52 protein-coding genes (2 of these 52 cut by a window edge) are annotated in these 57,671 nt (G+C 58.9%); 39 read left to right on the forward strand and 13 right to left on the reverse strand.

Annotated elements, in window-relative coordinates; all coding sequences use genetic code 11:
• The 16 genes from rho to nucS form a co-directional block, all read left to right on the forward strand.
• Window positions 1-658, forward strand: the 3' portion of a protein-coding gene (rho, locus tag ADB08_RS06990) for a transcription termination factor Rho (RefSeq protein ID WP_049172046.1). 1,295 nt of this gene lie to the left of the window's left edge; 658 of the gene's 1,953 nt are visible here — the last part of the coding sequence; the start codon falls outside the window, past its left edge; the stop codon is at window positions 656-658.
• A 66-nt stretch (window positions 659-724) separates the two neighbouring features.
• Window positions 725-1,798 (forward strand): peptide chain release factor 1, encoded by a 1,074-nt coding sequence (prfA, locus tag ADB08_RS06995; protein ID WP_005509382.1) that lies wholly within the window; start codon window positions 725-727, stop codon window positions 1,796-1,798.
• Window positions 1,785-2,729 carry a peptide chain release factor N(5)-glutamine methyltransferase gene (gene prmC, locus ADB08_RS07000; RefSeq protein ID WP_049172049.1) on the forward strand — a complete coding sequence of 315 codons (945 nt, stop codon included), beginning with the start codon at window positions 1,785-1,787 and terminating at the stop codon, window positions 2,727-2,729. The genes prfA and prmC overlap by 14 nt, the downstream gene beginning before the upstream one ends.
• A gap of 37 nt (window positions 2,730-2,766) precedes the next feature.
• A complete protein-coding gene (locus ADB08_RS07005; RefSeq protein ID WP_005509411.1) occupies window positions 2,767-3,423 on the forward strand; it encodes an L-threonylcarbamoyladenylate synthase in 657 nt (218 codons plus the stop codon).
• Window positions 3,424-3,505: 82 nt separating this feature from the next.
• On the forward strand, window positions 3,506-4,738 hold the full coding sequence (locus ADB08_RS07010) for a glycosyltransferase family 4 protein (RefSeq protein WP_224783720.1): 1,233 nt from the start codon (window positions 3,506-3,508) through the stop codon (window positions 4,736-4,738).
• Window positions 4,735-5,184, forward strand: coding sequence for a hypothetical protein (locus tag ADB08_RS07015; protein ID WP_005509564.1), 450 nt, complete (start codon window positions 4,735-4,737; stop codon window positions 5,182-5,184). Before ADB08_RS07010 ends, ADB08_RS07015 begins: the two co-directional genes overlap by 4 nt.
• 390 nt (window positions 5,185-5,574) lie before the next feature.
• Window positions 5,575-6,369 (forward strand): F0F1 ATP synthase subunit A, encoded by a 795-nt coding sequence (atpB, locus tag ADB08_RS07020; RefSeq protein WP_016422455.1) that lies wholly within the window; start codon window positions 5,575-5,577, stop codon window positions 6,367-6,369.
• Between the two features lie 141 nt (window positions 6,370-6,510).
• The gene (locus ADB08_RS07025; RefSeq protein WP_016422456.1) at window positions 6,511-6,762 is read left to right on the forward strand and encodes an ATP synthase F0 subunit C; all 252 of its coding nucleotides are present in this window, start codon (window positions 6,511-6,513) and stop codon (window positions 6,760-6,762) included.
• Between the two features lie 32 nt (window positions 6,763-6,794).
• Window positions 6,795-7,358: a F0F1 ATP synthase subunit B gene (locus tag ADB08_RS07030; protein ID WP_005509352.1), complete on the forward strand. Its 564-nt coding sequence runs from the start codon at window positions 6,795-6,797 to the stop codon at window positions 7,356-7,358.
• A gap of 5 nt (window positions 7,359-7,363) precedes the next feature.
• Window positions 7,364-8,182, forward strand: coding sequence for a F0F1 ATP synthase subunit delta (locus tag ADB08_RS07035; protein ID WP_048735245.1), 819 nt, complete (start codon window positions 7,364-7,366; stop codon window positions 8,180-8,182).
• 54 nt (window positions 8,183-8,236) lie between these two features.
• The gene (gene atpA / locus ADB08_RS07040; protein ID WP_005509387.1) at window positions 8,237-9,880 is read left to right on the forward strand and encodes a F0F1 ATP synthase subunit alpha; all 1,644 of its coding nucleotides are present in this window, start codon (window positions 8,237-8,239) and stop codon (window positions 9,878-9,880) included.
• A 53-nt stretch (window positions 9,881-9,933) separates the two neighbouring features.
• Entirely contained in the window at window positions 9,934-10,914 is a 981-nt protein-coding gene (locus tag ADB08_RS07045; RefSeq protein WP_005509705.1) for a F0F1 ATP synthase subunit gamma, read from the forward strand.
• Window positions 10,915-10,916: 2 nt separating this feature from the next.
• Entirely contained in the window at window positions 10,917-12,356 is a 1,440-nt protein-coding gene (gene atpD, locus ADB08_RS07050) for a F0F1 ATP synthase subunit beta (protein WP_005509621.1), read from the forward strand.
• Between the two features lie 11 nt (window positions 12,357-12,367).
• Window positions 12,368-12,739, forward strand: coding sequence for a F0F1 ATP synthase subunit epsilon (locus tag ADB08_RS07055; protein ID WP_049172054.1), 372 nt, complete (start codon window positions 12,368-12,370; stop codon window positions 12,737-12,739).
• A gap of 217 nt (window positions 12,740-12,956) precedes the next feature.
• Window positions 12,957-13,460, forward strand: a complete 504-nt coding sequence (locus ADB08_RS07060) for a DUF2550 domain-containing protein (RefSeq protein WP_016422460.1) — start codon at window positions 12,957-12,959, stop codon at window positions 13,458-13,460.
• Between the two features lie 77 nt (window positions 13,461-13,537).
• On the forward strand, window positions 13,538-14,230 hold the full coding sequence (gene nucS / locus ADB08_RS07065) for an endonuclease NucS (protein ID WP_005509457.1): 693 nt from the start codon (window positions 13,538-13,540) through the stop codon (window positions 14,228-14,230).
• A 364-nt stretch (window positions 14,231-14,594) separates the two neighbouring features.
• On the opposite strand, the gene mce is transcribed toward nucS, so the two are convergent.
• Window positions 14,595-15,047 (reverse strand): methylmalonyl-CoA epimerase, encoded by a 453-nt coding sequence (gene mce, locus ADB08_RS07070; protein WP_005509354.1) that lies wholly within the window; start codon window positions 15,045-15,047, stop codon window positions 14,595-14,597.
• A 31-nt stretch (window positions 15,048-15,078) separates the two neighbouring features.
• Between mce and ADB08_RS07075 the strand changes: the two genes are divergently transcribed.
• Window positions 15,079-15,384 carry a thiamine-binding protein gene (locus tag ADB08_RS07075; RefSeq protein WP_049172056.1) on the forward strand — a complete coding sequence of 102 codons (306 nt, stop codon included), beginning with the start codon at window positions 15,079-15,081 and terminating at the stop codon, window positions 15,382-15,384.
• 84 nt (window positions 15,385-15,468) lie between these two features.
• Window positions 15,469-16,518, forward strand: coding sequence for a co-chaperone YbbN (locus ADB08_RS07080; RefSeq protein ID WP_049172058.1), 1,050 nt, complete (start codon window positions 15,469-15,471; stop codon window positions 16,516-16,518).
• A gap of 51 nt (window positions 16,519-16,569) precedes the next feature.
• Here ADB08_RS07080 and ADB08_RS07085 read toward each other — a convergent pair whose 3' ends face one another.
• Complete coding sequence (locus ADB08_RS07085) at window positions 16,570-16,965, reverse strand: TIGR02611 family protein (protein ID WP_016422463.1); 396 nt, start codon at window positions 16,963-16,965, stop codon at window positions 16,570-16,572.
• A gap of 333 nt (window positions 16,966-17,298) precedes the next feature.
• Here ADB08_RS07085 and ADB08_RS07090 point away from each other — a divergent pair, with 333 nt between their 5' ends.
• Window positions 17,299-18,471, forward strand: coding sequence for a serine hydrolase (locus ADB08_RS07090; protein WP_049172060.1), 1,173 nt, complete (start codon window positions 17,299-17,301; stop codon window positions 18,469-18,471).
• Between the two features lie 128 nt (window positions 18,472-18,599).
• On the opposite strand, the gene glgB is transcribed toward ADB08_RS07090, so the two are convergent.
• Together glgB and ADB08_RS07100 are read right to left on the reverse strand one after the other, a co-directional pair.
• Window positions 18,600-20,795 (reverse strand): 1,4-alpha-glucan branching protein GlgB, encoded by a 2,196-nt coding sequence (gene glgB, locus ADB08_RS07095; RefSeq protein WP_049172061.1) that lies wholly within the window; start codon window positions 20,793-20,795, stop codon window positions 18,600-18,602.
• A gap of 180 nt (window positions 20,796-20,975) precedes the next feature.
• Window positions 20,976-23,006, reverse strand: a complete 2,031-nt coding sequence (locus ADB08_RS07100; RefSeq protein ID WP_049172064.1) for an alpha-1,4-glucan--maltose-1-phosphate maltosyltransferase — start codon at window positions 23,004-23,006, stop codon at window positions 20,976-20,978.
• A 140-nt stretch (window positions 23,007-23,146) separates the two neighbouring features.
• On the opposite strand from ADB08_RS07100, the gene ADB08_RS07105 reads away from it, so the two are divergent.
• The 8 genes from ADB08_RS07105 to ADB08_RS07140 all read left to right on the forward strand — a co-directional run bounded on the left by ADB08_RS07105 (window position 23,147) and on the right by ADB08_RS07140 (window position 31,847).
• The gene (locus ADB08_RS07105) at window positions 23,147-23,983 is read left to right on the forward strand and encodes an ABC transporter ATP-binding protein (protein WP_048735276.1); all 837 of its coding nucleotides are present in this window, start codon (window positions 23,147-23,149) and stop codon (window positions 23,981-23,983) included.
• 6 nt (window positions 23,984-23,989) lie between these two features.
• Window positions 23,990-24,829: an NUDIX hydrolase gene (locus tag ADB08_RS07110; RefSeq protein ID WP_049172068.1), complete on the forward strand. Its 840-nt coding sequence runs from the start codon at window positions 23,990-23,992 to the stop codon at window positions 24,827-24,829.
• Between the two features lie 54 nt (window positions 24,830-24,883).
• Window positions 24,884-26,068: a THUMP-like domain-containing protein gene (locus ADB08_RS07115; RefSeq protein ID WP_049172070.1), complete on the forward strand. Its 1,185-nt coding sequence runs from the start codon at window positions 24,884-24,886 to the stop codon at window positions 26,066-26,068.
• Window positions 26,069-26,405: 337 nt separating this feature from the next.
• The gene (locus ADB08_RS07120; protein WP_049172072.1) at window positions 26,406-27,191 is read left to right on the forward strand and encodes an electron transfer flavoprotein subunit beta/FixA family protein; all 786 of its coding nucleotides are present in this window, start codon (window positions 26,406-26,408) and stop codon (window positions 27,189-27,191) included.
• 54 nt (window positions 27,192-27,245) lie between these two features.
• On the forward strand, window positions 27,246-28,190 hold the full coding sequence (locus tag ADB08_RS07125; RefSeq protein ID WP_049172074.1) for an electron transfer flavoprotein subunit alpha/FixB family protein: 945 nt from the start codon (window positions 27,246-27,248) through the stop codon (window positions 28,188-28,190).
• A 253-nt stretch (window positions 28,191-28,443) separates the two neighbouring features.
• Window positions 28,444-29,595 carry a cysteine desulfurase family protein gene (locus ADB08_RS07130; protein ID WP_049172130.1) on the forward strand — a complete coding sequence of 384 codons (1,152 nt, stop codon included), beginning with the start codon at window positions 28,444-28,446 and terminating at the stop codon, window positions 29,593-29,595.
• A 63-nt stretch (window positions 29,596-29,658) separates the two neighbouring features.
• Window positions 29,659-30,798 (forward strand): tRNA 2-thiouridine(34) synthase MnmA, encoded by a 1,140-nt coding sequence (mnmA, locus tag ADB08_RS07135; protein WP_048735286.1) that lies wholly within the window; start codon window positions 29,659-29,661, stop codon window positions 30,796-30,798.
• Window positions 30,795-31,847, forward strand: coding sequence for a methionine synthase (locus ADB08_RS07140; protein WP_049172078.1), 1,053 nt, complete (start codon window positions 30,795-30,797; stop codon window positions 31,845-31,847). The genes mnmA and ADB08_RS07140 overlap by 4 nt, the downstream gene beginning before the upstream one ends.
• 5 nt (window positions 31,848-31,852) lie before the next feature.
• Here the strand turns inward: ADB08_RS07140 and ADB08_RS07145 are convergent, their stop codons facing one another.
• Entirely contained in the window at window positions 31,853-33,013 is a 1,161-nt protein-coding gene (locus ADB08_RS07145; RefSeq protein ID WP_049172080.1) for an ATP-binding protein, read from the reverse strand.
• Between the two features lie 138 nt (window positions 33,014-33,151).
• Window positions 33,152-33,820 carry a 3'-5' exonuclease gene (locus tag ADB08_RS07150; RefSeq protein WP_048735295.1) on the reverse strand — a complete coding sequence of 223 codons (669 nt, stop codon included), beginning with the start codon at window positions 33,818-33,820 and terminating at the stop codon, window positions 33,152-33,154.
• A gap of 96 nt (window positions 33,821-33,916) precedes the next feature.
• Between ADB08_RS07150 and ligA the strand changes: the two genes are divergently transcribed.
• The gene (gene ligA, locus ADB08_RS07155) at window positions 33,917-36,037 is read left to right on the forward strand and encodes an NAD-dependent DNA ligase LigA (protein WP_152682215.1); all 2,121 of its coding nucleotides are present in this window, start codon (window positions 33,917-33,919) and stop codon (window positions 36,035-36,037) included.
• Window positions 36,038-36,075: 38 nt separating this feature from the next.
• On the opposite strand, the gene ADB08_RS07160 is transcribed toward ligA, so the two are convergent.
• Window positions 36,076-38,442, reverse strand: coding sequence for a glycogen/starch/alpha-glucan phosphorylase (locus tag ADB08_RS07160; RefSeq protein WP_049172083.1), 2,367 nt, complete (start codon window positions 38,440-38,442; stop codon window positions 36,076-36,078).
• Between the two features lie 161 nt (window positions 38,443-38,603).
• A complete protein-coding gene (locus ADB08_RS07165; protein ID WP_048735304.1) occupies window positions 38,604-39,269 on the reverse strand; it encodes an amino acid-binding ACT domain protein in 666 nt (221 codons plus the stop codon).
• 227 nt (window positions 39,270-39,496) lie between these two features.
• On the opposite strand from ADB08_RS07165, the gene gatC reads away from it, so the two are divergent.
• The 7 genes from gatC to ADB08_RS07200 all read left to right on the forward strand — a co-directional run bounded on the left by gatC (window position 39,497) and on the right by ADB08_RS07200 (window position 47,145).
• Window positions 39,497-39,790 (forward strand): Asp-tRNA(Asn)/Glu-tRNA(Gln) amidotransferase subunit GatC, encoded by a 294-nt coding sequence (gene gatC / locus ADB08_RS07170; RefSeq protein ID WP_005509328.1) that lies wholly within the window; start codon window positions 39,497-39,499, stop codon window positions 39,788-39,790.
• Window positions 39,791-39,805: 15 nt separating this feature from the next.
• Complete coding sequence (gatA, locus tag ADB08_RS07175) at window positions 39,806-41,320, forward strand: Asp-tRNA(Asn)/Glu-tRNA(Gln) amidotransferase subunit GatA (RefSeq protein WP_049172086.1); 1,515 nt, start codon at window positions 39,806-39,808, stop codon at window positions 41,318-41,320.
• A gap of 115 nt (window positions 41,321-41,435) precedes the next feature.
• Complete coding sequence (locus ADB08_RS07180) at window positions 41,436-42,503, forward strand: FecCD family ABC transporter permease (RefSeq protein WP_370449368.1); 1,068 nt, start codon at window positions 41,436-41,438, stop codon at window positions 42,501-42,503.
• A complete protein-coding gene (locus ADB08_RS07185; RefSeq protein ID WP_049172090.1) occupies window positions 42,504-43,304 on the forward strand; it encodes an ABC transporter ATP-binding protein in 801 nt (266 codons plus the stop codon).
• Between the two features lie 10 nt (window positions 43,305-43,314).
• Window positions 43,315-44,439 carry an ABC transporter substrate-binding protein gene (locus tag ADB08_RS07190; protein WP_049172092.1) on the forward strand — a complete coding sequence of 375 codons (1,125 nt, stop codon included), beginning with the start codon at window positions 43,315-43,317 and terminating at the stop codon, window positions 44,437-44,439.
• A 53-nt stretch (window positions 44,440-44,492) separates the two neighbouring features.
• On the forward strand, window positions 44,493-45,524 hold the full coding sequence (locus ADB08_RS07195) for an ATP-dependent 6-phosphofructokinase (RefSeq protein ID WP_038628534.1): 1,032 nt from the start codon (window positions 44,493-44,495) through the stop codon (window positions 45,522-45,524).
• Between the two features lie 157 nt (window positions 45,525-45,681).
• A complete protein-coding gene (locus tag ADB08_RS07200) occupies window positions 45,682-47,145 on the forward strand; it encodes a membrane protein (protein ID WP_049172094.1) in 1,464 nt (487 codons plus the stop codon).
• Between the two features lie 26 nt (window positions 47,146-47,171).
• Here ADB08_RS07200 and ADB08_RS07205 read toward each other — a convergent pair whose 3' ends face one another.
• A complete protein-coding gene (locus tag ADB08_RS07205) occupies window positions 47,172-48,005 on the reverse strand; it encodes a class I SAM-dependent methyltransferase (RefSeq protein WP_049172096.1) in 834 nt (277 codons plus the stop codon).
• Between the two features lie 53 nt (window positions 48,006-48,058).
• Here ADB08_RS07205 and gatB point away from each other — a divergent pair, with 53 nt between their 5' ends.
• A complete protein-coding gene (gene gatB, locus ADB08_RS07210; RefSeq protein ID WP_016422487.1) occupies window positions 48,059-49,567 on the forward strand; it encodes an Asp-tRNA(Asn)/Glu-tRNA(Gln) amidotransferase subunit GatB in 1,509 nt (502 codons plus the stop codon).
• Between the two features lie 12 nt (window positions 49,568-49,579).
• On the opposite strand, the gene ADB08_RS07215 is transcribed toward gatB, so the two are convergent.
• Entirely contained in the window at window positions 49,580-50,656 is a 1,077-nt protein-coding gene (locus ADB08_RS07215) for a glucose dehydrogenase (RefSeq protein ID WP_239660034.1), read from the reverse strand.
• 76 nt (window positions 50,657-50,732) lie between these two features.
• On the opposite strand from ADB08_RS07215, the gene ADB08_RS07220 reads away from it, so the two are divergent.
• Window positions 50,733-52,106 (forward strand): DoxX family membrane protein, encoded by a 1,374-nt coding sequence (locus tag ADB08_RS07220; RefSeq protein WP_239660035.1) that lies wholly within the window; start codon window positions 50,733-50,735, stop codon window positions 52,104-52,106.
• Between the two features lie 75 nt (window positions 52,107-52,181).
• On the forward strand, window positions 52,182-53,066 hold the full coding sequence (locus tag ADB08_RS07225; protein ID WP_224783714.1) for a hypothetical protein: 885 nt from the start codon (window positions 52,182-52,184) through the stop codon (window positions 53,064-53,066).
• Window positions 53,067-53,081: 15 nt separating this feature from the next.
• Here ADB08_RS07225 and ilvD read toward each other — a convergent pair whose 3' ends face one another.
• The 3 genes from ilvD to ADB08_RS07240 form a co-directional block, all read right to left on the reverse strand.
• Window positions 53,082-54,926 carry a dihydroxy-acid dehydratase gene (gene ilvD, locus ADB08_RS07230; RefSeq protein WP_016422491.1) on the reverse strand — a complete coding sequence of 615 codons (1,845 nt, stop codon included), beginning with the start codon at window positions 54,924-54,926 and terminating at the stop codon, window positions 53,082-53,084.
• 134 nt (window positions 54,927-55,060) lie between these two features.
• The gene (locus ADB08_RS07235) at window positions 55,061-55,579 is read right to left on the reverse strand and encodes a PH domain-containing protein (protein ID WP_049172102.1); all 519 of its coding nucleotides are present in this window, start codon (window positions 55,577-55,579) and stop codon (window positions 55,061-55,063) included.
• A gap of 57 nt (window positions 55,580-55,636) precedes the next feature.
• A complete protein-coding gene (locus tag ADB08_RS07240; RefSeq protein ID WP_049172134.1) occupies window positions 55,637-57,292 on the reverse strand; it encodes a mechanosensitive ion channel family protein in 1,656 nt (551 codons plus the stop codon).
• A gap of 374 nt (window positions 57,293-57,666) precedes the next feature.
• On the opposite strand from ADB08_RS07240, the gene ADB08_RS07245 reads away from it, so the two are divergent.
• On the forward strand, window positions 57,667-57,671 hold the 5' end (the start) of the coding sequence (locus ADB08_RS07245; RefSeq protein ID WP_049172103.1) for an acetolactate synthase large subunit. Its footprint extends 1,906 nt past the window's final position; the window shows 5 of its 1,911 coding nt (coding positions 1-5); it begins with the start codon at window positions 57,667-57,669; the stop codon falls past the right edge of the window.

Raw genomic sequence — 57,671 nt, forward strand, 5'->3', positions numbered from 1 at the left:
GGAAGTCACCGACATGCAGCGCAGTGTCCGTGGCGAGGTTATTGCTTCTACCTTCGACCGCCCGCCGTCAGATCACACGGCAGTGGCCGAGTTGGCTATTGAGCGTGCAAAGCGTCTGGTGGAACAGGGGCAGGACGTCGTCGTACTGCTGGACTCCATTACCCGCCTTGGCCGTGCGTACAACAACTCTTCGCCGGCATCGGGACGAATCCTCTCCGGTGGTGTGGACTCCAACGCTCTGTACCCGCCGAAGCGCTTCTTGGGTGCTGCCCGAAACATCGAAGAAGGCGGCAGCCTCACCATCATCGCCACCGCGATGGTGGAGACCGGTTCCGCAGGCGACACTGTTATCTTCGAGGAGTTCAAGGGCACCGGTAACGCCGAGCTGAAGCTCGACCGTAAAATCTCCGAGCGCCGCGTGTTCCCGGCAGTGGATGTCAACCCGTCGGGTACTCGTAAGGATGAGCTACTGCTCAGCACGGAGGAGGCTCGCATTATGCACAAGCTGCGCCGCATCCTCTCCGCGCTGGAGTCGCAGGCTGCTATTGACCTGTTGATTAAGCAGCTGAAGAAGACCCGGAATAACAAGGAATTCCTGATGCAGGTGGCTTCTTCTGCACCAATGGCCGCCGACGTTGATGTGGACGACATGCTTTAGCTGGGGTTAGCCGCAAACCACAGCACCAACCAGCATTTCACCCATCACAATCTGAAGGAATATTCAATGGCTAATCAGGTTTCCGCAGTTGACGACATCCTCTCCGAATACCACGGGCTCGAGGCGCAGCTGGCTGACCCCGAGCTGCACAACGACCCGAAGGCTGCCCGTAAGGTCGGCAAGCGCTTCAATGAGCTGCAGCCGGTCATTCAGACTCACAAGAAGCTGACTGAGGTCCAGGATGACCTGGAGGCAGCTCGCGAGATGGCATACGAGGACTCCGAGTTCGCAGCTGAGGCTGAGCGTCTCGCTGCCGAGGCAGAGGAACTCGAGGAGAAGCTCGCCGACCTGCTGGCTCCGCGCGATCCGCACGACAGCGATGACATCGTTATGGAGCTCAAGTCCGGTGCCGGCGGTGAGGAGGCTGCGCTCTTCGCAGGTGAGCTCGCTCGCATGTACCAGCGCTATGCAGAAAAGCACGGCTTTACCACCGAGATTCTCGGTCTGTCCGAGTCTGATCTCGGCGGCGTGAAGGACATGACTATGTCCATCCGAGCCAAGACTCCGTCCCGCGACGGTGCGTGGAGCGTGTTCAAGTTTGAAGGTGGCGTCCACCGCGTGCAGCGCGTGCCGGTTACCGAATCTCAGGGCCGTATTCAAACGTCCGCCGCTGGTGTGCTGGTCTACCCGGAGCCCGACGAGGTCGAAGACATCCAGATTGATGAAAAGGATCTGCGTGTCGACGTCTACCGCTCCTCCGGTAAGGGCGGTCAGGGTGTTAACACGACTGACTCCGCCGTTCGCCTGACGCACCTTCCGACTGGTCTCGTTGTTACCTGTCAGAAGGAACGCTCGCAGATTCAGAACAAGGCCCGCGCTATGCAGGTCCTTGCTGCTCGACTGCAGCAGATGAAGGAAGAGGAGATCGCCGAGGCTGCCTCTGACCAGCGTAAGTCTCAGGTGCGCAACATGGATCGCTCCGAGCGCATCCGCACTTACAACTTCCCGGAGAACCGCGTTTCCGATCACCGCATCGGTTACAAGGCTCACAACCTGGACTCGGTGCTGGGCGGCGACATGGATGACCTGCTCAAGGCCCTCCACGACGCGGAGCGCGCTGAGCGTCTTGAAGCCGAGTAGCCCCACGCCCGCAGAAAATAGCTCGCCGACGTTACCGGATTCCGTCCGTACTCTCGGCGAGCTGTTTCGCTATGCGCGTCGCACGCTTGACGACGCGGCGCTGGCTTCTCCGGATGCCGACGCACGGGCGCTATTTGCAGCCGCAGTCGATGCGGGATCGGCAGACATTATCTTCCGCGGAGACGAACCGTACACCGATGAGGACGGTCGCAAGTATCTGGCCGAGATACTGGCCCGCAGAGTGGCTCGTGAGCCACTGCAGCACATCCTCGGTACGGCGCCGATGATGAGCCTGGAACTACAGGTCGGGCCCGGTGTTTTTGTACCCCGGCCGGAGACGGAACTGCTCGCGCAGTGGGCAATCGATCGAGCCCGTGAACTGGTCGCAAGTGGCGTCGTCAAGCCGAAAATCGTTGACTTGTGTACTGGATCCGGTGCGTTGGCGTTGGCGATCGCCGATGCCGTACCCGAAGCGGACGTGGTGGCTGTGGAGCTCTCTGAGCGGGCACGGGCGTGGGCTGCGAAGAATATCGAGACGTACGGCGATGGGCGTGTGCGTCTGATTGCTGGCGATGTCACGGATGTTCAGCTGATTGATGATGGCGCTGAGCTCGCAGAATGGGTAGGCGAGACCGACATTGTTGTGTCCAACCCTCCATATGTGCCCGAAGACACCGAAGTTGACCCCGAAGTGAGAGCTGATCCGCACTCTGCGGTCTTCGGCGGCGACGATGGGCTAGATGTCATTCGACCTATGATGAACCTAGTGGATGCGCTGGTGCGGCCGGGTGGAGTCATCGGCATCGAGCACGATGACTCTTCAGGAGACGATGTCAGTTCACTGCTAAAGGACACCTGGGATTACGCTGATGTAGAGGTCCACCGTGACTTTGCGGGCCGTGACCGTTTTACGGTGGGACGCAAAAATTGATCTTAAAAGCAAACTTTGAAGCAGGAGCACAAATCTGATGAGCAGGATTATGGACTGCAGCACAGATGAAAACCGCGAACGCGCAATTGCAGCAGCAGTAGATGCAGTGAAGGCAGGACGGCTGGTCGTTATGCCTACCGATACCGTCTACGGCCTTGGCTGCGATGCCTTTGATAACCAGGCCGTTGCCTCCTTGCTGCGTGCCAAGCACCGCGGCCCGGATATGCCGGTACCGGTGCTCGTGGGTTCCTGGAACACGATTGAGGGGCTCGTCCGCGAATACTCGCCAGCTGCTCGCACGCTGGTGGAGGCTTTCTGGCCGGGCGGACTGTCGCTGGTTGTGAACCAGGCGCCGAGCTTGCCGTGGAACCTTGGTGATACCGCGGGTACGGTCATGCTGCGCATGCCGCTGCACCCAATTGCTATCGAGATTCTGCGCCGCACCGGTCCGATGGCCGTGTCCAGTGCGAACATCTCCGGCCAGGCACCGGCCACCAATGCCGTGCGTGCCAAGCAGATGTTGGGTGGGGAAGCGGCTGTCTACGTCGACGGCGGCGAAGCCACGATTGGCACCCCATCGACGATTGTCGATATCTCGACTCCAGTGCCGCGGATTCTGCGCGAAGGCGCTGTGTCAGCAGCGGCGGTTGCCGAGGTTTTGAGTACTACGCCCGAGCGACTGCTGGGGCAGTAGTCTTGTCTACCTAAGGCTTTTCCTGTTTAGTATCTGCAGCGATTGTGTGGGTGAGTAGTACCTAGTGGCGGACATGAGCTTATTGGCAGCCCAGTCGGGTGGGGCAGGTGTGCCCATCCGCGAGCTCGCCATGCTCGTTTTAGTTTCCGCTGCTGTCAGTTATTTGCTCACTGGAGTGGTGCGTTATGTGCTGGTCCGCTCGGGCTGGTTGGATGCGCCCCGCACGCGCGATGTCCACGATATTCCGAAGCCCAGGCTCGGAGGCGTGGCGATGTACTCCGGGGTGGTCGCAGCTATCGCCCTTGCCTCGGTGATGCCGGCTCTCAACCGTGGTTTTCCGCCCATGACTCCAGATATGAGGGCAGTTGTGGCGGCCGCGTCGCTCTTGCTAATCGTCGGTATTTGGGATGACCTCTTTGACTTAGATGCCCTCACGAAGTTGGTGGGGCAGGTCGCGGCGGCACTTTTGATGTCATTTATGGGCGTCAATTGGTATCTGCTCTATATCCCGTTCAGTGGCGGCGCCACGCTCATTCTCGATCCAATCATGTCCACAGTCTTGACTGTCCTATTTACTGTGGCATTGATTAACGCCTTCAACTTTGTTGACGGCATCGATGGTCTCGCAGCTGGACTCGGCATGATCGCCGCAGCTGCAATCCTTGTCTATTCGATGGTCATGCTTCACGACCAAGGCGGAACCGTGTCTGCCTATCCACCCGCGATGATTTCCGCGTGCCTCCTCGGCGCTTGCCTGGGCTTCTTGCCGCACAACTTCGAGCCCGCACGCATTTTCATGGGCGATTCCGGTGCCATGATGATCGGCTTGCTGCTCGCAGCGGCATCGGTGTCGGCGTCGGGACGCATCGCGCCCTCCATGTACGGCACCGCTGACGTCATCGCTCTAATCTCGCCGGTTGTGGTCGTCATCGCAGCAATTAGCGTGCCAATGCTCGACTTGCTGCTTGCTGTCGTTCGCCGCGTCAGCCAGGGCAAGTCACCCTTCTCACCCGACAAAATGCATATTCACCACCGCCTCCTGTCGATGGGACACAGTCATCGCCGCGTGGTGCTAGTGCTTTACCTATGGGTGTCGGTCGTCGCGTACGCCGCCGTTGCCACCACCATTTTCCCCTTTGAATTTGTCGCTCTCACCTTCGGGATCCTGCTTATCATCGCGGTTGTCTTCACCCTCCGCCGTCGCAATGCGCTTGCCGACGACCGTTCAACGGGAGCGCGTCCCAGAAGTGGAAGTGGGGTCCGGCAGGTTATAAGACGTCGACGTGGACGCAGAAGGTACAATCTTCGACCGTGACTGAAAAAACAACTCCGGAGCCCGAGTCTAAATACGACGATTCGCGGCGACCGCTGCTGGCTGCTGCTCGCTCGGGCGCAATCGCGCTCGCTGTGATTACCGTGCTTTCGCTGCTGGTCTGGGGTGGCAAAAACGGTATGCCCGGTGTCTGGGGCGTACTCCTTGGTGCGGGCATTAGCGGAAGCTTCGTATTGCTTACCGTTCTAGGCATCCTCTTTACTGCTCGAACTTCGCCGTCCGTCACGCTTGCCGTTGTACTGGGTGGCTGGTTGTTGAAGATTGTCGTATTGATCGGTGTCCTGGTTGTTATTAGAAATCTTGAGTTTTATGACAACATGACTTTCTTCGTCACTGTTGTACTCACGCTGATGGTGACGCTGGGTGCAGAAGTGTGGGGAATGTCGCAATCTAACCTCACTTATGTGCAACCAATGAAGGACGAATAGCTCGTTAATAACTTGTTGACCTGCTGAGAGGCTGCAATGCGCCTCTAAAACCGCAGGTAATAAGCATATTGTCCAGTTTGTGCAGAAGATGCCACAAATAGAGGCCGAAACCCACAGCGGGGGTCGGCCTCTTTGTTGGTTTCGGGGTCGGAAACGCGGGGGTGTACCGGGTGGGGAAAATGAGTCAGAACTGTTATCCTGAGTTTCGGGTAAGACGGCCTGTAGCGAAATAACTATCATTTCCACAGGTACGGTCCCCGTGAGCGCCGTGCTGATGAGCGAATGGAATCCGCGGCGCGACACGTTAAATGACGTCCTTCGCACCGCTTGACAATAGTTCTAGCGGCCCAATCACGGGAGAGAACGCTGAGCGTTACAACACTTGCCGAGATGCGGGGTGAGTTTCACTCACCCAACTTGCAGGAGGAGTATTTCCCGGGTGAACAATTTGGCGACTTCATTTTAGGTGGCAGTGGCGACTGGTACGCCATGGACCGCCTGATGATTGTTCGTCTTTTGATGGCCGTGATCGTCGCCGTGTTCTTCGTCGTCGCAATGCGTCGTCCGAAGCTCGTGCCGACTGGTCTGCAGAACGTTGCGGAGTTGATGCTGGACTTCGTCCGCATCCACATCGCGGAGGAGATTCTGGGTAAGAAGGAGGGGCGTCGTTTCCTTCCGGTTCTGGCCACCATCTTCTTCCTTGTTATCTCGATGAATATTGCGGCTATTATTCCTGGCCTCAATATTTCGCCGAACGCCCGAATCGGTATGCCACTGGTTCTGGCCCTGTTCGCATACGTTGCCTTCATTTACGCGGGCTCGAAGAAGATGGGCTTCTTCAAGTTTGTGAAGTCGGCAGTCGTTATTCCGAACTTGCCACCGGTACTCCACCTCATCGTGGTGCCGATCGAGATTTTCTCCAACTTCGTTCTCCGCCCAGTTACGCTGACCATCCGTCTGATGGCCAACATGCTGGCGGGCCACATGGTTCTAGTCCTGCTTTTCGGTGCCACGAACTTCTTCTTCTGGCAGCTGAATGGTTGGACCGCCCTGTCCGGGTTGACCCTTGTCGCTGCGGTAGCATTCACGCTGTTCGAGATGCTGGTGATTTTCCTGCAGGCATACATCTTTGCCCTGCTGAGCGCCGTCTACATCGAACTGTCGCTGCACGCAGACGAGCACTAACCCATAACTAATGAGGCCGCAACTTCGGCAACAAGGCCTCGCAAATTTAATAGCAAGACCCACTTGACCCACAAAAGCCCCGGGCCTACTTAGAACAATCTTTAATCCGGGGCCATCCTTTAAGAAAGGGAACGGTTCATAATGAACGACGTCATCCTCTCCGCCCAGGACGCTGTCCAGGCTGTCGACACCAACGCTGGCCTGAAGACCATCGGTTACGGTCTGTCCACCCTGGGCCCGGGCCTCGGTATCGGTATCGTCGCCGGCAAGACCGTTGAGGGTATGGCACGCCAGCCTGAGATGGCCGGCCAGCTGCGTACCACCATGTTCCTGGGTATCGCCTTCACTGAGGCTCTCGCCCTGATCGGCCTGGTCGCAGGCTTCGTTTTCTAAGTCCGGACCTTCAAGCGGAGAACACGTAAACCATGACAGATTTCACCTTTTTGCTAGCGGCGGGTGACCTCCCGATGGGAGAGTCCATTAACCCGCTGCTGCCAAAGACCTATGACATCGTCTGGTCCGTTGTCCCGCTGGTAGTTATCCTGGTTCTCTTCTGGAAGCTCGTTCTTCCGAAGTTCCAGGAGGTCCTGACCGAGCGGGAGGACCGGATTGAGGGCGGCATTGAACGCGCTGAAGCTGCACAGGCTGAAGCCAAGGCCGCTCTGGAAAAGTACAACAGTCAGCTCGCAGAGGCCCGTACTGAAGCAGCAAAGATTCGCGACGAAGCCCGTGCACAGGGTCAGCGCATCATTGCAGACGCTACGACCAAGGCTAATGACGAGAGCGCACGAATCATCGAGTCCGGTGAGAAGCAGCTCGCTGCCCAGCGTGAGCAGGTAGTCGCAGAGCTGCGTAAGGAAATGGGCCAGAACTCCATCAATCTCGCTGAGCGCCTTCTGGGCGAGCAGCTTTCCGACGACGTTCGTAACTCGTCGACGATTGACAACTTCTTGTCCAACCTTGACACCGTGGCCCCGGCCGGAAAGTAGGCGACATGCACGCAGCAAGCCGCGAATCCCTGGCAGCCCTTAGCCAGCGACTGGACGCCGCTATCGGTGGCGACAATGTCGCTGTTGCTCAGGCTGCTCAGACTGGTTCCGAGCTTTTCGACATCGTCGAGGTCCTGGACTCCGACCGCGGCCTGCGTGTCGCTGTCGCCGACACCTCGGCGACTGCGGAACAGCGTTCCGGCCTTGTCCGGAGCCTGTTCGCGGGCAAGGTATCTGAGACGACTCTTAACCTCGTCGTGGATGCTGCCGCGCAGGTATGGTCCACCCCGCGTGAAATGCGTGAGGGTTTGGTAGAGCTGGGCCGTCGAGCCCTCCTTCGCTCTGCCGAAGGCCAGGGACAGCTTGAGACTGTTGAGTCTGAGCTGTTCCAACTGGGACACATCCTGGCTGAGCAGTCGCAGCTTGAACAGCTGCTGGCCGACAAGGCCGCAACCCCCGAAGCCAAGCGTGGGCTCCTCGCCTCTGTGCTGTACGGCAAGGTCACTTCCGTGACCGAAACCCTGGCACTGCAGGCTGTTGGCCGCCCATCCAAGCGCCCCGCGGACGACATTGACTCCCTGTCCCGGCTAGCCGCCGGCCTGCGGAACCACGTCGTCGCTCGCGTGACCAGTGCCACGGCCGTCTCTGACGAGCAAGAGCGAGCACTGGCGGACAAGCTCGGCCGAGTCTACGGCAAGGCGATGTCCATCCACACCGTGATCGACAAGTCGATTCTCGGTGGACTGGTCATCCGGGTTGGCGACGAGGTCATCGACGGTAGCCTTTCAACAAAGCTTGAGAAGCTGCGCGTCGGCCTCGGCTGACGGATGGTTTAGACGATTAATCACTGGAAGAATATTACCGAGAGCAGGAAGAACATGGCGGAGCTGACGATCTCCTCCGACGAGATCCGTAGCGCGATTGCGAACTACACCTCGAGCTACTCCCCGGAGGCCTCCCGTGAGGAGGTTGGCGTTGTTATCAGTGCAGCTGATGGTATCGCCCAGGTTTCGGGAATGCCGTCGGTCATGACGAATGAGCTTCTGGAGTTCCCGGGCGGCGTTATTGGCGTCGCTCAGAACCTTGACACCGACAAGGTCGGCGTTGTGGTGCTGGGTAACTTCGAGTCGCTTAAAGAGGGTGACGAGGTAAAGCGGACGGGTGACGTCCTTTCGATTCCGGTCGGGGACAAGTTCCTCGGTCGCGTAATTAACCCCCTGGGCCAGCCGATTGACGGCCTGGGCGACATTGAGGCTGAAGAGGACCGCGTCCTCGAGCTGCAGGCACCGACCGTGCTGCAGCGTCAGCCGGTTGAAGAGCCGATGGCTACTGGTATTAAGGCCATCGACGCAATGACCCCAATTGGTCGTGGTCAGCGTCAGCTGATCATTGGTGACCGTAAGACCGGTAAGACCGCGGTCTGCCTGGACACCATTTTGAACCAGAAGGCTAACTGGGAGTCCGGTGACCCGAGCAAGCAGGTGCGATGCATCTACGTTGCTATCGGTCAGAAGGGCTCCACCATTGCTGGTGTGCGCCAGACCCTCGAGGAGCAGGGCGCACTCGAGTACACCACCATCGTTGCTGCCCCGGCGTCGGATGCCGCAGGCTTCAAGTGGCTTGCACCATTCGCAGGCGCCGCACTGGGTCAGCACTGGATGTACCAGGGCAAGCACGTCCTGGTCATTTACGATGATCTGACTAAGCAGGCAGAGGCATACCGTGCCATCTCGCTGCTGCTGCGTCGCCCGCCGGGACGCGAAGCTTACCCGGGTGACGTCTTCTACCTCCACTCCCGTCTGCTGGAGCGTGCTGCGAAGCTCTCCGACGACATGGGTGCAGGCTCGCTGACCGCACTGCCGATCATCGAGACCAAGGCAAACGACGTGTCGGCCTTCATTCCGACCAACGTCATTTCCATTACCGATGGCCAGGTCTTCCTCGAGTCCGACCTGTTCAACCAGGGTGTCCGCCCGGCTATTAACGTCGGTGTGTCGGTTTCCCGTGTTGGTGGTGCCGCACAGACCAAGGGCATGAAGAAGGTTTCCGGTAACCTGCGTCTGGACCTCGCGTCCTACCGCGACCTGGAAGCATTCGCAATGTTCGCATCCGACCTGGACGATGCCTCCAAGCGTCAGCTGGAGCGCGGTCAGCGTCTGGTTGAGCTGCTGAAGCAGAAGGAAAACCACCCGCAGCCGGTCGAGTACCAGATGACCTCCATCTACCTCGCTGGTGAGGGCGAATTCGACGATGTCCCGGTTGAGGACGTCCGTCGCTTCGAGGCCGAGCTGCTTGAGCACCTGCAGGACACTCAGCCTGCAGTCTTCGAGCAGATTGACGGCGGCGTCGCCTTCTCTGACGAGTCCAAGGCTGCTCTGAAGTCCGCTACCGCTAACTTCAAGAAGTCCTTCCAGACTTCTGAGGGCGCACCGCTGGCTTCCGAGGCTCCGGTCGAGGCACTCGACGAGGGCGAGCTCAAGAAGCAGCAGATTACGGTCTCCCGCAAGACTGCCCAGAACTAGGCAGGTTGAGCTACTCAATGACCGTTTTCGCAATTGAAGGGAGGGAATAGGACATGGCGAATCTTCGTGAACTTCGAGCCCGAATCAAGTCGGTGAACTCGACCAAGAAGATCACCAAGGCCCAGGAGCTTATCGCAACCTCGCGCATTACCAAGGCGCAGCGTCGCGTAGCAGACTCCCAGCCGTACGCCGACGAAATCGAGAAGGTCATCGGACGTCTCGCATCGGCTTCGTCGTTGGATCACCCGATGCTCGTAAAGCGTGAGGGTAACCAGCGTGTTGCAGTCCTGGTTGTCACCAGTGACCGCGGCATGTGTGGCGGCTACAACCACAACGTCCTGAAGAAGGCTGCAGAGCTGCGTACCGCTCTGGAAGAGCAGGGGCATGAGGTCGTTCTCTACGTGACTGGCCGTAAGGGCACCGACTACTACGACTTCCGTGGTGTCGAGCTCGCCGGTACGTGGGAGGGCTTCTCCCAGGATCCGGACTACGCCGCAACCCACGACGTGCGTCGTCACCTCATTGATGGTTTCAACGCTACGGCCGAGGGCACTGCCAAGTACCGCGAAGGCCTGCGTGGCACCAACGGCGAGGCCGTTCAGGGCTTCGACCAGGTCCACGTTGTCTACACGGAATTCGTGTCCATGCTTTCTCAGATTCCGCGTGCACACCAGATGCTCCCGATTGAGCCTGTGTACGAGGATGTCGAGATTGCTCAGGGCGAGGACATGCTGTCCGATGGATCAGATGACCTCAAGCCGGACTACGAATTCGAGCCTGATGCAGACACCCTGTTGGCAGAGCTTCTGCCGCAGTACGTGTCCCGTACCCTGTTCGCAGTGATGCTCGAGGCCGCTGCCTCTGAGTCCGCTGCCCGTCGTAACGCTATGAAGTCCGCGACGGACAACGCTACCGAGCTGGTCAAGGACCTCTCGCGTGTTGCTAACCAGGCACGTCAGGCACAGATTACCCAGGAAATCACAGAAATCGTCGGTGGCGCCGGTGCGCTCGACGACAGCGGAGAAAGTGACTAGATATGAGCACAGCTCTAAGTGAGCAGAACACCACCACGGCTGTGGGCCGTGTTGTGCGTGTCATCGGTGCCGTCGTCGACGTGGAGTTCCCGCGTAACGAACTGCCGGCACTTTACAACGCGCTGACCGTGGAAGTTACCCTTCCTTCGGTCGCCAAGACCATTGTCCTCGAGACTGCACAGCACCTCGGCGACAACATGGTTCGTACCATTGCTATGGCCCCGACCGACGGCCTGGTCCGCGGTGCAGAGGTCAAGGACACCGGTAAGCCGATTTCGGTTCCGGTTGGTGACGTCGTCAAGGGTCACGTCTTTAACGCAATGGGCGACTGCCTGGACGAGCCGGGCCTGGGTCGCGATGGCGAGCAGTGGGGCATCCACCGTGAGCCGCCGGCCTTCGATCAGCTCGAGGGCAAGACCGAGATTCTGGAAACCGGTATTAAGGTCATCGACCTGCTGACCCCGTACGTTAAGGGCGGCAAGATTGGTCTGTTCGGTGGTGCCGGTGTCGGTAAGACCGTTCTGATCCAGGAGATGATTACTCGTATTGCACGCGAGTTCTCCGGTACTTCGGTCTTCGCCGGTGTTGGTGAGCGTACCCGTGAGGGCACCGACCTCTTCCTGGAAATGGAAGAGATGGGCGTTCTCCAGGACACCGCCCTCGTCTTCGGCCAGATGGACGAGCCGCCGGGAGTCCGTATGCGTGTCGCGCTGTCGGGTCTGACCATGGCGGAGTACTTCCGCGATGTTCAGCACCAGGACGTGCTGCTCTTCATTGACAACATCTTCCGTTTCACCCAGGCCGGTTCTGAGGTTTCGACCCTGCTGGGTCGTATGCCTTCCGCCGTGGGTTACCAGCCGACCCTGGCTGACGAGATGGGTGTTCTGCAGGAGCGCATTACGTCCACCAAGGGCCGTTCGATTACCTCTCTGCAGGCCGTCTACGTGCCTGCCGATGACTACACCGACCCGGCTCCGGCAACGACCTTCGCCCACCTCGATGCAACCACCGAGCTCGACCGCTCGATTGCATCGAAGGGTATTTACCCGGCAGTGAACCCGCTGACTTCGACTTCTCGTATCCTCGAGCCGTCGATCGTCGGTGAGGAGCACTACCGAGTTGCTCAGCAGGTTATTAACATCCTGCAGAAGAACAAGGAACTCCAGGACATCATCGCCATCCTCGGTATGGACGAGCTGTCTGAGGAGGACAAGGTGACCGTGCAGCGTGCACGTCGTATCCAGCGATTCTTGGGTCAGAACTTCTTCGTTGCTGAGAAGTTCACGGGTCTGCCTGGTTCGTACGTCCCGCTGAAGGACACCATCGTTGCCTTCGACCGCATCTGCAAGGGCGACTTCGACAACTACCCGGAGATGGCCTTCGACGGCCTGGGTGGCCTCGACGATGTCGAGAAGAAGTACGCTGAAATGCAGAAGAAGTAAGGGGCATCCTCATGGCTGAAATCACCGCTGAACTGGTTGCCGTTGAGCGACCGCTCTGGAAGGGCAAGGCCACTTTGGTCTCTGCCCAGACCACCGAGGGTGAGATCGGCGTGCTGCCCGGACACCAGCCGTTGCTTGGCCAGCTGGTCAACAACGGCACGGTGACCATCAAGACCGCAGACGGCAAGGTTCTTGTCGCTTCGGTACAGGGTGGGTTCATTTCCGTGTCTACCTCGAAGGTTTCGATCCTCGCGGATAAGGCAGTCTGGGCTGACGAGGTTAACCTCTCCGAGGCCGAGTCCAACCTGACTTCGGATGACCCTGCAGTAAAGGCTCAGGCTGAGTCGGAGGTCCGCGCGGCTCGTCGCGCTTCCACCAACTAGTCTGTTCGCCTGAACATCCGGTCGCACGACCGTATTCTTCCTGCTTCTTTAAACGGGGCGGGGAGCTCGCAAGAGAAATCTTGCCAGCTTCCCGCCCCGTTTTTCTTAGTTATTTTTCATGTCAGTGCAACAATCGGGTAGGGTTTGTAAAAAGCCTCTAATGCGCTTTTGAACCAAGGTTCGTCGTCTATTCACCCGGATGCGAGGCTGGCAGATAGTGTTTTCAAGCGTAACCATGATGTCAATCATGTTCATGATTATCGGTGCGATGTTGATCGTCGGCGGGGTCCTTGCCCTGTGGCGTTTCGCCAGCCTGCATGCAAAAGGTACTCCTGTTATTGCTCGTCGCCTTCCTGCAGGTGATGGCAGTCATTGGCGCCATGGTGTCATTGTTTATTCCGAGTCGACGTTGAAGATGTACAAGCTACGTTCGCTGCGTCCTGGCTGTGATGCCGAATTTGCCCGTCACGATGTCACTATTGTGGATCGCCGAGATCCGACTGACATCGAGGCGGGTTTTTTCGCGCCCGGGCTTCGGGTAGTCAGGATTAAAACGGGGAAAAATACCGAATGGGAGTTTGCTGTGGACTCGTCCTCGGACACTGCGCTGGTGGCGTGGGTGGAGTCGAAGCCGTCGTCACGCCAGACTCGTGAGTTTCCTACAGACATTGAGCGCCGTTTCCGTTCGGCTTATAACCGTGGCCGAGGAAGTCAGTATTAGCCTCGGACGACAGGCTATTGCTAAGGCTCTAGTGGGTATTGTTTTCTCCCGCGCGGCAGTCACGTTAGGGTAGGGGAATGCGCCTTGTGATTGCTGAATGCACCGTTGACTATGTCGGTCGCTTGAATGCCCATCTGCCTCATGCCCCGCGCTTGCTGTTGGTGAAAGCCGATGGGTCTGTTTCTGTGCATGCCGACGACCGTGCATATAAGCCTCTAAACTGGATGACACCGCCGTGCACGCTGACGGAGAAGGATATTCTCGACGAGTCGGGTGAAGACACTGGTGAAAAGCTCTGGGTCGTCGAGAATAAGAAGGGCGAGCAGCTTCGTATAACTATCGGCAAGGTGCTGGCTGATAGCACGTACGAACTGGGAGAGGACCCTGGCCTGGAGAAGGACGGGGTAGAAGCGCATCTACAGGAACTGCTTGCAGATCAGTTCACAACGTTTGGCGAGGGCTACACCCTGATTAGGCGCGAATACCCAACCCCGATCGGACCGGTGGACCTGCTTGGCCGCGATGAAAACGGCGCCACCGTTGCAGTCGAGGTTAAGCGTCGGGGCGGTATCGATGGCGTTGAGCAGCTAACCCGTTACTTGGAGATGCTGAACCGCGATGAGCTGCTGGCACCGGTGGAAGGGATTTTTGCTGCCCAGGAGATTAAGCCACAGGCCAAGACTCTGGCAGAGGATCGTGGGATTCGCTGTGTGACCGTGGATTACGACGCCCTGCGTGGCCTGGAGTCCAATGAATTGCGGTTGTTCTAGCCATGCCTAGGCGAAACCACAAGCGGCGCGGTAATCAACGAGGCAACCAACGCGGCGGGCGTAATAACCACGGCCAGAATCGCGGCAGCCTGCCCACATTTGGCAGTTCTTTCCAAAACACCCGCACTGAATCTGGGCCTGCCGGTTGGCAGGACGTGGACTTTGCGGTGCGTAACATCAGCGCTGGACAGTCGAACAAGGTTTATCGCTGTCCAGGGTGCGACCAGGAAATCATGCCCGGGACCTCGCACATCGTAGCTTGGCCGCAGGATTATGGTGCAGGCGCCGATGACCGGCGCCATTGGCACACTAACTGCTGGCGCAATAGAGCTCACCGCACTATCACGCGCCGCTGGGGATAGATTTACTTAGCCGGCTCAACGAGCTCCAGCAGGACGCCGCCGGCATCCTTCGGGTGGATGAAGTTGATGCGCGAACCTGCGGTACCGATCTTCGGCTCCGGGTACAGCACCCGGGTGCCCTGCTCCTTCAGGTGCGCCATCAGCGCCTCCAGATCAGTGACACGAACTGCGTACTGCTGGATTCCTGGACCCTTCTTGTCCAGGTACTTTGCAATCGTGGACTGGTCATTCAGTGGCGCGAGAATCTGAACCAGAGTGCCACCTTCAACCTTGTCGGCCGGGCCGACCATGGCCTCGTGGACACCCTGCTCTTCATTGACTTCATCGTGGTAGTTGATGAAACCAAGGTTTGCGCGGTACCACTCAATAGCGGCATCAAAATCCGGGACTGCGACGCCGACGTGATCAACAGCGACTACGTACTTATGGGGAACGGGAATCTGTGTCTCACTCATAGTTTCCAGGGTACTCGCTATTATCGGCGCCATGATTGTCGCATTTTCTGTTGCCCCCACTTTCTCCGATCCTGAGCAGGGAATGGCTGAGGCCGTTGCTGAAGCCGTGCGTGTTGTGCGCGAATCTGGCCTGCCCAACGAGACCAATGCCATGTTCACCCTTGTTGAAGGCGAATGGGATGAGGTGATGGATGTCATTAAGCGAGCCACGGAAGCAGTCAGCCGTGTCAGTCCGCGTACTTCTCTGGTCATCAAAGCGGACATTCGCAACGGATACACCGGGCAGCTGCGTGCGAAAGTGGATGCGGTCGAGGATGCGCTGAAAGCCACCGACTAGTCTCTTGTTCGGATTGGACACGTAGGCTCTACATAGGTCTTTACATAGGCTTTACGACGACACTGGAGAGGAACCCCTTTGACGATGCCAGCTGGACATGGTCACGCACATGGCCATTCTCATGGTCACTCGCATGGAGCACACGGTCACCGCGAGTGCTCGACTCCGCCGCCACCACCCGGCACGGTTGATTTGGAGCAGCTCCACCAGCGCGCCGAAGCCGAACGTAAGCGCCGAGAGGAGATCGAGCGGGCAACCAGTGATCAGGGAAATGGGCTTCCTCCTGTAGTTGAGATTGTCCCGCAGACCCTTGAGGCAGAAGTCGTTCTGCGCTCGGAGCAGGTCCCGGTTATTGTCTTGATCGGCATGGCTGGAGCAGCTGATTCGTTGCGTCTTCGGGCTGAGCTAGAAGGCATGGCCCGTGAGGCTAATTTGAACTGGATCCTGGCGTGGGCAGATGCTGAGGAGCATCCGCAGCTGGCCCAGGCATTCGGTGTGCAGGCAGTGCCGACAGTCACGGCTGTGGCTATGGGCAGTCCCATTGGCATGTTTGTCGGCGAGAAAACCAGGGATTGGCTGGAGCAGTGGCTGGCGCAGGTTATGAAGGCCACTCGGGGTCGTCTCAAGGGGTTGCCGGCGGGAACTCGTATGGCTGGGGAGGGCAGCGGGCCGGAGGCTCCGGAGCCGACTGACTTCTTCGGCAATCCCGTACCCACCGATGACCCGCGTTTGGAGCAGGCTGAAGAGTTGCTCGAGGAGGGCGATTTCGACGGAGCGTTGGAGCTGTATGACGCTATGCTGCAGTCCGAGCCCGCAAATCAGGGGCTGAAGCGCGCTCACGCGAATGTGTCCTTCTTCGCCCGCGCTGCCAAAATCGATCGCAGCGCAGATCCAATTGCAAAGGCCGACGCTGCGCCGAAGGACGTCGCGCTCGCCCTCGATGCCGCGGATGTCACGATGCTTGTCGACGATCCAGCGAAGGCGCTCGATCGTTTGTTGAAGTTGCTCCCGCAGGTGTTTGGCGATGACCGTGAGGCCATCAAGTCGCGTCTACTAGAGCTGCTTGTGCTATTCGATACCGCAGATCCAGTGGCATTGGATGCACGCCGGAGGATGGCTAGCGCACTGTACTAGGAGTACTGGACTAGGGGCACTGTACTAGGAGCCTGGAAAGCGCTCAGGCTCCTAGCTTGAAGCGTCGGTGTATGGCCAGTCATCCGGAGCCATGAAGTAGTAGACGCTGCCCATTACAGCGGCCATAAACGCCATTAGCAACAGGAAAAGTGTTGCTTTCATTGCCACATGACGCTCCGCATACCAGGCGTAAAAGGCGTCCAATTTTGCTGCCAACCAGATGTTCAGGCGACGTGTCGGCGGATGCACCAACGAGAGAATTCCCAGTGCAACAAAGATGCAGAGCCATCCGGGAGCAGGAGTTGGCAAAATGATAATGCCAACAATGAGCAATACGAAGCCTGCGACGAGAAGAACCGGGGAGAGTACCGGCCCATACCAGGTGTTGCGCATATGGGCATGGCGAATCTGCATGCGGTCCATCAAGCGATGTACCTTTTCCTTCATTGCGATTCACTTCCTCCGATTTTCGGTGCCGTGCGCTATTTCTAGCAGCGGTCTCGGACGAGGCATCGTTGAAGCATTAAGCATCAAATGTGCAGCTCAACTGCCTGGGTGTACCGTTGGACATTGATTCTTTTAATCATGTCTATATTTAATCCATTGTTGCACAAAAGCTGCGCCCCAGTGCAACGAGATTTTTCGGAAGGTGGTAATCTTCCAACAGTTCTCAGTGGTTTACAGCAGTTACCACTGCATCTCATCCACCTGTTCACCTCAGACAGTTCATACTGCGCTAGGTGCCTTTGGTCTTCAGTTTTCTGCAGCCAGGAGTTTTGCATGCGACTTCGCCCCAAAGCCCTTCGCGCTACTTCCGCCTCGGTCATTGTTGCGCTTTCGGCCTCGACTCTGTTGGCGGGGTGCACCATCGATGTCCCAAGCACCACCGGGTCCAAGGCCACCACTGCTACCACAAAACCTAATGCTCCAGATAACGGTTGGGATGCTTCCGAGGAAGTCACCTGGTCTGATGCACAGGACGTCCTCGATACTGCGGCTAAGAGTTTCTCCGACAACTATGGCATTGATTTAGGTGTCTATTTGCGTGTCATTGACGGTCCATACAAAGGGCTCACGGCGTCGGTAGGCGAGGATACGAAGGAGTACTCCGCATCGACCATCAAGGCTCCGTTAGTGGTTACTGCGCTGAAGAAATTCGGCGATGACCTAGACAAGACGGTGACGGTCGATTGGGACAATGGTGTTGGCGGAAGCGTGATTGGCCCTGGCCAATACACGCTCGACGGGCTGTTGCAGTACGTGATGCGGTATTCGGACAACACCGCGGCGAATGGGTTGATTGACGCTGTCGCTGGTTTCGACGAGGTCAACAAAACCATCAAGGAAGCCGGTGTTGATGACAAGCGCTACCACCTGGGCAACAAGTTCAACATCCCCAATCCCAGCGGTGATCGGTCCTGGTTTACTCCCTCTCAAGCTGCGCTGTTCATGGCACGTCTCCAGGAAGTGGCCGATGGCACCTCAAAGCACAACTTCATTACCAAGGACACGGCACAAACTGCATTGACCTACCTCACTTACGGTGGTTCGCAGAAGTTTGTGATGTACGTCGGCTCCGCAGTCCAGAAGACCGGTGACACTGCCGAGGGCGTTAATGACCACGGTATTTTGTACACCGCAGCCGGCCCCATCGCTTACGCCATTACGACGCGCTTTGATGAGGTGCCGCTCAATGAGCTTACCGACGGCCTGCTCGGCCAGCTGGGTTCCCAAATAGCCCCGCTTCTGCCGGATTACAATCGCCTTGGTAAGGATGGCAAGCCACTGACTGCCAAGCAGGCTGCGACGTGGAGCGCGGATGAGGATGGCGACGGCATTCCGGATCGCATCGGAACCGACAGCATGGATGGATCCGCGTACACCGATGATTCAGATTCTGCGAATTACAACGAATCTTTGGAACCTGACTGGTTCAATCCGTTCCGAGGATAAAACCTGGATACGCTCCCCAAAACAAAATTGCCCGTGTGTCAGGTTTTCAGGAGGAAACTCAGATCACTGAAAACCGTGCAGCACGGGCAATTCCTATGTGATTGTCTTTTGTTTGGCTGGATTCGGGACTAGCCCTGCCACTTCAGCCAAACGGCGGTGTTGGCCGGCAGCACCAAATCAATCGAGTGAGCCTGGCCGTTCCAACCGTGCTCGACCGCGGTCACAGTACCGTTTTCACCGTAGCCGGAGCCCTCGTAACGCGATGCGTTTGTGTTCAGAATCTCCGTCCATTGGCCACCGCGCGGTACGCCAATCTTGTAGATTTCCTGCGTGGTTCCCGACAGGTTATAGACGCAGGCGACGACCGAGTCATCGGTGCCGTAACGGACAAAGGACACAACATTGTTTGTGGAATCATCCGCGTTAATCCACTGGAAGCCCTCTGGGCGGTCATCCTGGGTGTAGAACGCTGGGTTTTCCTTGTAGATGGCGTTGATGTCCTTAACCAGCAGCTGAATGCCGCGGTGGAATTCGCCGCTCCAACCTTCGAGGTTGTCCCAAGCCACGGACTCATCGTGGTTCCACTCGTGGTTCTGGCCAAGATCCTGACCCTGGAATAGAAGCTGCTTGCCCGGGTGCGCCCACATGAAGGTCAGGAAAGTACGTAGGCCTGCGGCCTTATCCCAATCGCCGCCCGGCATGCGCTCCCACAGCGAGCCCTTGCCGTGCACGACCTCGTCGTGGCTAATCGGCAGAATGAACTCTTCCGAGTAGGCGTAGACCATAGCGAAGGTGAGCTCATGGTGGTGGTAGGAGCGGTAAATCGGCTCCTTGCTGAAGTACTCCAGCGTGTCATTCATCCAGCCCATGTTCCACTTCATAGAGAAGCCCAAGCCACCGTGCTCGGTAGGTGCGGTCACACCCGGCCAAGAAGTAGATTCTTCGGCCACGGTGAGGAAGCCCGGGTTGTGCTTGTGTACCGTGGCGTTGAATTCCTGCAGGAACTGAACAGCATCGAGGTTTTCACGGCCACCGTACTGGTTCGGCAGCCACTCGCCTTCATTGCGGGAGTAGTCCAGGTACAGCATGGAAGCCACTGCGTCGACGCGCAGACCGTCGATGTGGAACTCTTCTGCCCAGTACAGTGCGTTGGCGTAGAGGAAGTTGCGTACCTCGTTGCGGCCGAAGTCGAAAACGTAGGTGCCCCAGTCGCGCTGCTCGCCGCGGCGCCAGTCCGGGTGCTCGTAGCAAGCCGTGCCATCGAAGCGGGCAAGTGCGAACTCGTCCTTCGGGAAGTGCCCCGGAACCCAGTCCATGATGACACCGATGCCAGCGGCGTGGAAGGCATCAACTAGACCGCGGAACTGATCTGGGGTGCCGAAGCGGCTGGTCGGAGCGTAGTAGCCGGAAACCTGATAACCCCAGGAACCGGTGAACGGGTGCTCACATACTGGCATGAACTCCACATGGGTGTAGCCCATGTCGACCACGTAACGCACCAGCTTCTCCGCCATAACCTCGTAGCTCAGGCCCTGCTTCCAGGAACCCAAGTGGACCTCGTAGATAGAGATGGGCTCTTCGGTCCAGTCTGTGTTGGCGCGCTTTTCCATCCACGCTTGGTCGCTCCAGGCGTAGTCGGAGGTCGCAACAATCGACCCGGTAGCCGGTGGGAGCTCAGCAGCACGCGCCATCGGGTCGGCCTTATCGCGACGCTGTCCCTCCGGTGTCGTGATGGCGAACTTGTAGACTTCGCCCTCACCCACACCCGGGATGAACAGCTCCCAGATACCTGCGCCACCCATAGAGCGCATTGGGTACTGCGCGCCGTTCCACATACAGAAGTCACCGACCACGGCGACGCCGCGTGCGTTCGGAGCCCAGACCGTAAACGAGGTGCCTTCGACCGTACCCAGCTCTGTGTCGTAACTGCGAAGGTGAGCACCGAGAACCTTCCACAGTTCCTCATGACGTCCCTCGCCGATTAGGTGTAGGTCACCAGCGCCGATAGTGGGGAGGAAACGGTAGCCGTCGGCACGCTCTACGGTCTCGCCGGAGTCCCACGTAATGCGCAGACGGTAGTCGAAGTCATCGCCGCCGGGGACGAGGGCGGTGAAGAAACCGTCGCCCAGGTTCTCCGCTTCAAACTCGCCGCGCGTGCTGACGACAGTAACTGCCTGAGCGCCGAAGACCCTCGTGCGAATAACCGTGTCACCGTCCACGACGTGTGCGCCGTAGATGCTGTGCGGATCGTGATGGGTGCAGTAGCGCAGGCGATCCATATCGCCGGAATCAATTGCGAGGCGGGGATCTGTGTGGGCTCCCATGGAAGGTCCTTCCGAAGCGTTTCTAGGTAGGTGAATGTGAAGTTGTTGAGTTAAGTTTTAAAGAAATAGAGGGAGGTAGGGGACAGTGGGCTGCTAACTCACCCGCCAGCCTAACGACGAATCGTTGCGACAGTGGTCAGGTCAGCGGCCCACTAACCCCGAAAGTTCCCAGCAAGCGTTCTAGCCCTCGTAGTCGGGGACGTCGCGCCAAGCCAACTTGTGGCGGAGCTTGACATCGATTTCCGGCAGCTTGATGATGTGCGCAACGTTTTCCCACGGTGCCAGGCGGACGTAGTTGTCCTTGCCCCAGTTGAACTGGTTGCCGGTAATCAGGTCAGTGACATCCATGCGGTCGTGGTTGCGGAGCCCAATGCGATCCATGTCGAGGTGCACGGTAGCTTCCTGGGCATTCCACGGATCGAGGTTGAGAACAACGAGGATGGCATCGCCGGTGACCGGATCGAGCTTCGAGTAAGCCAGCAGGTTGTCATTGTCGATGTCGTGGAAGTGCAGGTTGCGCAGCTGCTGCAGAGCCGGGTGCTCGCGGCGAATCTTGTTCAGCGTGGCAATGAACGGCTCCAGCGAGTTGCCGGTGGCCAGTGCCTGGTCGTAATCGCGGCTGCGGAGCTGGTACTTCTCGCTGTCGAGGTACTCCTCGGAGCCCTCCTTGACCGGAACGTTTTCAAACAGCTCGAAGCCGGAGTACATGCCCCACAGCGGAGATAGGGTGGAAGCCAGCGCGGCGCGGATGGCGAAGGCTCCACGGCCGCCCTTGACCAGGAAGTCATGCAGAATATCTGGGGTATTGACCCATAGGGATGGGCGAGCGATGTCCGCATGGCGGGTAATCTCCTCGCCGAATTCGGTCAGCTCTTCCTTCGTAGTCTTCCACGGGAAGTAGATGTAGGACTGAGTGAAGCCAGCCTTGGCCAGACCGTAGAGACGGGCTGGGGCGGTGAAGGCCTCGGCGAGGAAGATGACCTCCGGGTTGGTTTCGTGAACGGTTTCAATCAGCCATTCCCAGAAGTTGCCCGGCTTGGTGTGGGGGTTATCCACGCGGAAGACCTTGACTCCACGCTTGACCCAAAACTTCACTACACGCAGAACCTCTGCGTACAGGCCCTTGGCATCGTTGTCGAAATTCAGCGGGTAGATGTCCTGGTACTTCTTCGGCGGATTCTCGGCGTAGGCAATGGTGCCGTCCGGCAGCACGGTGAACCACTCCGGGTGAGCCTTAGCCCAGGGGTGGTCCGGTGCACACTGGAGCGCTAGGTCGATAGCGACCTCGAGGTCGCGCTCCTTAGCAGCCTTGATGAATTCCTTGAAGTCCTTTTCGTCACCGAGGCTCGGGTGGATGGCGTCGTGGCCACCTTCTGCGGAGCCGATAGCCCACGGAGATCCGACATCGCCCGGTTCCGGGGTCAGGGTGTTGTTGCGACCCTTGCGATTGATTTCACCGATTGGGTGAATCGGGGGCAGATAGACCGTGTCGAAGCCCATGCGCTGAGCGCGATCAAGCTGTGCAACCGCAGTCTTGAATGTGCCGTGCAGCAGCTCGCCATTTTCGCCGTAACCACCGTTGGAACGAGGGAAGAACTCATACCAAGAGGAGTACAGGGCTTCGCGGCGGTCAACCTTGATCTTGCGGGTCTTTCCGCGGGTCAAAAGGTCGCGCACCGGGTGCGCCTGCAAAATGGCGCGGGTCTCGTCGGAAAGCGCGGCTGCAATGCGGGCGCGAAGATCGCCGTCGCCGCGCAGACCTGCGGCGATGGAGCGTAGGTGGTTGCGGTGGATAGCAGCGGCACCAGCGGCGGCGCGGTCGAAGAGAGCGGCGCCAATTTCTAGATCATTAGCGAGTTCAGCTTCGCTCTGACCGGCCTCGAACTTCTTGGTGATAGCGTTGCGCCACGTTGCCATCGGGTCGGACCAGGCATCAATGCGAATGGTCCACAGCCCGGGAACATCTGGGACGAAGGTGGCATTGACCTGATTTGGATCATGGTCAGAAAAGTGCATTGGGATGCGCTGTGAGCGGGAAGCAAAAGCTGATTCCTTCGGCCCCTTGACGTTGAGCGTGGCGTTCATCGCGTCGTGGCCTTCTCGCCAAATGACGGCAAAGGTTGGGACGACTTCACCCACTACGGCCTTCGATGGAGTTGCACCACCGTTGATTTGAGGACGGATGTCATCAATACCGATTCGACCAGTCATAAAAGACGTTCTCCTAATTGTCGGCGAGCTAGGTGAAAATCGAAGCAAAACCATCTCGAGTGAACTCGATTTGCTCTCTACCGAGGATAGATGAGAATGTCCAAGCGCACATTTGGGCAAAGTTAGGGCACCATGGATGTGTGGCTGAATTGGAAGAAGACTTTAACGAAGATTTGCTACTCGACTTTCGCGACGTAAACCTCATCCGTGGTGGCCGTACGCTGGTCGGGCCGGTCGATTGGCAAGTAGAACTTGACGAACGCTGGGTCATCATGGGGCCGAACGGTGCAGGCAAAACTTCTTTGATGCGCATTGCTGCAGCGGAGGAGTTCCCGTCTTCAGGGGTGGCCCATGTGATGGGCGAGCAGATTGGGCGCACCGACATGCGTGATCTGCGCACCATGATTGGTTTGACATCATCGTCGATTGCTCACCGCATTCCCAATGACGAAAAGGTCGCGGACCTTGTTATTTCCGCCAGTTACTCCGTCCTGGGGCGCTGGCGTGAGACCTATGAAGAGATGGATTTCGAACAGCTCTCCGAGATTCTCGAGCGCATGGGTGCTGAGCATCTTGCAGACCGCACCTGGGGCACTCTCAGTGAGGGAGAGCGCAAGCGCGTACTCATCGCACGAGCCATGATGGTCAACCCCGAATTGCTGCTTCTCGACGAGCCGGGAGCCGGACTCGACCTCGGCGGTCGCGAGGACCTCGTCGGTTACTTAGGCGAACTCGCACTCGACCCGGATGCGCCGGCGATGGTGATGATTACGCACCACCCGGAAGAAATTCCGTACGGCTTCACCCATGCGATGCTCCTCGACGAAGGCAATGTCATCGCACAGGGGCTTATTGACGACGTCCTGACCAGTGAGAACCTGACCAAGGCTTTCCACCAGGAAATCGTCGTCGATCGCATCGATGATCGCTACTTTGCGCGCCGGGCACGGCCTGCTGGAAAGCACCGGAAGAAGTAGACGCTCATGGCGGTTCCGACACCTGAAACCCCGAATACACCCGCGTCGCCGAAACTGGCTGCGACTGTGTTGCTGCTCCGCGACACCCACTGCGGGCTCGAGGTCTACGTTCAAGAACGCGTATCCTCAATGCGCTTTGCGGCCAACATGACCGTGTTCCCCGGCGGTGGAGTAGACCAGCGTGATTTCCCCGCTGTCGCGAATGAGGTCATGGCCGTGACCGAGCTGTTGGAGGCCGACCCCGAGTCGCGGATCGCGCAGGCTTTTAACGTCGACTGCGCGCGGGCGCACGCGCTCACCTGCGCGGCCGTGCGTGAGACCTTTGAGGAAACAGGCACTCTGTTGGTTCGCGATGCTGGCGGTGAGATTGTCGCAGATGGTCACCGCTTCCACCGTCAGCGACGACAGTTGGAAGCCCACGAGTTGTCATTGACGGATTTCCTTAGCAATGAAAATCTGGCGCTCGATGCCGAACTCGTCAGTCCTTGGGCTAACTGGGTGACACCCGAATCCAACCCCATTCGCTACGACACCTATTTCTTCCTCGCCGCGCTTCCCGACGGTCAAAGGGCCGACGGTGACACCTCTGAGGCATCATCTTCAGGTTGGTTCCGACCGACTACGATTTTGGATGGATGGCGCCGTGGGCTACTTGGCCTCATGCCTCCGACCTGGGCGCAACTAACTCGCTTGGACGGCGTCAGTACTGTGGCCGAGGCTCTCGAGGCGGCCAGAAACACTCCGGTGCGACGCACCAGTAGTGACTTCCTCGGGGAACCTTTTATGGATGAGTACTTTGCCGTTGCCACCCACATGGGGCATTTGCGCAAACGTATGAACCGTTAGCCGACTACTCAACCCCCGTTAACCGGCTGATCCCTAGTTGGAAGGAGATAACGAGTGTCCCTGTCCGCTGCAGAGGTGGCCGCTGTTGCTGCTCACCCGGAGTGGCTAGATGAGGCCGACCAGCTCGCGCTCACTAAAAAGTCTCTGATTGCAGACTCCGCGCATCTACGCCAACACTGTGGCGAGTTTGGTCGCGCGGTCATTGAAGTTGCGGCAGCTCGGCGTTCGGCGGTCAGCAAACTGCCAGGGGACTGGATCTTCTCTTCCGAAGCAGCGCAACAGGCCACGCCCTTTGTCGTCGCGATGGCTCGCGCCCGTAGGCTTGCGGATCTCGGTGTCGAAGCAGTGGCCGATGTGACCTGCTCCATTGGTACTGAAGTGGCAGCAATTGACCACGAGGGCCTGACCGTTGTCGGGTCTGATCTCGACCTTGCGCGGCTGGCCATGGCGCGGCATAACGTCGGCAAGAACATCTTCGCGCAGGCCGATGCTTTGCAACCGGCCTTTGACGCACCCGTCATTGTCGCTGACCCTGCACGCCGCTCCGGTGGTCGCAGGATCACCAACCCGGAGGACCTGCTTCCGCCACTGTCGGCGCTCATAGCCGCCTGGCCCGACAAAGAACTAGCTATCAAATGTGCGCCGGGCCTCGACTTCAGCGAGTGGAGCGGGGAAGTAGCTGTCACTTCGGTCGACGGTGCGGTCAAGGAGGCGTGTCTATATACGCCGGGGCTGGTCAGAGTTACCGAGGGGCAATCCGTAACGCGGTCGGCGATGGTTGTCCAGACCGTCGATAAGCACAGGCCATTAGAGTTGTCGGCGGTGAACGTGCAGACATACGACGACACCATGCCTGACGACATCGACGTACGGGCGGCCGGTCGGTACATCATTGACCCGGACGGAGCAATCGTGCGCGCCGGGCTGGTGCGGCATTTTGCGGCGGCACATGGGCTGTGGCAGCTCGATGAACGGATTGCGCATCTTAGCGGTGATGCGTTGCCACAGGGCATTGCCGGGTTTGAAGTTATTGAGCAAGTGAATTTGAAGCAGGTTCGCAAGGCGCTGGCGGCGTTGGATTGCGGGGCGGCGGAGATTCTCGTGCGCGGTGTGGACGTGAACCCGGACGTGTTGCGCAAGCAGTGGAAGCTGAAAGGTGCCAGGGCATTGGCGGTGGTGATCACGCGTATTGGGCGGAGCGCGACGGCGTTTATCTGTGAGCCTCGAGAGATCGGTTAAGGACCGCGTTACGACGGAAAATTGGTGGGGGTAGCCTGTTGGGGATCGGTGTTTGCTGTTGGCGAATACCACGGAGGCAACTGCGATCGGTTGCGTATTATTAACCTCTGACATGCGGAAATGGCATGTTAGCGGGTGGGGTGGGCTCGTGACGTGAGAAAAAATTTAAAAAAATAACGACATTGTTATCTGGATCACCTTCGCATTGGCGACAGGTTCTGTTATCTTCAACACAGACGACCTAGAGCGTGGCCTGGTTCACTTTATTGTGAGGTGGCTTGCGAAGTAAGGTCAGATAAACGTTCACCAGTAATCAACCAGTAAGGACGACAGAAAAATGCCGAACATTGTGGTTCTGGTCAAGCAGGTTCCGGACACCTGGTCCGAGCGTAAGCTCACCGACGACAAGTTTGTCCTCGATCGTGAGTCTGCAGACGCAGTTCTCGACGAGATTAATGAGAACGCTGTTGAGGCTGCCCTGCAGCTGAAGGAAGAGCACGGCGGAAACGTTACCGTCGCAACTGTAGGCCCGGATCGTGCCATCGAGGCACTGCGCAAGGCTCTGTCCATGGGTGCTGACGATGCCGTCATTCTTTCGGACGACGCACTTGAGGGCTCTGACGCAGTCCAGACTGCATGGGCTCTGTCCAACGTCATTGACACCCTCGAGGATGTTGACCTCATCATCACCGGCAACGCCTCCACTGACGGTGGTACCGGCTCCGTTCCGGCTGTCCTCGGTGTTTACCGCGACCTCCCGGTTCTGACTCACCTGCGTTCCGTCGCTATCGACGGTGACTCCATCACCGGTGAGCGCGAGGTTGAAGACGGCATCTACCAGCTCAAGGCATCCCTGCCGGCAGTCGTCTCCGTCACTGAGAAGGCAAACAGCCCGCGCTTCGCATCCTTCAAGGGCATCATGGCCGCTAAGAAGAAGCCGGTCACCGAGCTGACCCTGGACGATGTTGCTGCTGAGGCAGAGCAGGTTGGTCTCGAAAACGCTGCTACCGGTGTCACTGGCTCCACTCCGAAGCCGGCTAAGACCGCTGGTGAGCGCATTAACGATGAGGGAGACGGCGGCGCCAAGCTGGCCGAGTACCTCAAGGCCCAGAAGTTCATCTAAGGCGCTTGACGCGAATAGAAGACAAATAGAGATACAAGTAGGAGAAAGATCACTATGACCGACGTCCTCGTTCTCGTCGAGCACGCAAATGGCGAGCTGAAGAACACCACCGCTGAACTGCTGACCGCTGCTTCCGCATTCGGCACCCCGGCCGCAGTTGTCGTGGGTACCCTGGGTACCGCTGCTGGCTTCGCAGACACCCTGGCCTCCTACGGCGCTGGCGAGATTCTCGCTGCTGAGTCCGACGATGCCGACAAGTACCTGATCACCCCTGAGGTTGACGTTCTCGTCGGCCTGGCCTCCGAGCGTGAGGTTCCGGTGCTGGTTTCCGCTTCCGCAACCGGCAAGGAAATCGCTGGCCGCGTCGCTGCGCTGACCGGTTCCGGTCTGCTGTCCGACGTTGTTGCTATCAACGATGACGCTTCCGTTAAGTACTCCATCTTCGGTGGCGAGTACATCGTTGACGGTGTCGGCTACGGCGCATCCCCGGTCTACGCTCTGCGTCCGGGCTCCGTTGACCCGGAGGAGAAGTCCGGTTCCGCTGACGTTACCGAGATTGCATTCCCAGAGATCGGCAACAACGCTGTCGAGATCGTTTCCTTTGCGCCGGCTGAGGGCGGCGACCGTCCGGAGCTGACCGAGGCTAAGCTGGTTGTTTCCGGTGGCCGCGGTGTCGCATCCGAGGATGGCTTCAAGAACGTTGTTGAGCCGCTGGCAGACGTTCTCGGCGCAGCTGTTGGTGCTTCCCGTGCTGCTGTTGACGCTGGCTACTACCCGGGTCAGTTCCAGGTTGGCCAGACCGGTAAGACCGTTTCCCCGGACCTCTACGTTGCTCTGGGTATTTCCGGTGCTATCCAGCACAAGGCAGGTATGCAGACCTCCAAGACCATCGTTGTGGTCAACAAGGACGAAGAGGCTCCGCTGTTCGAGATTGCTGACTTCGGTGTCGTCGGTGACCTGTTCGACGTTGTCCCGCAGGCTATCGAGAACCTGAAGTAATACGCACTTGCCTTAAGGCTGCTAGTTGCGTAAGGCTGCTGGCCGAGAGTCAACTCGGCTAGCAACTACCCGCTCGGGGTGGGCACAGATTTCCTGTCTGTTCCCGCTCCGAGCATTTTTTTGGTCCTACTCATCTGTTCGTGCAGACAGTGAGGTTTAACTATGGCGGATAGTGAGCATAAGCCGCACGCAGCGTTATACTGCCTGCATGCTTAATGACCACATCGTTGCCGCTCCGGACGAGAAGAGTGAAATGAAGTCTGCTGCGAATACCCGTCACTTTGTGGATCATGCCGCGACTACGCCATTGCGCCCAGAAGCGCGCACGGCAATGGTCGAGAACCTAGGTCTGGCCAACCCCTCGGGGCAGTACGCCACCGCACGCATTGCGAAAAAGGTTCTGGAAGAGTCCCGAGAGGAAATTGCAGAGCTGCTCGGTGCCGATCCCATCGAGGTAGTTTTTACTTCCGGTGGAACTGAGGCCGACAATCTAGCGATTTCAGGCCTGTACTTCAAGGCCTCTGGCTCGGACATTGTGGTTCCACCAATCGAGCACGATGCAGTGTTGAAGACATGCCACCATCTGGAAAAGGAACACTGGGCCAAGATTGTTGAGGCTCCTGTAGGTGCTGATGGTCGCGTTGACATGGTGCAGTTCCCGGCGATGAGTCGGCAGAACACCGCGCTGGTGACGTGCATGTGGGCGAACAATGAGACCGGCACTATCCAGCCGGTGGAGGAGATTGCCAAGCGGGCGAAGGAGGCTCGCGTGCCTTTCCATATCGATGCTGTGCAGGCAGCCGGACATCTGCCAATTGATTTCCACGCAAGTGGCGCCACTACAATGGCCATCTCCGCGCACAAGTTCGGCGGTCCCCGTGGGATTGGGGCGCTGCTTGTTCGTCGTGAAGCGAAACTTACCCCGCATAACAACGGCGGCGGGCAGGAACGCGGACTGCGTTCGGGCACGCAGGACGTGGCGTCGGCGGCGGGCATGGCGGCAGGACTGCGCGCGGCGGTGGACGCGATGGCGGCGGACAATGAGCGAATCCGCGGTCTGACGCAGCAGCTCATCAGGGCAATCGTGCACATCGACGGTGCGATTATCCACACCAGCGAGCTCGCTTTGCCGGGGCACGTCTACGCTAGCTTCCCGGGCGCGGAGGCCGATAGTTTGATCATGCTGTTCGATGCGGCGGGAATTGACTGCTCTACGGGATCGGCATGTAGCGCGGGCGTTAACCGTCCCTCGCACGTGCTGATGGCGATGGGCGTTTCGGAGCCGGAAGCGCGATCGTCGATTCGTTTTACGCTGGGGTACACCTCGACGCAGGCGGATGTCGACGCCGTCATTTCGGCGCTGCCGGAAACGGTCGAGCGGGCGCGGCGTGCTGGCATGGCTTAGTTTTTGCCCCGTGGTGGTACGGTGACACGTGCACAAAATCTAGAGGGGAAAGGTTGCAACGCAATGCGAGTTCTTGCAGCAATGAGCGGTGGTGTGGATTCTTCCGTGGCTGCGGCGCGTGCATTGGCCGCAGGTCACGAGGTCGTCGGCGTGCACTTGGCGCTGTCGAAAGATCCGCAGTCCGTTCGCGCTGGATCCCGCGGCTGCTGTTCGCTAGAGGACTCCGGCGATGCCCGCCGCGTCTGCGATGAGCTGGGCATTCCTTTCTACGTCTGGGATTTCTCCGAGCGCTTCAAAGAAGAGGTCATGGATGACTTCTACGACTCCTACGAGCGCGGCGAGACGCCGAACCCATGCCTGCGCTGCAATGAACGCATCAAGTTCGCCGCTCTACTAGAGCGTGGCATCGCGCTCGGCTTCGACGCTGTGGTCACGGGGCACTACGCTTTGCTTGGCGACGACGGCCTGTTGCGCCGCGGCCGCGATGCGAAGAAGGACCAGTCCTATGTCCTGGGCGTGCTGGATCGCGAGCAGCTGCAGCGCTCGATGTTCCCGGTAGGAAACACCGAGAAGCCAGAGATTCGTGAAGAAGCCCGCGGGATGGGACTAGGCACTGCCAACAAGCCGGACTCTTACGACATCTGCTTCATCCCGGATGGCAATACCAAGGCGTTCCTGGGCGCGAAGATTGGCCGTCGCCCGGGCACCATTGTGGATAAGGAAACTGGCGACACTGTCGCTGAGCACGACGGTGTCTACGGTTTCACCATTGGTCAGCGCAAGGGGATTGGCCTGGCGGGGCCGATGCCTGATGGCAAGCCGCGCTATGTCACCGGCATTGACGCAGAGACCGGCACGGTGACAATCGGCACGGCTGCGGACTTGAATGTCAACGTGCTCGAGGCTGACCGTGCCATCTGGCTGGCCAACCCGGATGAGGTACTCGCTGCCTCGGAGGCCGGCAAGCTGCAGGTGCAGGTGCGTGCGCACGGTCGCCCCATCGACTGCCGTATTGAAGTGCTGGCAGGACCTGACGATGACGTCACCGGACGCGGTGGCGCCTTCCGGCTGCACCTGAGCGATCCGCTTCGTGGTGTCGCTCCTGGTCAGGCCGCTGTTTTGTACCACACTGACACTGCGGGCGACTACGTGCTGGGCTCCGGCACGATTGTCTCGACCGCCCGTGAAGAGGACTTGTCGTGACCTCCTTTGTCGGCCTTGGCCCGATGCCGGGTCGCAATCCACACGAGGCGGCAGAGATTGTCATTGGGGAATGCCTGGAAGGTCACGTCACGCTACCGACGTTGCCTGCCCGTGGATTCGGCGCCGATGCCGTCGGTCGCACGGCCGCCCTCATGGCTGACCTCGTCGTCGACAGGGGAGCGCGCTCCTGGAAAGTCACCGACCGTCGTGGTCGCGCGAGTGCCTTGGCCACTGATTATCTCCACCGCGACATCGACGCGTGCGAGGAAGCGTGGGGGCGCACCCCGCAGAAGATTCGCCTGACCGCTCTCGGCCCATGGACGATGGCGGCTTCGGTGGAAAATGCCGCAGGCCATCTCATCGCCGTTGACCGCGGCGCCGTGAAATACTTCGCGCAGTCGCTAGCCGCGGGATTGGCTTCCCACATCACCGATGTCCGTCGGCGTTTCGACAGCGACATCGAGGTACTTCTGGCAGAACCCGCACTCGGCGCAGTCGTACAGGGCAAAATCAAGGCCCCGTCCATGCTGATGGGCAACGCGGGTTATCTCCCCGCCCAGGGGCACCGCGAGATCGCGGAGATCTTCCTCGAAGTCACGGGGCCGCTGCGTGACGACGACATCGAAGTGACCATCGCGCTGTCGAGCCCCGATGGCCTGGCTGTTCAGGCCTTGGCGGATTCCGGTGCGGCCGGAGTGTGGCTACCTCGCAAAGAACTGACCACTACGCAGCAACTGGATTTTGCGGCTGCCGTGGTCGGTGCCGATATGTCCCTGGAGCTGGGTATTGTGCCAGTGACGGTCACGGAGCGAGAAGAGCACACGGGCGTCCCGGTGGCGACACCGGCTCGAGCACTCGCTGAGCAAGCAGCGCTGTTCTGGGATGAGCTGGGCTATTCGCGCCTACAGATTGCTGAGAGCCTGAATCTGGCGCCGATGGGCGGCTTTGCTGCCAGCTCCAATGAAGAAGCACAGGCGCAACTCGGCGCAGGCCGCAATGCCACGGAGCTTCTTCGTCGGGCAGCCGGTGACTTGGCTCGCGACGAATAGTGACCTTATTCCACCAGCGTATTGAGGTAGTCGGCGAAGTAGGGAAGTGTGAATTCCACGTATCCCGTCGACGCTGACACAATCAACTCGCGGTAAATCAGGTCATGGCGAAGCTGTGAGATGCCAGAGAGTTTGCGTCCCATGGTCTCTGCGATGGCGCTCGTGGACACGGGCTTTCCATTGGCGGAGAGGCTCGCCATCGCTTTGAGAAAATCAATCTGGCGAGGTGGCACTTTCCGCAGGCTGGGCGCATGAACTTGCAGCCCGATGCGGCGGATGGATTCCGCTGTGGCATCCGAGGCATGCTGAGCGGTAATGGTGTCCGAGTGGGCCAACCTGGCCTTAGCCCAAGCGACTGAGCCAATGGTCTGTATGAGATACGGGTAGCCGTGGCTGAGTTCAGCGGCCAGCTCGACGGCATCCTCGGTCATCGCGCGTTCGCCGAGTTCTGCAGTTCTGCGAATGATGTCCTTGGTGGTATCCACGTCCAATCGACCCAGAGTCACGCGTTCGGCACGGCGTAAGAATGTTGCGCCCTCTAGCTGGAGCAAGTCTTCGATACCGCTGGGCAGCCCGGCTGCGACAAAGGCAATCTCCGCATCGTCGCGATTTAGGTCCTGGATTGCATGGGCAATTTCGTTGAGCTGTGCGGGGTCTGCACTTTGCACCTCGTCGAGAGTGAGCAAGATGCCGGATCCCTGTGGCATGAGGAGAGCCGAGAGATCCTGAAGTTGGCTGAGCAGATTCCTGCCGGGCTCGGGCTGAGAAGTGCTGACTTCCGTCTTAAACCCGCCAATGCCGGCGATGGACAGGCCGGTGAGGTGACGGCCCTTGCCCGTCGGTGCACTGTCAATGGCACTGAAAGCGCGCGGAATGGTGACATCGGTGAGCTCAGAAATCATTTCAGAGCCGATGTGAGCACGCAGCACAATCCATCCCAGTTGCTTTGCTGCGGCTTCAAACTCGTTGAGAAGTACCGTCTTGCCGATTCCGCGGGTACCGGAAATTAGCGCGGTTCGCCAGGGATTACCGGGGCCTTCCGCCAGAGCCAGCTCAAACGAGTCCAGCTCGACATCGCGCCCACCGATGATGGCCGGGGATCGGCCGAATGTGGGGTGGAAAGGATTGCGTGGGATGGAGATGGCCTTGTCGCTGCGAGTGGTCACGCATCAATCATAGCAATGGATAATCCACATCGACTTGGATAACTTGGATATCCCGCCGAATTTTGGATATTCGGTTTCCGTTGGATAATCACAAAACTCTGGATATTGGGAGAGCCGGGGAGGGTGAGGGGCCGCTGCTCAGTCCATCGGCCACCCGAAGGTGAAGTCCGACGTATCCTTACCCTTTTCGGTCAGGTACTGCTGCAGGTTCTTCTTGTACTGGTAGTACGCGACGGCCTGCAGCTCCATCAGCTCTTCCCCTGATTTTTCGGTTAGCTCCCGGTAGTGGCGCGCCATCACCCATGCGATGCGCGCAGCCGCCAGAGCATCTTCGGTGGCATCATGTGCCCCGTCCAGGCGCACCTGATAATGGCGGGAGACATCAGTCAAAGTGCGTTTTTCACGACGTTCCGGGTCGAAGTAATTATCCAGCACAAAGGGGTCGACGACGAGGCCGTCAACAGTAAAACTGGGATCCTGCGAGCGCAGTACCGTCAGATCATAAGCCGCGTTATAGGCCACTACGGTCAGACCATCGCGCCAGGCAGCTCGAAGGCCGGCAATGGTATCCGCTAGCACTTCATCGTGCGGGCGCCCCTCCGCGCGAGCTTTTTCAGTGGTGATGCCATGCACATCAGACGCAGCTTGTGGAATTTCGACACCGGGATTAGCGAGCATGATGGTGGAATCTTTGCCCTGCTCAGTCAGTCGGACCAGTGCGGAAGTGACAATCTTGCAGGTGCGAGGATCCGTGCCGGTAGTCTCCAGATCAAACGCGAGCATGCGTCGCGGATCGAAATTATGCATGTCTCAACTGTAGCGGAGAGTGCGGATTCGCTGAGGGGCAGGAACAAGGTCAAGAGAATTTCCGTGTCCTCCGGCGCATCCGGGCAATGACATAGAATGAGCGACGTGACTTCCTCGACCGATGAGAACTCCGACCTGTCAACCTCCGATTTGTCTTCGTTTTCCAGCGCCCCCGCCTCCGAGCCAGCGCCGGCGGACGTCCGGGAGAAGTGGCAAGATCTAGCAACTCGCATTCGTGAAAACGCTGCGCTGTACTACACCGCGCAGCCGGTTATCTCCGATGCTGAATACGACGAGATGTTCCGTCAACTGCAGCGGTTAGAGGAGCAGTGGCCCGATCTGGTGGTGCCGGACAGCCCCACGCAGCAGGTCGGTGCGCAGGTCGACACGCCTGCCGACGGGGAAGTGTTCGAGCCTGTTGAGCACCTCGAACGCCTTTACAGCTTGGACAATGTTTTCGATGAGCAGGAGTTGCGCGGCTGGCTGGCCCGCACCCCGGCCAGCACGTATCTGACCGAGCTGAAAATCGATGGCCTGTCTATCGATCTGGTCTATGAGAATGGCCGCCTTGTCCGGGCGGCCACCCGCGGAGACGGCCGCGTGGGGGAGAACGTCACCGCCAATGCGCGCACTATCGAAGATATTCCGCATGAAATCAGCGGCGAGAACATCCCCGACGTGCTCGAGGTGCGTGGTGAAGTCTTTATCTCGTTGGAAGAGTTCGAACGCATCAACGCCGATCGCGTCGAAGCGGGTCAGAAGCCGTTTGCCAACCCCCGTAACGCCGCCGCCGGTTCCCTGCGACAGAAGGATGTTGCAGAAGTGGCCAAGCGCCGGTTGTCCATGATTTGCCATGGAATTGGTCATATCGAGGGCTGGCGTCCACAGTCCCAGCACGAGGCATATCGTGCCTTGGACGAGTGGGGTTTCCACGTGTCGCCGTATACAAAGCAGGTTCATTCCGCGGATGACGTCGTTAAGCAGATGCAGTACTGGGGCGAGCACCGCCACGACGCCATCCACGAGATGGACGGGCTTGTGGTCAAGGTTGACTCCCTTTCCGAGCAGCGCGCGTTGGGCGCGACCTCGCGGGCGCCGCGCTGGGCGATTGCCTACAAGTATCCGCCAGAAGAGGTCACCACGGACCTGCTGGACATTCGAGTCTCCATCGGCCGAACTGGTCGTGCGACGCCATATGCCGTGATGAAGCCGGTCTTCGTGGCCGGGTCAACTGTCGAGATGGCGACGCTACACAACCCTTCCGAGGTGCACCGAAAGGGTGTGCTCATCGGGGACCGTGTGACCATCCGCAAGGCCGGTGACGTGATTCCAGAGGTACTCGGCCCCGTAGCCGATCTCCGAGATGGTAGCGAGCGAAAGTACATTTACCCGACTCTCTGCCCCGAGTGCGGTACTCGTTTGGCTCCGGCAAAGGACAGCGATGCCGATTGGCGTTGCCCCAATACCCGCTACTGTCCAGGTCAGCTGCGGCGTCGAATTGAATTCCTCGCCTCCCGCTCCGGGTTCGATATCGAAAACCTGGGGGAGAGGGGCGCTGCCGATTTGATTCATCGCGGCGTGCTTGACGACGAGTCCCGCCTCTTCGACCTCACCGAGGAAGATTTGCTCGGCACTGAGGTCTACACTACGGCTTCGCGGAAAACCCTGAACGCCAATGGTAAGAAACTGTTGGCCAACATCGAGGCAGCTAAGGATAAAGAGCTGTGGCGCGTATTGGTCAGCCTGTCCATTCGTCATGTGGGTCCAACAGTGGCGCGGACCTTGGCACAGAAGTTCGGCTCGATGGAGGCGCTGCGCGCTGCGAGCCGCGAGGAGATTTCGGCCATCGATGGCATTGGCGAGATCATCGGCGATTCCGTGGCTGACTGGTTCGAGGTGGACTGGCACCGCGAGGTTGTCGAGCGCTGGGAAGCTGCCGGTGTGCGTATGGCCGATGAGGTCGCCGATCGTCCAGATCAGGTGCTAGAGGGATTGACCGTGGTAGTCACCGGCTCTTTGGAGGACTTCACTCGCGACAGCGCGAAGGAAGCCGTTATCTCCCGTGGCGGTAAGGCCGCAGGGTCGGTGTCGAAGAAGACCGACTACGTGGTGGTTGGCGAAAACGCCGGTTCCAAGGCCACAAAGGCCGAGGAGCTGGGCTTGCCCATCCTCGACGAGGATGGGTTCAAGCGATTGCTGGAAACTGGTCAGGCCTAGCTGGGGCTTGGCCCAGCCAGGATTTGACCCAGCCGGGCCTAAATCTTGGTCTCTTCCAGCTTCCAGACCTCATTGGCGTAATCGCGGATAGTGCGGTCGGAGGAGAAGCGGCCCGAACGGATGATGTTCAGGAAGCACTTCTTGGCCCACGCCAGCTCGTCGCGGTAGTCCTCGGCCATGCGGTCGCGGGTCTCGCGGTAGTCAGCGAAGTCGCCGAGGACGTAGTAGACATCGGCTGGCTCGTACCCGTTGGACTCCAGCAGCGAGAAGTGCAGGTCGTGGAACATTCCGCTGCCACCGTCAGCAAAAGTGCCGTCGACAAGCGAATCGACCGCGCGCTTGAGACCCGGCACCGTTTCGTAAGTGCCACGCGGGCTGTAGGTGCGACGCAGCTCCGGCAGCTCCTCTTCCAGCGCACCGAAGATGTAGGCGTTCTCTTCGCCGGCGGCGTCGACGATTTCGACGTTTGCGCCGTCCATGGTGCCCAGCGTCAGTGCGCCGTTCATCATGAACTTCATGTTCGAGGTACCCGAAGCCTCCTTACCGGCAGTGGAAATCTGCTCGGAGACGTCGGTGGCCGGGATGATGTGCTCTGCCGGGGTGACGTTGTAATTCTCAACGAAAGCGACCTGCAGGCGACCGTCCATGTCCGGATCGTTATTGACCTTGTCCGCGATAGCGTTGATGAACTTAATGATGGCCTTCGCGCGAACGTAGCCTGGGGCGGCCTTGGCACCGAAGATGAACACGCGCGGTGGCACGTCCAGCGCTGGGTCTTCCTTGATGCGGTAGTAGAGATCGAGGATGTAGAGCGCGTTGAGAAGCTGGCGCTTGTACTCGTGCAGACGCTTAATCTGGGTATCGAAGATGGCGTCCGGGTTCACCGAAATACCCTGGCGGTGTTCCAGCCAGGTGGCGAAGTCCTTCTTGTTCTCGTGCTTGATGTCGAGAATCTCACGCAACACGGCCTCGTCGTCAGCAAACTTTTCGAGCTCAGCGAGCTTGTCCAGGTCGGTGACCCAGGCGTCCGAACCCGACAGGCGAGTCAGCAGTGCCGACAGGCGCGGGTTGCACTGGTTGAGCCAGCGGCGCGGGGTGACTCCGTTGGTCTTGTTGTTGAAGCGCTCCGGCCAGATATCGTGCCAGTCCTTCAACGTTTCGCGCTTAATGATTTCCGTGTGCAGAGCGGCAACACCGTTGATGGAGTACGCGGCGTAGCAGGCAATCCATGCCATGTGGATACGCCCGTGGGAAATCGGCGCCATGTAGTCAATCTTGCCCTGGTCGAAGCCGCGCTCCGCGAGGTCTTCGCGGAAGCGGCGGTCGATCTCACGGGTGATCTCCAGAACGCGGCCGAAGAGACGGTCAAAAATGGAGTATTCCCAGGTCTCCAACGCTTCTGCCAGAACGGTGTGGTTGGTGTAGGCGAAGGTGTTGGACACGACGTTCCAGGCGTCGTCCCAGCTCATATCGTGCTCATCCAGGAGCAGACGCATCAGCTCTGGGATCGCGAGCACCGGGTGGGTGTCATTGAGCTGAATGGAGTTGTACTTGTGGAAATCGCGCAGGTCCTCGCCGTGATTCTCGATGTAAGAATCAATCATCGTCTGCAGCGAAGCCGAGACGAAGAAGTACTGCTGGCGAACGCGCAGGACCTTGCCGTCATAGGTCGAGTCATTCGGGTAGAGCACGCGGCACAGGTCATGGACGCGCTCCCGTTCGACAATGGCGTCGGTGAAACGCTGTGAGTTGAAGGCGTCATAGTCGAACTCACGCATTGGCTCCGAGTGCCACAGGCGCAGCGTGCCGACGTTATCGGTGCCATAGCCGGTAATTGGCATGTCATATGGAACAGCGCGCACGACCAGGTCATCAAAGGTGACAATCTTGGACAGTTCCTCGCGACGAATAACGAAGGGGTAGCCCTCTTCCATCCACGGATCCGGGTGCTCATCCTGGAAGCCGTTTTCAAAGCTCTGCTTGAACAGACCGTAGCGGTAGAGGATGCCATAACCGGTCACCGGCAGATTCTGCGTGGCACAGGAATCCAGGAAGCAGGCGGCCAGACGCCCCAGGCCACCGTTACCGAGAGCGGCGTCGTGTTCGGCCTCGAGCACGTCTGTCAGATTCTTGCCGTACTTTTCCACCGCAGCGGAGGCCTCATCCACGAGGCCTGCATTGAGCAGGTTGTTCAGCAGGGCGCGACCCATGAGGAACTCGGCGGAGAAGTAGTGCTGCTGGCGGGTAGCAGCGTATGCCTCCGTGGTGCGCTGCCAGTTGTCCGCTAGGTCATCGACAACAACCCGTGACAGACCGGACCAGAATTCCATCTCAGTGGACGACTGGGGGACACGGCCGGATTCGGCACGCACGTGGGATCCGACGAGGTCACTCAAGTTCGACATCAAAGAAGCTCCTTATTGACTGGTATCATTTCCAGACTTTACCGCTAAGCGTGAATCACTGCGCTCCATAGGGGAGGAGCCATAGGGTAAGAGCTTCGAGCAGAAGGGAGCAGCCCACAGAAGGGAGCAGCCCACAGAAGGGAGCAGCCCACTAGCCGCTGCTAGTCGATAATCGCACCGACAATCGTGCCAATACGTCCCAAGTGCTCAACCTCACTTGGCAGGAAGTCTGGCCCGCCGGGCCGGCCAATAACGAGAACGAGGCCCTTGCCCATTGGGGTAGCGGCAATGGAGGAGTCCATAACCGTCCAGTCCTCCGGAAGCCACGTTTCTTCGTCCGGATCCAGGTTTCGTGGCGAGTCAATCGGGGCTTCCGGCAGAGTCCGGCCGTTATCCTCTGGAGCAGCGGTAGAGGAAGCGCGACGTACCCACCGGCCATCGCTCTGTTCGCCGAGGACGATAGCCCAGCCGGCAGTCATAGTCTGAGGCAGGCCGTCGACGACATCTCCGAGGGCACGATCCAAATTCTTCGTGTGCTGTGAGAACTTGGCCAGCAGCGCAATCTGTCCGCGGCGGTCGACCGAGCCGGAAAAAGGCCTAATTGAATCGACTTCCACTCCGCTAATGGACTGAGCCGCCGTAATCAGTGTGTCTGGGAGCAGGCCCATGGGCAGGTCAACCACGATGTCGTCGACAACAACGCCATTAGCGCCGTAATCTACGACATCGACACTGCGAATATCACCCTCTACTTCGCCCAGGGCAGCCGCGACGTAGCCAAGTGCGCCTGGTTCGTCGGGAAGCTGGATGCGAAGGAGGTAACTCATGGCTGTGTGTACAACCTTTCGAATAATTGAGAGTGATTCTTGCGGTGTAACTATAGAAGTAGTGATTTAGGCTACAGGGTAAACCTTTGAAATGTAAGACCCTGCGGACAACTGCTTGGCGACAACGACTACTGTTGGCAAGTACAGCCCGCTCGCGCGGTTCAAAATCAGTTTCAACTAAACTTCTGTGCACTAGCTTCGTACGAAGAAATGAAAGGGGTACTAGCGTGCCAGCTATCTCACGCGATGAGGTCGCACACCTAGCGCGATTGTCCCGTCTGGCTCTGACTGACGCGGAACTCGACGAGTTCGCCGGTCAGATCGACGGCATTATTAACCACGTCCAGGCCGTTCAAAAGGTGGCTGCGGATGATGTGGAACCGATGAGTCACCCCTCTTCGCTGTCCGGTGTGATGCGCGAGGACGTCGTCAAGCCGACGCTGACTGCGGAGCAGGCGCTGGACCAGGCGCCGTCGCAGGACCGCCAGCGCTTCGAAGTTCCCCAGATTCTCGGCGAGTAGGAGTACGTGGAAGAAATGATTGCAGCTAACCCGAACCTGCATGCCGCTGTTGCTGAGGACCCGATTCTGGGGCTGAGCGCTTTTGAGCTCGCACAGAAGATTCACGCTCGTGAGCTGACCTCGGTAGAGGTCACCCAGGCGTTCCTCGACCGTATCGCGGCAATTGATGAGGACATTCACGCATTCCTGCACGTCGGTGCCGAAGAGGCCCTGGCTGCAGCTCGCAAGGTCGATGAGTCGCTGGATGCTGGCGAGGAGCCGGCCTCCGCGCTGGCCGGTGTTCCGCTGGCGCTGAAGGATGTCTTCACTACCACCGATGCGCCGACCACCTGCGCTTCCAAGATGCTCGAGGGCTACATGAGCCCTTACGACGCAACGGTTACTGCCAAGCTGCGTGCAGCTGGCATCCCAATTCTGGGTAAGACCAACATGGATGAGTTCGCCATGGGCTCGTCGACTGAAAACTCCGCTTACGGCCCGACTCACAACCCGTGGGATGTTGAGCGCACCGCAGGCGGTTCCGGTGGTGGCTCTTCCGCGGCGCTGGCCTCCGGTATGGCTCCGCTGGCTATCGGTACTGACACCGGTGGCTCGATTCGTCAGCCAGCAGCTCTGACCGCAACGGTCGGCGTGAAGCCGACCTATGGCACGGTATCCCGCTACGGCCTGGTCGCTTGCGCCTCCTCGTTGGATCAGGGTGGGCCGACCGCGCGAACCGTTCTGGACACCGCGCTGCTGCACGAAATCATTGCTGGTCACGACGAGAATGACTCGACTTCCACGGAGCAGCCGATTGCCGATGTGGTTGCTGCTGCCAAGGAAGGTGCTACCGGTGACCTCACGGGGGTTAAGGTCGGCATCGTCAAGCAGTTCGACCGCACCGAGGGTTACCAGGCCGGCGTACTGGACAGCTTCCACGAGGCCGTCGACAAGCTTAAGGAAGCTGGCGCAGAGGTGGTCGAGGTCGATTGCCCGAACTTCGACCACGCACTGAGCGCGTACTACCTGATTCTGCCGTGTGAGGTCAGCTCCAACCTGGCTCGTTTCGACGGCATGCGTTACGGCCAGCGTGTTGGTGATGACGGTTCGCACTCGGCCGATGAGGTCATGGCTATGACCCGTGCCGCTGGTTTCGGCGATGAGGTTAAGCGACGCATCATCATTGGTACCTACGCGCTATCGGTCGGTTACTACGATGCCTACTACATCCAGGCACAGCGCGTCCGTACCCTGATTCAGCAGGACTTCGAGCGGGCCTTCGAACAGGTAGATGTCCTGATCTCGCCGACCACTCCGACCACTGCGTTTAAGTTGGGCGAGAAGGTTGACGACCCGCTGAGCATGTACATGTTCGACCTGTGTACTCTGCCGCTCAACCTGGCCGGCATGTGTGGCATGTCCGTGCCGTCGGGCCTGGCTGAAGACACCGGCCTGCCGGTAGGCCTGCAGATTATGGCTCCGCGCCACGGTGACGATCGTCTGTACAAGGTCGGCGCTGCCTACGAAAAGGTTCGCGGCTCGATTGCATAAAGACGCTCAATAAGCCTTAGTCGGTTTTCTGCAACCGTCGTTTTCTCACTGAAGTGGGAGAGCGGCGGTTGTTGTCGTGTCGGGGAGAGTTTCATACATACGCAGGAACGCAAACATGGAGAGAGTTAGATTTAAAAACCCACCGCGGTTTATGCCTTGGATCTATGGGCTGGTCATTGTCATAGCCATTGCCGTCAGTCTGGTCGCTGCGGTGGTCTTCGGCTCGGCGGATATCACCTGGTCCACCACGACACAGGTCATTTCGCATCACATCTTCGGCATTGAGCTCGATGAATCTGTGCCCGCCAGTTCGGACACCATCGTCTGGAATCTCCGCGCTCCCCGGGGTATTCTCGCAGCGATTGTAGGGGCGGGGCTAGCTGTCTCCGGTGTGGCTATGCAGACATTGGTCCGTAACCCGTTGGCAGACCCATATCTGCTAGGTATTTCCGCCGGCGCCGGTGCCGGTGCGACCGCGGTGATTATCTTTGGTGCTTTCTCCGGTAGCCCCATCGCGCCGCTGACATTCGGTGCACTCCTCGGTGCAGTAATGGCCACCCTCGCGGTCGGTGCTTTCGCCACTGCAGGCGGTGGGCTGACTCCGCTGCGTTTGGTGCTCTCCGGCGTTGTGCTCTCCGCTGCGTTTTCCGCGCTGAGTAGCTTCATGGTCTTCGCTGGGCCAGACCCGAGGGCCGCGCAGTCCGTGATGTTTTGGATGCTGGGCTCTGTTGCCGGTGCGACATGGCTGAAGACGCTCTTCCCGCTCATTGTCCTCATCGCAGTACTGTTGTTTTTCCTGGTCAAAGCCCGTCATCTGGATGCGCTGGCAACTGGTGAGAGCACCGCAGCGGCCGTAGGTATTGATGTTTCTCGGCTACGCACACAGGTATTTGTGCTCCAGGCTGTCCTCGTTGGCACGCTCGTTGCGGTCTCTGGCGGCATCGGGTTTGTCGGCCTGGTGATTCCACACTTGACCCGCATCTTGGTAGGGGCCACGCACCGCGTTGTCCTACCGGTTGCTGCCCTCATGGGTGGACTGTTTCTCATCTGGGTGGACATCATCGCGCGCGTAGTGGGCGGAAGCCAGGAAATGCCGCTGGGAGTAGTCACGGGATTGGTTGGCGCACCACTTTTCCTCTACCTCATGAGCCGCTCGCACTACAGCTACGGAGGTGCTGAGTAAATGAGCGCTCTACCAAAATCTGTACTCGCCGCTAAAGATATGCGCTGTGATATCGCTGGGCGCACCATTGTCAGCGGAGTCAACCTCAACTTCGGTGCAGAACCCATGACCGCCATCATTGGTGTTAACGGCGCGGGTAAATCCACGTTGCTGCGTGCGCTCGGTGGAATCACGAAACCGGCCACGGGCGAGGTCGAGATTAACGGCAAATCGATGAGCTCAATCAGCTCGAAGCACCGCGCCCGCGATCTGGCTTTCGTCGCGCAAAACGAGGTTCCACCCGCCGAAATGCGCGTGCGCGACTTTGTCTCCCTGGGGCGCTTGCCCTACCAGCGCCTTTTTGGTGGCAACACCGCCGAGGACAATTCCCACGTCGACCGTGCGCTGGAGCTCGTGGGGTTGGAAGCGGTTGCGCAACGCCTGTGTGGGCAACTCTCGGGTGGGCAACGTCGTCGCGTGTGTCTGGCGCGTGCCATCGCCCAGGACTCGCCAATCATGCTTCTCGACGAGCCCACTAACCACCTCGACGTGCGCCATCAACAATCCGTCCTCCGTCTGGCCCGCTCCAGCGGAGCGTGTGTCATTGCCGCGATCCACGACTTGGACCTGGTGATGAACCACTTCGACCGCGTCATCGTGGTCGCGGACGGCGGTATCGCGGCCGACGGCATTCCCGCAGAAGTGCTTACCCGCGACTTTGTCGCCCAAATCTTTCAGGTTGAATCCTGTCAGCTCAATTCCCCCGCTGGCCGCCGCCACCTCGCAATCGATAGCGAGCTGGATGCTGCCACCATCAACTAGGAGTACTCCCTTGAATAACGCACATGCTTTCCGACGTCCCCTTCGTGCCTCAGCAGCTGGTATCGCTGTGGCTGCTCTGGCATTCGGAGCCGCCGCCTGTGGCTCTGATGAGGGAACGCAGGCCTCGTCGTCAGGCCTTACCCTCACCAACTGCGGTGAAGAAGTCAGCTACCCGGGTGTAGCTAAAAAGCTGCTGATTAATGACGGCAATATTGCTTCGCTGGCGCTGGCTGTCGGTGCTGCGGATGAGATCACAGCGGTGAGCTCTATGGCCTCGCATCTGCCGGTGTTGACCGCAGCTTATGGCGATGCAATTGCGCAGAAGCCAGAAGTTGCGAAGGAATACCCGAATCTGGAGCAGGTCATTGCGGCCGAACCGGATGTGATGCTGGCGGGCTGGGGCTATGGCTTTAGTGAAGACAAGGGCATTACCCCGGAATCGCTTTCCGAGCACGGTATCGGTGCCTACACCCTGACGGAATCTTGCCGTACTGGTGACGCAGCCTCGGCGGGCAAGGAAGGCAGTGGCGACCCGGGGCATACTCGTGGTCTGGTGGATCCGTGGGAAGCTGTCAAAATTGATTTGAAGAATATCGCTACCTTGACCGGACACGACGGTGAGGGCGACAAGGTTATTGCAGATATTGATAACCGACTGCAAGCCCTGGATGCCGCGCCAAAGGGAGATAAGAAGCCAGTGGGCTTCCTCTTTGATTCTGTCGGTGAAGCACCAATTACCTCGGGTTCCTTTGGCGCACCGCAGGGCATCCTGGAAAAGGCCGGTGCAATCAATGCGACCGAGTCGATTAAGGACACTTGGACTACGACCTCCTGGGAGCATGTCGCGGAGATGAATCCTGACTTCATCGCGCTTGTGGACTACCCAGGTCAGACCTTCGAAGAGAAAATCAAGGTTTTGCGCACGAATCCGGCAACGAAGGATCTCGAGGCGGTCAAGGAGAACCGCTTTATTAACCTGCCGATTGCATTGTGGACGGAGTCTCCGCTGAACGTCGATGCCGCAGAGTACGTGCGCAAGGCGCTCGAGGAATATGGTCTTGTGCCGGCGTCGGAGGTGACGACGAAGATGGAGCTACCGTCTGAGCTACCAGGGCAGGAGTACCTGCAGAAGTAGTTTCGACCAAGGCCGTCAAGCACGAACTGACTAACGCGACTAAGGTGGGCATCATGCGAATTGCGACCCTTACCTCCGGTGGAGATTGTCCCGGTCTGAATGCCGTTATCCGTGCAATTGTCCGTACCAGCTCGAGCGAGTACGGCTCAACCGTCGTCGGTTTTGAGGACGGTTGGATTGGTCTTATGGAAGACCGTAGGGTCCAGCTTTACGACGATGAGCGGATTGACCGTATGCTGCTGCGTGGCGGCACGATGCTGGGCACCGGCCGCGTGCATCCGGACATTCTCATGTCTAACCTCGACCGCATCAAGGAAAATCTCTCTGATGCGGGCATCGATGCCCTGATCCCAATCGGTGGCGAAGGTACGCTGAAGGCCGGCAAGTGGCTTTCGGACAATGGGGTGCCGGTCGTCGGTGTTCCGAAGACTATTGATAATGACGTCAACGGTACGGACTACACCTTCGGTTTCGACACGGCTGTGGCTGTTGCCACCGACGCGGTTGACCGTCTGCACACCACTGCGGAATCCCACCAGCGCGTCATGATTGTTGAGGTCATGGGTCGACACGTGGGCTGGATCGCTTTGCATGCGGGTATGGCCGGCGGTGCTCACCACATTGTCATTCCGGAAAAGCCATTCGACATCAACGAGATTGTGAAGTCGATGGAGCGCCGTTTCCAGATGGGTGAGAAGTACGGCATTATCGTCGTCGCTGAGGGCGCCACCCCGAAGCCGGGCACCATGGAGTACGAAGAGGGCGGTGTCGACCAGTTCGGCCACCAAACCTTCAACGGCATTGGTCAGGTTATTGGTGCGGAGATTAAGAAGCGCACCGGGTACGACGTTCGCACCACGGTGCTGGGTCACATTCAGCGTGGCGGTACGCCGACTGCGTACGACCGCGTGCTTGCTACCCGCTACGGTGTCCACGCCACCCGAGCAGTACACGAGGGGGACTTCGGCAAGATCGTCGCTCTGCACGGTGAGAACATCGAGCGTATCGACATCGACGATGCGGTTGCTGAGTTGAAGGTTGTGCCGGATGGCCGTTACCGCGCAGCTGCTGCGCTGTTTGGTTAAACGCGTCGGTTAAGCACGCGTTGCTAAACATTTAGGCACATCTTCGTAACAAAATAGGCATACTGCCCGAGCTGGTGTATCAATCACCAGCTCGGGCAGTATGCTTTGTAAGGTTCCGGTTTTTGAAAAATAGACTTATATTTAGGATTTTCTCGTTATGTGGAAAAGAGCCACAACAATCGCGATGGCCTTTGTCGGCCTAACTGTCGGTGCCGGATTCGCATCCGGCCAGGAAATGATGCAGTACTTCGTGGCATTTGGCACTAACGGCTTGTGGGGCGTGGTACTTGCCTCCGTCGTGATGATTGCCAGTGGCCTGGCAGTGCTGTCAATTGCCAGCTACTTGCAGGCTGATGAGCACTCCGAGGTCTTCGACGTAATCACCCGCAGTTGGGTTTCGAAGATTTTGGATATCGCCGTGATGATCACGCTGTTCTGTACCGGCTTCGTCATGTTCGCCGGTGCCGGTGCGAACTTGAACCAGCAGTTCGGACTTGAGGTGTGGATTGGCGCCGTCATCATGGTTGCCCTGACTTTGGGTGTAGGCATGCTGGATGCCGACAAGGTCAGCCGCGTGATTGGCATGATCACTCCATTCATTATCGTGTTCCTGCTTGGAGCCGGTATCTACACTTTGTTCACCACCGACACGTCGATGTCGGAGGCCGCGCAGTACACCAATGAACTGTCGACATCGCTGCCACACTGGTCTATTTCTGCCCTGAACTATGTCGGTTTCTGTGTGATGGTGGCCGTATCGATGTCGATTGTCATCGGCGGTAGCTACCTGAACCCGCGTGAAGCTGGCATCGGTGGTCTCATGGGCGGGAGCATCTATGCAGGTCTGCTGACGCTGGTGACCTTTGCCCTCTTCTTCAAGGTCAAGGATGTTGGCCACGAAGATATGCCGACCCTGGCAATCGTCAATGACATCCACCCGGTCCTGGGTACCGTGATGGCAATCATCATCTACGCCATGATTTTCAACACGGCCATTGGCATGTTCTACGCGCTGGGCCGCCGCCTAACACGCAATACCCCGCAGCGTTTCCGCCTGGTATTCATCGTGACGGTGCTGATTGGTTTTGGCCTAAGTTTCTTTGGGTTCAAGGCCCTGGTTGGCTCCATCTACCCGGCCCTTGGCTACGTCGGTATCGCTCTTATCGTGATTCTGTGTGGTGCGTACCTGGCTGGACGTAACAAGCTGATGGAGGAGTCGAAGCGTCGCGGCCGTATCCGTAAGCTCGCACGCCGGAAGATGCACCCGAACAAGAAGTTCACCACCGCCGATCAGAAGAAGCTCGACCGCGCTTTGGCCAACTCCAACATTTCCAACGTCGATCTTCAGGAGAGCGTCCGCGACGACATCGTCGAGGAACTGGTCAGCGACGATAATGTTGAATTCACCGAGGATGACGCCGAGCGCATCGTAGAAAAGGATAATGAGCGCCTGGAGAAACTTTCCGAAATCGAGGAAGCCTCCGATGATGACAATCCTCGCGAGACCGCGAGGGACTCCTTCCCAGGCGAGGCCACAGCCACTGCGCCGAAGAAGCTTGCCGGACAGACTAAGAATGCATTCAAGCGCGTGGCTCACCCTAAGCCGAAGAAAGAAAAGTAACTAGCGCGACTAGGCAGCTCGAAAACTTAGGCAGCTCGAAAATAGAAGGCATCGCACCGGTAGGGAAGGGCGATGCCTTCTTCGTATGTGTGCCCCAAGTGTTCGTGGAGATACCAATGCAAGTTCGCCTCCACCTTGGCGCGAGTGGCGGGCTTGGAACGAAGCCAATAGGAACGGGTTCGTGCCAGCAGCACGATGTCCTCGATGGTCAGTGTCTGCTCCCAGGCCAGACGCACCTCATCGACTAGCTCCAGCTCCGGGCCAACCTCGGGGTAGAAGCCGGGACGCAACACGTCGCCGGCGTGCATTATGCGGCTGAGCCGATGCACCCACGGTACGGAAACATCCAAGGTGTTCCACACCAACATAGCCACGCTATCCGCGCGTAGCACCCGAGTGAGTTCTTTACTTGCAGCTGTCGGGTCCACCCAGTGCCATGTCTGCGCACATGTTGCTACATCGACGCTGTTGGACTCCAGTCCCGTGCGCTCCGCAGTGCCTTCCAGGCATTCCGCCGCTGGCACATTGTGCATCAGTGCTTGCCGCATCGCGGTGGAGGGATCGAGTGCCAGCAGGGTGGCATCGCGGTAGACGTCGGCAAGCGAGGCGGTGAGCTTCCCAGTGCCGGCGCCGATATCGGCGACTACCTGTGGGTGCGGTGCGAGACGGGTAAGCGCTTCGATGACGGTTGGAGGATATCCGGGGCGCACGCGGTGGTAGCCCGTGGCTCCGTCGGCGCTTTCCTGCAGGTCGTTGTCGAAAGTAGCGCCTGCGCGGTGGCGGTCAGCGGCGTCGCGGAACGTTGGCGTATCGCGTGCTGACGTCGGTGGAATCGGTGGGTGTTCGTTAACTCCGAGCACGACTTATACCCTAGGGCACGCCTGCGGGGCCATCGCTAGTAGACTCTACAAACATGACCGCTGCATACGCTGATGACTTGATGGACTTTGATGAGGTCCTCGAACGTTTTGACCCGGTAATGGGCATGGAGGTTCACGTCGAGCTCTCGACGAATACCAAGATGTTCTCCTCCTCCTCGGCGCACTTTGGTGCCGAGCCGAATAGCAACGTCGATCCCTGCAGCCTCGGCCTACCTGGCGCGCTGCCTGTGGTTAACCGTCAGGGCGTTGAGTGGGCCATCAAGATTGGCCTGGCGCTGAACTGCGAGATTGCTGAGTCCTCCCGCTTCGCGCGCAAGAACTACTTCTACCCGGACCAGCCGAAGAACTACCAGATTTCGCAGTACGACGAACCAATCGCCTACGACGGATATCTTGACGTTCAGCTTGACGACGGCACGGAGTTCCGTGTCGAAATCGAGCGCGCTCACATGGAAGAAGACACCGGCAAGCTGACGCACTTGGGCGGTGCCGATGGTCGTATTCACGGCGCCACGCGTTCGCTGGTGGACTGCAACCGCGCAGGTATTCCGCTGATTGAGATCGTTACTAAGCCAATTCTCGGTGCAGGGGAGCGTGCCCCAGAGGTTGCTCGTGCGTACGTTTCTGCGCTGCGTGACCTGGTGAAGTCCCTCGGTGTCTCCGATGCCCGCATGGACCAGGGCTCGATGCGTGTGGACTCCAACGTTTCCCTGCGCCCAATCGGCCAGGAGGAGTTCGGCACTCGTACCGAGACTAAGAACATCAACTCCCTGAAGTCGGTTGAACAGGCTGTTCGCTACGAGATGCAGCGCCAGGCTGCTGCGATTACTAATGGCGAGGAGATCGTTCAGGAAACCCGCCACTACCAGGAGACCGACGGCACGACCTCCAAGGGCCGCCCGAAGGAATCGCAGTCGGATTACCGCTACTTCAACGACCCGGATCTGCCACCTGTGATTGCGCCGCGTGAGTGGGTGGAGGAAATCCGCGCAACTCTGCCGGAGCTGCCGTGGGTGCGTCGTGCCCGTATTCAGGAAGAGTGGGGTCTGAAGGACGAGGAAATGCGCGACCTGGTTAACGCCGGCGCTCTCGACCTGATTGTCGACACCGTTGAGGCTGGTGCCGGCCCGGCTGAGGCTCGTTCCTGGTGGGTCGCTTACCTGGCGCAGAAGGCCAACGAGGCAGGCGTGGAGCTGGCTGAGCTCGCGATTACCCCGGCACAGGTTGCACGTGTGATTGCACTGATTGAAGAGGGCAAGCTGACCAACAAGCTGGCCCGTAAGGCCGTTGACGGCGTGCTCGCAGGCGAGGGCGATGTTGATGAGGTCGTTGCTGCCCGTGGCCTGGAGGTCGTTCGCGACGACGGTGCTATTGAGAAGGCCGTCGACGATGCACTGGCTGCTAACCCGGACATCGTCGAGAAGTACCGAGCTGGCAACAAGAAGGTCGTCGGTGCCATCGTGGGGCAGGTCATGAAGGCCACCCGCGGCAAGGCAGACCCGGCTCAGGTCAACCAGCTGATTGCGAAGAAGCTGAGCTAGCCTCCCTGAAAGCTAATCCGGGGAACCGCCGGCGGCACCATCGCTCGGCAGTCTGACGACGCGCTCGTCGGACTCCGACGGTTGTGCCCCGGCGGTTTTGTTGGTCGTGGCACCCCAAACTTCAATACCCTGATTTGCTGCGACAGCCGCTACATACGAGATGTGGCCGAAGTCGCCGTCGACAAGCACTTCAGGGGACCCCTTGACCTCCCACGCCGCGTCGGGCCCACTGTACTGTGGCCCCACCGGCATGGAGATGACCTTCTGCGCGTCTGGGATAGCAATGACCACGCGGTCACCCATCACTGCGCATCCACCGATGGAATCGTTCAGGTCCACACCGCCGAGGGGGTTAATCACAGGGCCGGTGAGCTGAACCAGCTGTGGGGTGCCGTCGAGAATGGCGGTTGCCAACGGCGGCATTCCGTCAGGACCATGGCAGAACTGCTGAAACTCAATGCCGGGATCCCCCACGAGCAATTTGCGCGGGGACAGGGCGCCCGAATTTCGGTCAAAATAGATGCCCAGAATGCCTGGCTCGCTGAGGTCCGGAAGTTCGCGCACATCAGCGGTGCCGCCCTCCACGAGAGTGACTCGCGCGATGGTGTCGTCGTTACGCAAAACAAAGACCTGGCGGTCCTCTTCAACCGAGGGACTGGGCAGCAATTGTTTTGCAGGAGCGCCGAGCCGTGCAACCTCACGCGGTGTCTCACCCGGTGCGACAGCGGTGAGCGCACCGTCGTCGGTGGCGACGAGAGCCTCCCCAGGGCCGATTGCAGCTAGCGCGGTGGTAAGCGGTAGGCAGGCGGCGAGAGTGACATCGTCTAGGTCGCAAGGACCTTTGTCTTTGGCTTTGCGTTCCGTGGTCGGTACCGGGGTAGAGGGCAAATCAGGGGAGGAAAACTTCGGCATGGCAATGCCCGTCGGCTCTGACTTGTCTTCCGTAAACGGCAACTCAAGCGCGTTCGAGGCACTCATGCAGCCGGAAAGAGAGACCATCCCGATGACACCAGCGGCGAGCGCAGCACGACGACGCCGCCCGCGAGCGCGAGCCTGTGCACTGCTGGTGTGGACGAGGTGGAATCCCATAGGCATACACAATACAGCCTCGTTTCACGGCCACGCCTGCGACCAAAAGTGAGGCAGTAGATTTAATGTGGACGATGTGAGCGACTCAGAGAAGTACCCGAACGACCGCGCCCTCGAGAATGTGGAGGACGGATTCGATGACGATCTCGACGTCCCGACCTACCGCAAGCTCGCTGAGCCAATGAACGAAGAAACCAACCGTGATGACAGCGACAACACCGCAACGCAGGTTTTTCCGGGTGTGCCGGAAAAGCGCGTAGCGGAGGAGTCGGAGGCAGACCAAGAAAACCTGACTCCGGAACCTACCGCTGCATCAGAGACAGTGGCAGAGACAGAGGTTGAGCCGAGCTCGGAACCGGAGCCTGAAGTTCAGGATGAGCCGAAGAAGCGCTACGACGCCTACGCCGCTGCAGGCCGCACGGCACCTCAGGTGATTAGCCCTGCCGGTAAGCCTTCGCCGCGGGATGAACAGGCTGAAACTGAGTCAGCGCCCGCGGCTGATAAAGAGTCGGAGGTGGCCCCGGAGTCGGAGGCAACCGAAATCTTTGAGCAGCCGGCTCGTAGTGAGCGCGTTGATTCAGACGAGGATTTCAGCCAGCCGACGCAAGCCTTCTCGGCTTCTGAAGCGGCAGGAGCGTCCGCAGCGGGAGCTACTGCAAATAAGTCGGAAGCACAGCCAGCATTCGACGATGAGGCGGAGCCGACCTATGACTCTTCACGCAATTCCGCAGCTGAGACTCAGTATTTCGATGAATCGGATTTCGCTGAACCGGCTGCGTCCCGCGATACCGCTGGTGCAGCTGGCGCCGCTGGTGTTGCAGGAGCAGGCGTAGGAGCCGCCGGGGCAACTGCTGCTACGACTACCGCCACTGCTGACGACGATGAGGACACGGACTTCTACGACGACAACGAACCGGAGTTCCGTCGCGGTACCACTGACTTCGGCCTCCTGCTGCTGCGTCTTGGATTGGGTGCGCTACTGCTGGTCCATGGTCTGACAACGCTGCTCGGCTGGGGCAACTCCGGTGGCACCACTGCGCTGGAGACACAGTTTAGCCAGAACAACTTTGCTCTCGGCCCTGTAATGGCCACTGCCATCCCAACGGTTCAGCTTATCGCGGGTGCCCTGCTTATCTTGGGTCTCGCGACACCGCTGGCCGCGGCGTTGGCGCTGGCATTGTCCGCCTACCTCAGCATGTTTGATGTGGCTACCTCTGCCAATGGTGTGAATATCGTTGGCCAGGACTCCAGTAACCTCCAACTACAGCTGTTGATGACCGCCATGGCGCTTGGCTTGCAGTTCACCGGCCCAGGCCGCATCGGCATCGACTTCGGACGCGGCTGGGCTCGTCGACCACTGGCATCGTCGTGGATCTTCGGAATTCTGTCCATCGCCGCAGCAATTGGCCTGTGGTGGCTGACGACCGGCACGCTGCCGTTTGTTGGCTAAGGCGGCTCGCAGCTACACAAACAGTCGAGCGACCTAAACTAGGTTCTCGGTTAGGGCCGGGGTACAATGCCCCCTATGCCAAAGTCGAGACACGTACTAAAGACCACCCTCGCGGTGGTCTTTTTCATGTCTTCGATAGGCGCTACAACGTCGATTCACTCACCTTCGACAGCCGCTGCCGGCGAGCACAATGAGGTTGCAGCCTCCGTCTCGTCGGCAAGCGTCTGGCCGACTCATGAGGTGAGTCTGCCGCGCATGAACCTCAACGCCGAAGGGTTGATTGAGACTGACCCGCGCACGCAAATGGCGGTGAGCTACGAGCCGGTGGGCGTGGGGTACAGCAGCCAGGCATCGCAACGCCCGCTGCCGGCGCTATCCCTGATTAAGTTGTATATCGGTCAGTATGTGCTCGAACACGGCACTGCCGACGATGCCGAGCGCGTCGAAAAGATGATTTCGCGTTCCGACGACGATTTGGCCGCCGACTTTTACCGGAAGTACCCGGAATCGGTCGATTCCATTGCGACCGAGTACGGCCTGTTCAACACTTCCGGCGGAGAAAAGTGGGGAGTATCGAGGACCACCGCGGAAGATGTGGTGTCTTTTATTTCCCAGCTTCGTCTGAAGCATCCTAATTCTGAGGTGCTCGAGGCGATGCGACACTGGTCGCCGATTGCTGCCGATGGCTATCGACAGAATTTTGGTCTTGCCGGGCTGCCCGGCTCTGAAGGCGCGAAAATGGGCTGGTCCAACCGGCGTTCGTGGCACTCTTCCGTTGTTTTTGGCCCCGGATATGTAATGGCGGCCATTACCGAGGGCGGCAAATATGCACACACCGAGGACGTCGCTGAGGGGATTGCCGACGTCGAGTACCGGGATTTGGTGAAGCCCACGCAGAAGACTGGGCGCAAAGCCACTCTAGAAACGCCAAAGGCCCGTGCGGTAAGCACAGGCCTTTAAGCGGGTTTGATCTAGCTAGTCGACAATGCGGACCGCGCCCTTATCCGCACTGGAGGCCATCTTGGCGTATGCGCGCAGCGCCTTGGAGACCTTGCGCGGACGCGGCTTGTGCGGAGTAAATGGCTTGTCGCGCTTGAGCTCCTCATCGCGGCGAGCGGCCAGCTCCTCGTCGGACACCTGAATCTCGAGCCGTCGTTCAGCGACATCGATGTACACCGGGTCGCCGTTGCGGACGAGACCGATTGCGCCGCCGGCAGCGGCCTCCGGGGAAACGTGGCCGATAGACAGTCCGGAGGAACCGCCGGAGAAGCGACCATCGGTGACCAGTGCACAGACCTTACCCAGGCCAGCGCCCTTGATGAATGCGGTCGGGTGCAGCATCTCCTGCATGCCCGGGCCGCCGGAAGGACCCTCGTAGATGACAAAGAGAACTTCGCCCGGCTGCAAGGTGCGGTTCAAGATGACCGAGACAGCCTCTTCCTGGCTTTCTACGACGCGAGCGGTGCCCTCGAAGTGGAACTGATCCTCGCCGATACCGGCGGTCTTCAGGATAGCGCCGTCCTCGGCGATGTTGCCGCGCAGGACACACAGACCGCCTTCCTTCGTGTAGGCGTGGTCGAAGTCGCGGATGCAGCCATTTTCGGAGTCCGTATCCAGGCTCTCCCAGCGGTTGGATGTGGAGAACGGCTCGGTGGTGCGCACGCCGCCAGGGGCTGCGTGGAACAGTTCAATCGCTTCGTCAGTGGCCTTGCCGCCGCGGATATCCCAGTTGTCCAGGTGCTCCTCCAGAGATGGGGAGTGAACGGAGCGGACATTCATTTGCAGCAGGCCCGCGCGGCGCAGTTCGCCGAGGATGGCTGGAATACCACCGGCGCGGTGGACGTCCTCCATGTAGTAGTCCGAGTTCGGTGCCACCTTGGACAGACAAGGCACGCGGCGGGAAATCGCGTCGATGTCGGAGAGGTCGAAGTCAATCTCGCCCTCCTGGGCGGCAGCGAGAATATGCAGCACGGTGTTGGTGGAACCACCCATGGCAACGTCGAGCGTCATTGCATTGACAAAAGCGTCGCGGTTGGCGATGTTGCGCGGCAGCACGGACTCGTCACCATCGTGGTAGTAGCTCTTCGCCAGGTCCACAATCAGTTCACCGGCGCGCGTGAACAAATCGCGACGCGCCTGCTGAGTTGCCAGGGTAGAACCGTTACCCGGCAGGGACAGGCCGAGGGCCTCGGTCAGGCAGTTCATCGAGTTTGCAGTGAACATGCCCGAGCACGATCCGCAGGTCGGGCATGCCGAGCGCTCGATGTCGAGCAGGTTCTTGTCATCAACCTTGTCGTTTGCGGATGCAGAAATAGCCGAGACGAGGTCAGAGCCGGGCTTGACGACGCCATCGATAACAACCGATGATCCCGATTCCATCGGCCCGCCGGAAACGAAGACCACCGGGATATTCAGACGCAGGGCCGCATTGAGCATGCCTGGCGTGATCTTGTCGCAGTTGGAAATACAGACCAATGCGTCAGCGGTGTGAGCGTTGACCATGTACTCGACAGAGTCAGCAATAATCTCACGGGACGGCAGCGAGTAGAGCATGCCGTCGTGGCCCATCGCAATTCCGTCGTCGACAGCAATGGTGTTGAACTCACGGGGGACACCACCGGCTGCGGTTACAGCTTCTGCGACGATGTCGCCAACGTCCTTCAGGTGCACGTGACCCGGAACGAACTGAGTGTAAGAGTTGGCAATTGCGATAATCGGCTTGCCGAAGTCGTTATCGGTCATGCCAGTTGCGCGCCATAGCGAACGCGCACCTGCAGCATTACGGCCGGCAGTGGTGACTTTAGAGCGAAGGGGAATCATGGGGGCTGCCCTTCCTAGATAGGGTGCAAGGTAATTAATTATCCATATTAATCACAAAAAGCCCCTAATGTCTCATTTCGTGGTCACTGGTGTCCGCATAATGAGATTTAGGGGCTTTGTGGACTGCTTATATGTTACTCGGCAGAGGCGTCACCTTTAGCCTTGGCATCAGCCTCAACCTCACTGACCTTCTTCATTACGGAGTGGCCATCGCGGTCGAAAACCTCGACCTTGTCATTTTCCGCCATACGAGCCGAAGCGATCGGATCTGGAATCAGACCGCCAGTGGCTTCCTTCAACTCCGGCAGCGAATTAAAAGAGATGGCCGGCAGGGCGATGCGCTCATCTGACTTGGTTACCGCAAAGGCGCGGCCGCCCTTGTTGAAGAAGATGCCCGCAAAATCGCTCCAGGGCACCGAACGGCGCTTGGACAATAGGTACACCGCAGTGATGCCGCGTGGCCCTACGGTGGTGCGTACTCGGAAAATCCAAAGCGTATAAATCAACGGTGCCAGGAAGGTAATGGCCAGCCACGGGGCAAAACCGGTGGCAATTACACACAGCACGAGCATGAACGCAACGATGAACAGATGCGTCTTCTGTGGGCGAAATCGCTGCGTCGCAAATTTTAGCTGTGGAGTCGAGTCAGTCATGGCCTTTGATTGTAGCGGGTAGTTCGGATTGGTTAATGCGCGGTAGGCAGTTGCGCGTTATTGCGCCCCGACCGAGTTTGGTTCTGCGTTGTTAGTGGAGTCTGTCGACTGTGATCCGCCAGTGTTCTCGTTGTCGGTGTTGCTCTGAGTAGAGTCTGGCTCGGTGGAGGTGGCGGTCGAAGGTGCGCGGTTCTGCGTGCTCTGAGGCTGCTGTGAAGTCTCGGACGGCTGATTCTGTGATGTCTGAGTCTGCTGTGAAGTCTCGGTGGGCTGCACACTCTGTGTGGTACTAGTCGGCTGGTTCGATGATTGCGGAGCTGACGACTCTTCCGAGTCCTCTTCCTGTGTCGTTACCCGATCGCTCCACCTGCTCGGTGCTAGCCATCCGGATGGGCCGCCCTCGGTCTCGACCGTCATGAGATTCAAAACGCCGAGGACAATTAGGGTTGCCAAGAGCATGATTGTCGAAACGCGAGCACGTCCACCTGCAGAGAGGATTCGCCGGATTTTCTGGCGCGTCGTGAGCGTCTTCCAGTCAGGGTGGCTAACCAGCTTGCGGATGGCGTTGTTGCTTCCGCTGTCCTCTTGCTCGCGTCGAGCATCATCGAGGTCAGCACCCGCATGCGGCAGGTCGGATCGCTCGTTCCCGTCTTGCTTATCGACGGTCTGAGTTTCCATCAGTTTGGTTTCTGCGGTATCCGGCTGGGCAGTAGTGTCCGCTACCGCTTCGACAACTTCGGTTGGAGCGCTGTCGCCGTCGTCAAGCTGTTGTTTTTTCTCTTGCTTAGCATCGGCCTGCCTGAGCTGTTCGATCATCGTGTCATCGCGGACATGACCGGTGATTTCTTCGGCGGGAGCAAACGGGGTCTGTTGGGCGCGCTCGCCGTAGTCATCCCACCAAGTGTCGATGACTGCGGCGCGGATGGCGCGCTCGATGAGCCATTGGTCGCCCGGTTTGCAGTCGACAATCAAGCGCATAGTGACGGTCCACGGCAGGCCCATAACCGTCGGCGGATTGAGCTCCGTGGAGGACTGCAGCTTGATCTCGGAGAGAACTGCATCCTTGACGGAGTCCAGTGCGATGGCACTCTTGGCGGCGGCGACAGTGCGCTCTTCCAGGTCCTTAATGGAGCCACCGGCGGTCATCGGTACGGGAACTTCAACGACAGCACGGGACCACTGTGAGGAGTAGTTGATACACATACGTGCCTCGGAGTTCGGAACGATGATTTCCTCGCCGTTAAGGGTTCGGATGGTGGTGGCGCGCAATGTCATATTGACCACGTCACCCTGCACGGTCCCCGAAGGGGCGTGGAACTCAACCCAGTCGCCAATGCCGTACTGCTTCTCGGCAATGATGAACAGTCCGCCAAGGAAGTCGGCGATGACTCCCTGTGCGCCAAAACCAACAGCGGCGGAAACGACCGTCGCGGGGATAGCGGCGGCGGTCAGTGAGATTCCGAATTTCGACAGAATCGCGATGATTAAGACGAAGTATGCAATGACTTCGACGATGTAAACCACAGCGCCAATCAGTGCGCGCCGTCCCTTGGACTGCTCCTCTGAAGAGGAGATGTTTCCGTCCGCAATTGCCAGAACGAAACGTCGGATACGGGGAACAAGAATTAGCAGAATGGCCAGACATGCGATGGCAAGGCCGTTATTGGCCACCCATTGCCATGTCCGTAACAACATGTATTGCAAGAATTCCATGCCATCCACCGTAGGTCGTTCGCCTTAATATGCGCTGAGTTTAAAGGTAAAGAATTATGCATAAAGACGAGCTTTGGACTTGGGGCTTGCGGGGCTCGGGCGTGTAGGGCTCGGGTGTGCAGGCTTGGGTGTGCAGGCTTGGGTGTCCCCGGGGTCGTGGTCGGGGAGTTTCTGGGTAGAGTGATTCCCAAAGTTGGGGCGGGGTTCTCGTTGGAATCGGGTGGGTGCTCGGGGTGTGATACGGATGGCGTGTCCAATTGACGGGATTGACTTCTCACTATGTGGACGTTAGGGTTGTAGCCAACGCCACATTCGTAGCTTCTTTGCGTGAATGTGTGTTGAGTAGTTGCCCACCATGATCCAGGAGCGAAATCGTGAA

It is taken from the genome of Corynebacterium sp. 239_CJEI (assembly GCF_001055995.1).
Taxonomy (GTDB): Bacteria; Actinomycetota; Actinomycetes; order Mycobacteriales; family Mycobacteriaceae; genus Corynebacterium; species Corynebacterium jeikeium_D.

Bases quoted from the DNA above. Each gene is read 5' to 3' on its own strand.
- ADB08_RS07045 (WP_005509705.1), top strand. From the start codon at position 9,934: ATGGCGAATCTTCGTGAACTTCGAGCCCGAATCAAGTCGGTGAACTCG.
- ADB08_RS07215 (WP_239660034.1), bottom strand. From the start codon at position 50,656: ATGGGATTCCACCTCGTCCACACCAGCAGTGCACAGGCTCGCGCTCGC.
- ligA (WP_152682215.1), top strand. From the start codon at position 33,917: ATGAGCGACGTGACTTCCTCGACCGATGAGAACTCCGACCTGTCAACC.
- gatB (WP_016422487.1), top strand. From the start codon at position 48,059: ATGACCGCTGCATACGCTGATGACTTGATGGACTTTGATGAGGTCCTC.
- ADB08_RS07240 (WP_049172134.1), bottom strand. From the start codon at position 57,292: ATGGAATTCTTGCAATACATGTTGTTACGGACATGGCAATGGGTGGCC.
- ADB08_RS07180 (WP_370449368.1), top strand. From the start codon at position 41,436: ATGGAGAGAGTTAGATTTAAAAACCCACCGCGGTTTATGCCTTGGATC.
- ADB08_RS07195 (WP_038628534.1), top strand. From the start codon at position 44,493: ATGCGAATTGCGACCCTTACCTCCGGTGGAGATTGTCCCGGTCTGAAT.
- ADB08_RS07080 (WP_049172058.1), top strand. From the start codon at position 15,469: ATGCCAGCTGGACATGGTCACGCACATGGCCATTCTCATGGTCACTCG.
- ADB08_RS07185 (WP_049172090.1), top strand. From the start codon at position 42,504: ATGAGCGCTCTACCAAAATCTGTACTCGCCGCTAAAGATATGCGCTGT.
- ADB08_RS07100 (WP_049172064.1), bottom strand. From the start codon at position 23,006: ATGACTGGTCGAATCGGTATTGATGACATCCGTCCTCAAATCAACGGT.
- nucS (WP_005509457.1), top strand. From the start codon at position 13,538: ATGCGCCTTGTGATTGCTGAATGCACCGTTGACTATGTCGGTCGCTTG.
- atpA (WP_005509387.1), top strand. From the start codon at position 8,237: ATGGCGGAGCTGACGATCTCCTCCGACGAGATCCGTAGCGCGATTGCG.
- gatA (WP_049172086.1), top strand. From the start codon at position 39,806: ATGATTGCAGCTAACCCGAACCTGCATGCCGCTGTTGCTGAGGACCCG.
- atpB (WP_016422455.1), top strand. From the start codon at position 5,575: ATGCGGGGTGAGTTTCACTCACCCAACTTGCAGGAGGAGTATTTCCCG.
- ADB08_RS07225 (WP_224783714.1), top strand. From the start codon at position 52,182: ATGCCAAAGTCGAGACACGTACTAAAGACCACCCTCGCGGTGGTCTTT.
- ADB08_RS07120 (WP_049172072.1), top strand. From the start codon at position 26,406: ATGCCGAACATTGTGGTTCTGGTCAAGCAGGTTCCGGACACCTGGTCC.
- ADB08_RS07090 (WP_049172060.1), top strand. From the start codon at position 17,299: ATGCGACTTCGCCCCAAAGCCCTTCGCGCTACTTCCGCCTCGGTCATT.
- prfA (WP_005509382.1), top strand. From the start codon at position 725: ATGGCTAATCAGGTTTCCGCAGTTGACGACATCCTCTCCGAATACCAC.
- ADB08_RS07110 (WP_049172068.1), top strand. From the start codon at position 23,990: ATGGCGGTTCCGACACCTGAAACCCCGAATACACCCGCGTCGCCGAAA.
- ADB08_RS07025 (WP_016422456.1), top strand. From the start codon at position 6,511: ATGAACGACGTCATCCTCTCCGCCCAGGACGCTGTCCAGGCTGTCGAC.
- ADB08_RS07235 (WP_049172102.1), bottom strand. From the start codon at position 55,579: ATGACTGACTCGACTCCACAGCTAAAATTTGCGACGCAGCGATTTCGC.
- ADB08_RS07165 (WP_048735304.1), bottom strand. From the start codon at position 39,269: ATGAGTTACCTCCTTCGCATCCAGCTTCCCGACGAACCAGGCGCACTT.
- ADB08_RS07150 (WP_048735295.1), bottom strand. From the start codon at position 33,820: ATGCATAATTTCGATCCGCGACGCATGCTCGCGTTTGATCTGGAGACT.
- ADB08_RS07130 (WP_049172130.1), top strand. From the start codon at position 28,444: ATGAAGTCTGCTGCGAATACCCGTCACTTTGTGGATCATGCCGCGACT.
- ADB08_RS07125 (WP_049172074.1), top strand. From the start codon at position 27,246: ATGACCGACGTCCTCGTTCTCGTCGAGCACGCAAATGGCGAGCTGAAG.
- ADB08_RS07005 (WP_005509411.1), top strand. From the start codon at position 2,767: ATGAGCAGGATTATGGACTGCAGCACAGATGAAAACCGCGAACGCGCA.
- ilvD (WP_016422491.1), bottom strand. From the start codon at position 54,926: ATGATTCCCCTTCGCTCTAAAGTCACCACTGCCGGCCGTAATGCTGCA.
- ADB08_RS07160 (WP_049172083.1), bottom strand. From the start codon at position 38,442: ATGTCGAACTTGAGTGACCTCGTCGGATCCCACGTGCGTGCCGAATCC.
- ADB08_RS07030 (WP_005509352.1), top strand. From the start codon at position 6,795: ATGACAGATTTCACCTTTTTGCTAGCGGCGGGTGACCTCCCGATGGGA.
- ADB08_RS07055 (WP_049172054.1), top strand. From the start codon at position 12,368: ATGGCTGAAATCACCGCTGAACTGGTTGCCGTTGAGCGACCGCTCTGG.
- atpD (WP_005509621.1), top strand. From the start codon at position 10,917: ATGAGCACAGCTCTAAGTGAGCAGAACACCACCACGGCTGTGGGCCGT.
- mce (WP_005509354.1), bottom strand. From the start codon at position 15,047: ATGAGTGAGACACAGATTCCCGTTCCCCATAAGTACGTAGTCGCTGTT.
- ADB08_RS07035 (WP_048735245.1), top strand. From the start codon at position 7,364: ATGCACGCAGCAAGCCGCGAATCCCTGGCAGCCCTTAGCCAGCGACTG.
- glgB (WP_049172061.1), bottom strand. From the start codon at position 20,795: ATGGGAGCCCACACAGATCCCCGCCTCGCAATTGATTCCGGCGATATG.
- ADB08_RS07200 (WP_049172094.1), top strand. From the start codon at position 45,682: ATGTGGAAAAGAGCCACAACAATCGCGATGGCCTTTGTCGGCCTAACT.
- mnmA (WP_048735286.1), top strand. From the start codon at position 29,659: ATGCGAGTTCTTGCAGCAATGAGCGGTGGTGTGGATTCTTCCGTGGCT.
- ADB08_RS07075 (WP_049172056.1), top strand. From the start codon at position 15,079: ATGATTGTCGCATTTTCTGTTGCCCCCACTTTCTCCGATCCTGAGCAG.
- ADB08_RS07085 (WP_016422463.1), bottom strand. From the start codon at position 16,965: ATGAAGGAAAAGGTACATCGCTTGATGGACCGCATGCAGATTCGCCAT.